40 protein-coding genes and 1 tRNA gene (2 of these 41 only partly in view) are annotated in these 57,671 nt (G+C 44.3%); 18 read left to right on the forward strand and 23 right to left on the reverse strand.

The window, feature by feature from the left end; translation table 11 throughout:
* Both VIC_RS16325 and VIC_RS16330 read right to left on the reverse strand, forming a co-directional pair.
* Window positions 1-1,658, reverse strand: partial view of a type VI secretion system Vgr family protein gene (locus VIC_RS16325; protein ID WP_006961151.1) — the 5' portion only. Its footprint begins 421 nt before the window's first position; only the first 1,658 of its 2,079 coding nucleotides appear in the window; it begins with the start codon at window positions 1,656-1,658; its stop codon lies beyond the left edge, outside the window.
* 71 nt (window positions 1,659-1,729) lie between these two features.
* A complete protein-coding gene (locus tag VIC_RS16330; RefSeq protein ID WP_006961152.1) occupies window positions 1,730-2,248 on the reverse strand; it encodes an Hcp family type VI secretion system effector in 519 nt (172 codons plus the stop codon).
* 462 nt (window positions 2,249-2,710) lie between these two features.
* Here VIC_RS16330 and tssH point away from each other — a divergent pair, with 462 nt between their 5' ends.
* Together tssH and VIC_RS16340 are read left to right on the forward strand one after the other, a co-directional pair.
* Window positions 2,711-5,383, forward strand: coding sequence for a type VI secretion system ATPase TssH (gene tssH / locus VIC_RS16335; RefSeq protein WP_039952115.1), 2,673 nt, complete (start codon window positions 2,711-2,713; stop codon window positions 5,381-5,383).
* Window positions 5,370-7,007, forward strand: coding sequence for a sigma-54-dependent Fis family transcriptional regulator (locus VIC_RS16340; RefSeq protein ID WP_006961154.1), 1,638 nt, complete (start codon window positions 5,370-5,372; stop codon window positions 7,005-7,007). Before tssH ends, VIC_RS16340 begins: the two co-directional genes overlap by 14 nt.
* 152 nt (window positions 7,008-7,159) lie before the next feature.
* Here VIC_RS16340 and VIC_RS16345 read toward each other — a convergent pair whose 3' ends face one another.
* The 4 genes from VIC_RS16345 to VIC_RS16360 form a co-directional block, all read right to left on the reverse strand.
* Complete coding sequence (locus tag VIC_RS16345; protein WP_006961155.1) at window positions 7,160-8,305, reverse strand: lipoprotein; 1,146 nt, start codon at window positions 8,303-8,305, stop codon at window positions 7,160-7,162.
* A gap of 131 nt (window positions 8,306-8,436) precedes the next feature.
* On the reverse strand, window positions 8,437-13,182 hold the full coding sequence (locus tag VIC_RS16350) for an OmpA family protein (RefSeq protein WP_006961156.1): 4,746 nt from the start codon (window positions 13,180-13,182) through the stop codon (window positions 8,437-8,439).
* Window positions 13,179-14,318 (reverse strand): beta-propeller domain-containing protein, encoded by a 1,140-nt coding sequence (locus VIC_RS16355; protein WP_006961157.1) that lies wholly within the window; start codon window positions 14,316-14,318, stop codon window positions 13,179-13,181. Before VIC_RS16355 ends, VIC_RS16350 begins: the two co-directional genes overlap by 4 nt.
* A 71-nt stretch (window positions 14,319-14,389) precedes the next feature.
* On the reverse strand, window positions 14,390-16,135 hold the full coding sequence (locus VIC_RS16360) for a hypothetical protein (RefSeq protein WP_006961158.1): 1,746 nt from the start codon (window positions 16,133-16,135) through the stop codon (window positions 14,390-14,392).
* Between the two features lie 905 nt (window positions 16,136-17,040).
* Between VIC_RS16360 and VIC_RS16365 the strand changes: the two genes are divergently transcribed.
* Window positions 17,041-17,961, forward strand: coding sequence for a peptidoglycan DD-metalloendopeptidase family protein (locus tag VIC_RS16365; protein ID WP_039952230.1), 921 nt, complete (start codon window positions 17,041-17,043; stop codon window positions 17,959-17,961).
* A 109-nt stretch (window positions 17,962-18,070) separates the two neighbouring features.
* Here VIC_RS16365 and VIC_RS16370 read toward each other — a convergent pair.
* The 4 genes from VIC_RS16370 to VIC_RS16385 form a co-directional block, all read right to left on the reverse strand.
* A tRNA-Gly gene (locus VIC_RS16370) sits at window positions 18,071-18,145 on the reverse strand.
* Window positions 18,146-18,239: 94 nt separating this feature from the next.
* Window positions 18,240-19,601: a transporter substrate-binding domain-containing diguanylate cyclase gene (locus VIC_RS16375; protein ID WP_080555940.1), complete on the reverse strand. Its 1,362-nt coding sequence runs from the start codon at window positions 19,599-19,601 to the stop codon at window positions 18,240-18,242.
* 211 nt (window positions 19,602-19,812) lie between these two features.
* The gene (locus tag VIC_RS16380; RefSeq protein ID WP_006961161.1) at window positions 19,813-21,813 is read right to left on the reverse strand and encodes a HAMP domain-containing methyl-accepting chemotaxis protein; all 2,001 of its coding nucleotides are present in this window, start codon (window positions 21,811-21,813) and stop codon (window positions 19,813-19,815) included.
* 152 nt (window positions 21,814-21,965) lie between these two features.
* Window positions 21,966-22,505, reverse strand: a complete 540-nt coding sequence (locus VIC_RS16385; RefSeq protein WP_006961162.1) for a DUF3332 domain-containing protein — start codon at window positions 22,503-22,505, stop codon at window positions 21,966-21,968.
* Window positions 22,506-22,927: 422 nt separating this feature from the next.
* Here VIC_RS16385 and VIC_RS16390 point away from each other — a divergent pair, with 422 nt between their 5' ends.
* The 6 genes from VIC_RS16390 to VIC_RS16415 all read left to right on the forward strand — a co-directional run bounded on the left by VIC_RS16390 (window position 22,928) and on the right by VIC_RS16415 (window position 31,020).
* A complete protein-coding gene (locus VIC_RS16390) occupies window positions 22,928-24,160 on the forward strand; it encodes an L-lactate MFS transporter (protein WP_006961163.1) in 1,233 nt (410 codons plus the stop codon).
* A 63-nt stretch (window positions 24,161-24,223) separates the two neighbouring features.
* A complete protein-coding gene (locus VIC_RS16395) occupies window positions 24,224-25,837 on the forward strand; it encodes a VRR-NUC domain-containing protein (protein ID WP_039952117.1) in 1,614 nt (537 codons plus the stop codon).
* A 112-nt stretch (window positions 25,838-25,949) separates the two neighbouring features.
* Window positions 25,950-26,702, forward strand: a complete 753-nt coding sequence (locus tag VIC_RS16400) for a response regulator transcription factor (RefSeq protein ID WP_006961165.1) — start codon at window positions 25,950-25,952, stop codon at window positions 26,700-26,702.
* Complete coding sequence (locus VIC_RS16405) at window positions 26,699-28,033, forward strand: sensor histidine kinase (RefSeq protein ID WP_006961166.1); 1,335 nt, start codon at window positions 26,699-26,701, stop codon at window positions 28,031-28,033. The genes VIC_RS16400 and VIC_RS16405 overlap by 4 nt, the downstream gene beginning before the upstream one ends.
* Window positions 28,034-28,190: 157 nt before the next feature.
* On the forward strand, window positions 28,191-30,107 hold the full coding sequence (locus VIC_RS16410; protein WP_006961167.1) for a TonB-dependent receptor domain-containing protein: 1,917 nt from the start codon (window positions 28,191-28,193) through the stop codon (window positions 30,105-30,107).
* Between the two features lie 13 nt (window positions 30,108-30,120).
* The gene (locus tag VIC_RS16415) at window positions 30,121-31,020 is read left to right on the forward strand and encodes a siderophore ABC transporter substrate-binding protein (RefSeq protein ID WP_006961168.1); all 900 of its coding nucleotides are present in this window, start codon (window positions 30,121-30,123) and stop codon (window positions 31,018-31,020) included.
* Between the two features lie 58 nt (window positions 31,021-31,078).
* On the opposite strand, the gene amt is transcribed toward VIC_RS16415, so the two are convergent.
* Entirely contained in the window at window positions 31,079-32,986 is a 1,908-nt protein-coding gene (amt, locus tag VIC_RS16420) for an ammonium transporter (RefSeq protein WP_006961169.1), read from the reverse strand.
* Window positions 32,987-33,147: 161 nt separating this feature from the next.
* Between amt and VIC_RS16425 the strand changes: the two genes are divergently transcribed.
* The 3 genes from VIC_RS16425 to VIC_RS16435 all read left to right on the forward strand — a co-directional run bounded on the left by VIC_RS16425 (window position 33,148) and on the right by VIC_RS16435 (window position 37,641).
* The gene (locus VIC_RS16425; protein WP_006961170.1) at window positions 33,148-35,505 is read left to right on the forward strand and encodes a fatty acid cis/trans isomerase; all 2,358 of its coding nucleotides are present in this window, start codon (window positions 33,148-33,150) and stop codon (window positions 35,503-35,505) included.
* A 39-nt stretch (window positions 35,506-35,544) separates the two neighbouring features.
* A complete protein-coding gene (locus VIC_RS16430; protein WP_006961171.1) occupies window positions 35,545-35,733 on the forward strand; it encodes a hypothetical protein in 189 nt (62 codons plus the stop codon).
* A 159-nt stretch (window positions 35,734-35,892) separates the two neighbouring features.
* Complete coding sequence (locus tag VIC_RS16435; RefSeq protein ID WP_006961172.1) at window positions 35,893-37,641, forward strand: formate--tetrahydrofolate ligase; 1,749 nt, start codon at window positions 35,893-35,895, stop codon at window positions 37,639-37,641.
* 52 nt (window positions 37,642-37,693) lie between these two features.
* On the opposite strand, the gene vctC is transcribed toward VIC_RS16435, so the two are convergent.
* The 5 genes from vctC to VIC_RS16460 form a co-directional block, all read right to left on the reverse strand.
* Window positions 37,694-38,449, reverse strand: a complete 756-nt coding sequence (gene vctC, locus VIC_RS16440) for an iron chelate ABC transporter ATP-binding protein VctC (RefSeq protein WP_006961173.1) — start codon at window positions 38,447-38,449, stop codon at window positions 37,694-37,696.
* 7 nt (window positions 38,450-38,456) lie between these two features.
* Complete coding sequence (gene vctG / locus VIC_RS16445; RefSeq protein WP_039952118.1) at window positions 38,457-39,407, reverse strand: iron chelate uptake ABC transporter permease subunit VctG; 951 nt, start codon at window positions 39,405-39,407, stop codon at window positions 38,457-38,459.
* A complete protein-coding gene (gene vctD / locus VIC_RS16450) occupies window positions 39,397-40,335 on the reverse strand; it encodes an iron chelate uptake ABC transporter permease subunit VctD (RefSeq protein ID WP_006961175.1) in 939 nt (312 codons plus the stop codon). Before vctD ends, vctG begins: the two co-directional genes overlap by 11 nt.
* 70 nt (window positions 40,336-40,405) lie before the next feature.
* Complete coding sequence (locus VIC_RS16455) at window positions 40,406-41,317, reverse strand: siderophore ABC transporter substrate-binding protein (RefSeq protein ID WP_006961176.1); 912 nt, start codon at window positions 41,315-41,317, stop codon at window positions 40,406-40,408.
* Window positions 41,318-41,487: 170 nt separating this feature from the next.
* The gene (locus VIC_RS16460) at window positions 41,488-41,904 is read right to left on the reverse strand and encodes an RNA-binding S4 domain-containing protein (protein WP_039952234.1); all 417 of its coding nucleotides are present in this window, start codon (window positions 41,902-41,904) and stop codon (window positions 41,488-41,490) included.
* 78 nt (window positions 41,905-41,982) lie between these two features.
* Between VIC_RS16460 and VIC_RS16465 the strand changes: the two genes are divergently transcribed.
* Together VIC_RS16465 and VIC_RS16470 are read left to right on the forward strand one after the other, a co-directional pair.
* Window positions 41,983-42,804, forward strand: a complete 822-nt coding sequence (locus VIC_RS16465) for a substrate-binding periplasmic protein (RefSeq protein ID WP_006961178.1) — start codon at window positions 41,983-41,985, stop codon at window positions 42,802-42,804.
* A 147-nt stretch (window positions 42,805-42,951) separates the two neighbouring features.
* Complete coding sequence (locus tag VIC_RS16470; RefSeq protein ID WP_039952120.1) at window positions 42,952-43,566, forward strand: response regulator transcription factor; 615 nt, start codon at window positions 42,952-42,954, stop codon at window positions 43,564-43,566.
* Here VIC_RS16470 and VIC_RS27070 read toward each other — a convergent pair.
* The 3 genes from VIC_RS27070 to VIC_RS16480 are packed head-to-tail and all read right to left on the reverse strand — an operon-like array spanning window position 43,544 to window position 46,087.
* A complete protein-coding gene (locus VIC_RS27070) occupies window positions 43,544-44,095 on the reverse strand; it encodes a LysR substrate-binding domain-containing protein (RefSeq protein ID WP_330217470.1) in 552 nt (183 codons plus the stop codon). The genes VIC_RS16470 and VIC_RS27070 overlap by 23 nt on opposite strands.
* A gap of 3 nt (window positions 44,096-44,098) precedes the next feature.
* Window positions 44,099-44,434, reverse strand: a complete 336-nt coding sequence (locus VIC_RS27075; RefSeq protein ID WP_006961181.1) for a helix-turn-helix domain-containing protein — start codon at window positions 44,432-44,434, stop codon at window positions 44,099-44,101.
* A gap of 9 nt (window positions 44,435-44,443) precedes the next feature.
* Window positions 44,444-46,087 (reverse strand): response regulator, encoded by a 1,644-nt coding sequence (locus VIC_RS16480; protein ID WP_006961182.1) that lies wholly within the window; start codon window positions 46,085-46,087, stop codon window positions 44,444-44,446.
* Between the two features lie 501 nt (window positions 46,088-46,588).
* Between VIC_RS16480 and VIC_RS16485 the strand changes: the two genes are divergently transcribed.
* The 3 genes from VIC_RS16485 (at window position 46,589) to VIC_RS16495 (ending at window position 51,356) form a co-directional block, all read left to right on the forward strand.
* A complete protein-coding gene (locus VIC_RS16485; RefSeq protein WP_006961183.1) occupies window positions 46,589-48,364 on the forward strand; it encodes an EAL domain-containing protein in 1,776 nt (591 codons plus the stop codon).
* 118 nt (window positions 48,365-48,482) lie between these two features.
* Window positions 48,483-49,799 (forward strand): GGDEF domain-containing protein, encoded by a 1,317-nt coding sequence (locus VIC_RS16490; RefSeq protein WP_039952122.1) that lies wholly within the window; start codon window positions 48,483-48,485, stop codon window positions 49,797-49,799.
* Between the two features lie 264 nt (window positions 49,800-50,063).
* Window positions 50,064-51,356 (forward strand): insulinase family protein, encoded by a 1,293-nt coding sequence (locus VIC_RS16495; RefSeq protein WP_006961186.1) that lies wholly within the window; start codon window positions 50,064-50,066, stop codon window positions 51,354-51,356.
* 42 nt (window positions 51,357-51,398) lie between these two features.
* On the opposite strand, the gene VIC_RS16500 is transcribed toward VIC_RS16495, so the two are convergent.
* The 4 genes from VIC_RS16500 to VIC_RS16515 are packed head-to-tail and all read right to left on the reverse strand — an operon-like array spanning window position 51,399 to window position 56,939.
* On the reverse strand, window positions 51,399-52,991 hold the full coding sequence (locus VIC_RS16500) for an ABC transporter ATP-binding protein (protein WP_006961187.1): 1,593 nt from the start codon (window positions 52,989-52,991) through the stop codon (window positions 51,399-51,401).
* Window positions 52,992-52,993: 2 nt separating this feature from the next.
* A complete protein-coding gene (locus tag VIC_RS16505) occupies window positions 52,994-54,031 on the reverse strand; it encodes an ABC transporter permease (RefSeq protein WP_039952125.1) in 1,038 nt (345 codons plus the stop codon).
* Window positions 54,031-55,119: a microcin C ABC transporter permease YejB gene (locus tag VIC_RS16510; RefSeq protein WP_006961189.1), complete on the reverse strand. Its 1,089-nt coding sequence runs from the start codon at window positions 55,117-55,119 to the stop codon at window positions 54,031-54,033. Before VIC_RS16510 ends, VIC_RS16505 begins: the two co-directional genes overlap by 1 nt.
* Window positions 55,120-55,130: 11 nt before the next feature.
* Window positions 55,131-56,939 carry an extracellular solute-binding protein gene (locus tag VIC_RS16515; RefSeq protein WP_413788335.1) on the reverse strand — a complete coding sequence of 603 codons (1,809 nt, stop codon included), beginning with the start codon at window positions 56,937-56,939 and terminating at the stop codon, window positions 55,131-55,133.
* A 140-nt stretch (window positions 56,940-57,079) separates the two neighbouring features.
* On the opposite strand from VIC_RS16515, the gene VIC_RS16520 reads away from it, so the two are divergent.
* A protein-coding gene (locus tag VIC_RS16520; protein ID WP_006961191.1) for a GGDEF domain-containing protein crosses the window boundary here: on the forward strand, window positions 57,080-57,671 show its 5' portion. The gene runs 443 nt beyond the window's last position; only the first 592 of its 1,035 coding nucleotides appear in the window; it begins with the start codon at window positions 57,080-57,082; its stop codon lies beyond the right edge, outside the window.

Consider the following 57,671-nt stretch of genomic DNA (forward strand, 5'->3'; position numbering starts at 1 on the left):
GTGCTGTTCACCTGAGTCGTTTTATGGCCGTCGATGGTTTCTTTGTGATCACCGTGAACTTCGTTTGTCTGATGGCGCCCTACTTTCAGAAACTCATCCTGGCCGATATCGCGGTAACGGTTATTAAGCACCTTCGTCGACATATCTTTTTGAGCATGGAAGTAGATTTCTTCCTGATTTGCTTCGTCTTCGAAGCTCATCTCGTTGTAACCCGTACCCTTATGGGTCTGAGTTCGGAATGTCGTACGCGTTTTATTCTCAGGCAATGAGTAAGGAGGGTAATGTAGACCGTTGTATACCGCGCCTGTTACTAGTGGACGATCTGGGTCTCCCTCAAGGAAGGTAACCACAACTTCGTGCCCAATACGCGGCAGATAAACGGCACCCCAAGTTGGGGCTGCCATTGATTGGCTGACACGAATCCAGCAGCTAGCATGCTCATCATTGTTACCGTATCTGTCCCAATGAAATTGAACCTTGATTCGGCCAAGTTTATCCGTGTAGATTTCTTCGCCCGCAGGGCCAACAACAACCGCGGTCTGAGGACCATCAACCATAGGTGCTGGCAGTTTAGGTGCTTTGAAAATCACATCACGTGGGATACAGATAAACTGGTTCTGATAAGTAGTTGGCAAGCCGCTGTTTTCATCCTCATGTACCTGAGGGTCATGACCACTATGAATAACTGACAACATAGTGTAATCACGGTTAATCGCGCTACGTGGGTGCTCACCAATATTAAAGCTGTAACCCGGCACCATTCTCATGATGTTAGACGCCGCTTCAATCTGCTGATTTTCTACCTGATGATCAGCAATCCACTCTGACGCACGGACTTGTCCCATTGCAGGGTCAACATAACGACCAGGGTAGTCAAACTGCTTAAGATCTTGATCTAAAGGACCATCACTAGACATTTCCTGAGGGATCTTAGGTTGTTCATAGTTGTAGTCGGTATATGTTGTACTACCGGTTCTAACTCGGTTGATCGCTGCAAGGTCAAAGATATGTTCACGGTCAGCCACGCCGCCGTCATCCGAGTGATACACCACTGGACCTATGTAGGATGCGTTCAGCGGTGTACTTAACAGCTCTGGAATCGCGTCATTGCTATCAACAATGACCATTGTGTGGTTGCCTTCTGTATGCTCGAAGTAGTACCACATACCATGCTCAGCAAGCATACGTTGAACAAAGTTACTGTCGCTTTCACGGTACTGAAGCACATATTCCTTAGGAGGATAAACACCAGAAAGGTCAAGACGGTAATCGGTGACAGAGGCATCGTCTAGCACCTGAGAAATGATGTCTGGTGCAGCTAAATTCTGGAAAATTCGGCAATCTTGGCGTTGGGTCATAAACCACATCTGTGGAACAAGGATAATCTGGTAGCGCGAGAATCTGCGGCCAGAGCCAAGGAATCGTACCTCATTTACTACGCCGTGGAACAAACGAGCAGAACCAACACCCTGACCAAACAATGTCAGTAATGCTGGTTTGCGAATAAGTTCGTCGAACGTAATATCAGCATCAAGTGAAAGTAATGAGAGGCTGACTTGAAATGGTTTCGACAGTTCTTCAGTCACTTGAAAACTTTCAACACGAAATTCATGGCCACTACCCTGAACTTCAAATTTAAATTCTACGTCAATCGTCATACCTTTTACCTGATACAAATAATAAGATCAGGGCCAACATAGGTTGGCCCTTAGCGTTCGGTAAGAAAATCTTACGCTTCGCGTGGAGCACGCCAGTCGTCGTTACCGCCTTTACCCATTACTTCGTGAGTAACTTCGATTGCACGGTAAGTGAAGCTCAATACTTCTTCAGTTACACGGTCAGAAGTAGCAGCATCTTGACAGTGAGCCATACGAGTTTGCATATCAACTAGAAGAGCATCAATTAGTTTGATTGTGTAGTAGTGCTCTTGCTTACCTTGTACTGAAGTACGGTAGAACTTGATGTTACACTCAGGTAGTTTTTCACCAGAAACTAGTGCGTTGAATAGAAGTGGTGAACAGCAGTCTTGTGCCTTAGTTACGATTACAGGCTTGTGAACACGTTGACCTGTTGGCTGACCACTTTGTGGATCACGTGGAATAGTTAGTACGTGATCAAGTTCTTGAACTAGAAACTCATCAACGTGTGCTTCTTGCCATGAGTTACCAACTGAATCAGCTGAGTAAGCATCTTTTGTGATATCGCCTTGAGTTTCGCCCGTGATAGACATATACGCAGGAGTTGGCATCTTATATTCCTTCTAAAAAATTTCTATTTATTTAAATTCACCAAATCGCTTATTACCGCGACCCGATTAGCTTAATACAAACACCGTGCCAACTTTTAAATCATTATTTTTCAACAACTTATGATTTTAATGTTGTAATTAGCGCAATTTATCAATTCAATAAATTGTAAAATTAAACAAGTTATTGTCGATCGAAAACAATTAATTGTTACTTATAAATCTTGATAAAACAACGGATGACAAAAGACTGAAAAAAGCGTTATTAACGGGCATTTAAGACATAATAACTAAAACAATAATCATACTGACCGCCACATATAAACAATAGGGTTTTAATCTATTCAATATCGGATAACAAACAACCATAAAAAGCCTGTCAAAATAGCTAGGCAAAAAAAATGACTTTTATTATTTAGTATAATTCGAGCCAATTTTAAACAAACCATAAGCTCGATAAAGACAATGATAAATATTAATCTATCTTCATTAATTCAACGTCTGCACCCTATCGCAAAAGTCGCGCTAGAAGACGCCGCAGCTTTGGCTGTATCAGAAAAGGCCAACGAAGTTCAAATTGAACACTTCCTTTTAAGTCTACTAGAAAGACCAAACAGCGATTTTGATGTTCTACTTGCACACTTTGACTGTTCGGAAAACATTTTACGCCAATCGATTCGCTCTACTTTAGATACAAGCCCAACAGGTAACGGTGGCAAACCTGTATTTTCTGCTTTATTGATCGAATGGTTACAAGAAAGCTGGCTAGTATCTTCACTAGACTTATCTCAAACACAGATCCGTTCAGGCGCGCTGCTACTTACTTTAGTGAGTAACCCTCTACGCTATGGTCAGCACGGATACGCCGCGATTCTTGAAAGCGTCAATCCAGACAGCCTAAAACGCAATTTTGGTGAACTTACCAGCCAATCTCTTGAAGCGCAGGTTGCGACTTCTGAAAAGACACAAGCACGTGAAGACGGTTCTGCGCTGAGTAAATTCACAACAGACTTTACTGGCAAAGCACGTAAAGGTGAGATCGATCCTGTATTCTGTCGTGATCAGGAAATCCGTCAAATCGTCGATATCCTTGCTCGTCGTCGTAAAAACAACCCTATCGCAGTCGGCGAACCAGGTGTTGGTAAAACTGCTGTCGTTGAAGGACTAGCACTTAAAATCGTCCAAGGTGAAGTGCCTGATAATCTGAAGGGTGTTGAACTTTATGGCTTAGATATGGGCCTACTTCAGGCTGGTGCGAGCGTAAAAGGCGAATTCGAGAAGCGTTTGAATGCCGTTCTAGACGAAGTGAAAAATTCGCCAACACCAATCATTCTATTCATTGATGAAGCACATACGCTTGTCGGTGGTGGTAACCAAGCAGGCGGCAGTGACGCAGCAAACCTACTAAAACCAGCTCTCGCCCGCGGTGAAGTAAAAACAATCGCAGCGACAACTTGGTCTGAATATAAGAAATACTTCGAGAAAGATCCTGCCTTAGCTCGACGCTTCCAACTGGTTAAACTGGATGAGCCATCACCTGAGCAAGCAGCTCTGATTATTCGTGGCCTACGCCCTGCTTATGAAAAATCTCATAACGTTTACGTTCGTGATGATGCCATCACTGCCGCAGCCGCACTTTCTGCTCGTTACATTTCAGGTCGCCAACTACCGGACAAAGCCATCGATGTTCTGGATACAGCTTGTGCCCGCGTAAACATCAGCCTAAATGCGGTACCAGCTTCAGTTGAAACATTGCAGCAAGAGCTTGCAGCTCAAACTCGCGAACTTGAAGCCCTTGAGCGTGACCAGCTTCAGCAAACTGGCGACAAGCACAGCCTAGCGTCTATCCCAGATCTAAAAGTAGCGATGGAGAAAACACAAGCTGAGCTAGAAGTCCAACAAGCACAATGGAAAAACGAGAAAGAGCAAATCGAAGAGATGATCGCGTTGCGTACTCGCCTTCATGAGCTAGTTTCTGGGGAAGAGATTGAAGTTGCAGAAACTGAGGAAGAAGGCGAAGAAGCGAAAACCTCACCTTATGCAGAAATGGACGAAGAATCGGTACGCATCGCCATTGCAGCTTGTCAGGAACAACTTGATGCCATTCGCGGCAGCAATCCACTTGTACATTTCGAAGTTGGCCCAGATGAAGTAAGTCATGTAATTTCTGACTGGACTGGCATCCCAATGGGTAAAATGCTTCAAGACGAAGCAGAAACAACTCTAAAGCTAAAAGACAGCTTAACCAGCAACATCAAAGGCCAAGAGTATGCGATCGATGCTCTGGCAGAAGGCATTCAAACAGCGAAAGCTGGTCTAGGCAACCCTGACGCTCCAACTGGTGTGTTCTTGCTTGTCGGCCCAAGTGGTGTCGGTAAAACAGAAACGGCACGCGCTATTGCAGATCAGCTGTTCGGCGGTGAGCGCTTTATGACCACCATCAACATGTCTGAATTCCAAGAGAAACACACAGTGTCACGTCTGATTGGTTCTCCTCCGGGCTATGTAGGTTACGGCGAAGGCGGCATGCTGACTGAAGCAGTACGTCAACGTCCATACTCTGTTGTTCTTTTGGATGAAGTTGAAAAAGCAGATCCAGAAGTACTTAACCTTTTCTATCAAGTATTTGATAAAGGCACACTCAACGACGGTGAAGGCCGTTCTATCGACTTCAAGAACACCTTAATCATCATGACAAGTAACCTTGCGACTCATGAGATTGAGTCACTGGTACAGCAGTCGAAAGACATCAATGCTGGCGTGATTGCAGAAGCTATTCGTCCGACGCTGAACCAACACTTCAAACCAGCACTACTCGCTCGTATGTCTGTGTTGCCGTTTGTTCCTCTGTCTGACGAAGCAATGACAGACATCATCCACCACAAATTGGGTAAAGTGTCTGAGCGTCTTCAAAGCCATCACAAACTGTCGTTGAACTACGACGATACCTTAGTCGAATTCGTACTTGGCAACTGTCGCTTAGCGGAAACAGGGGCACGTAACATCGATGCGGTAATCAACCGTCAGTTACTCCCTCAGCTATCGACACAACTGTTAGTGCACGACAAGGATGAGTCGCACAGTCAGATCACTGTATCTGTCGATGAGCAAGGAACGCTATCTTATGCGTTCAGCTAATCAGAACGATCTGAGTAACGCGCTTTTAGCGATCAGCCAGTCTCTGGCTGATCGTACTCAGCTTGCGCAAACTTTGGACGCGGTGCTCACAGCAGCGCGTCAGATGACGTTTTCCAAACATGGCATCATCTACGTTCTCGATCAAACTGGTCAGGCATTGATTCCAAGCATTGTTCACCATAATGAGCAGGCTCTCACCTCTCATCCATGGCAACCTCTATCGTTTGAACAAACCAGCCAAACAGATCCATTCAACTACGCAATACAGAATGGCGAGGTTGTCTTGATTAACGAGCTGTATCAGTACAACGGTTACGATTGTGAAGCTGTCTATGAGACAGAGCTAGCGCTTGGCATTAAAAGCGCCAACCTGCTCGCTTGGCCACTCGTTGACGACAGCGGTAAGACTATTGGTCTATTAGCTCTATTCGACTTGAGCGTAATTGATAATGAGTCGGCTCTAACAGCGTTTTGCAATATGGCAGCAAACAGTATTCGACAAGCAGTCTGGCTTGAAGAATACGGCCATATGATTAAAAGCTTGAGCGCCGATAACGCAGCTCTAGTACGCGAAAACCAACATCTCAAACAACGCAAACAAAGCCACTACAAAGGCCCGATTGCGGAAAGTGAACAGATGCTCGAAGTGCTACGTCGTTTAGAGAAGGTACTGACACTTCCAGTAGACGTTCTACTACGAGGTGAAACAGGCGCAGGTAAAGAGGTTATCGCGAAGTATATTCACGAAAACTCGAACCGCGCGGATCAGCCGTTAATCGTCCAGAACTGTGCTGCCATACCGGAACAGCTACTTGAATCTGAGCTGTTTGGTCATAAAAAAGGATCATTTACCGGTGCAGACAAAGACAAAATAGGTTTGTTTGAAGCGGCTCATGGTGGAACCTTATTCCTCGATGAGATTGGCGACATGCCATTGTTGCTTCAAGCTAAGCTATTACGTGTTTTGCAAGAGCGTAAAGTGCGTCCGGTGGGTGCCAGCAAGGAAGTCGAAGTGGATGTTCGCGTTGTTGCCGCTACGCATTGTCATTTGATGGATAAAATCAAGAATGGTGAATTCCGTGCGGACTTGTTCTATCGTCTGAATGTATTCCCGATAACGCTCCCTCCGTTACGCGAGCGCGAAGCTGACATTTTGCCACTAGCCGAACACTTCGTGAAGCAAAGCGCATCTAACTTGGGCCTTTCACAGGCTCCTGGGTTTAGTGCAAACGTGCAAAAGCAGCTTCAGGAGTACTCATACCCTGGTAACGTTCGTGAGCTAAAAAACATCGTCGAGCGAGCCCTGTTGCTTTCTGACTTCGAAACCATAAGCCAGATAGAGTTTGGAGAAGCGGCAGCACTTGCTGAAGCTCATCAGACGACACCTGCTATGGTTGAGGTGATGCAACAGCCTGTCGTTGAGAGTGTGCAGCAAGATGCAGCGGAACAAGCAGACTATTCTAGAGGCCTTAAAGAAGCCGTAGGAGAGTATGAGAAGACCGTCATCCTTGATTGCCTGAATGCATCAAACTGGCAAATAAAACGCGCTGCAGAGCAGCTCTCACTGCCCGTCAGCACGTTGAGCCACAAGATGAAGAAGTACGATATTTCCGCAGCGGGTTAACGAACAGCTTTTAGTCTTTAAGCCATAAAAAAACCGCCATTTCTGGCGGTTTTTTGTTTTGCTAAATCTGTATTACCTTAGGGGAAAGTAAGGTCGGCACCGAATAAATCATATTCGACAAGTAACGAAAGCTTAGGTTACGGAAGATTGACTCATAACTTATCTCCTTTAACAAAATCTCCATCGTTTGCAAAAGCATTATAAAGCGATGAATCAGTCGCACTTTGACCAGTACCACCGGTTTGCTTCCAAGTTAAATAACTTTCAATATGATTTTGGTCATTGAGTTTATAAAGTAGAACCTGTGCGCCACCACTGCTACGAGCATACTTGGCATCTTTGCCCAATACATCAAGTCCATCGAACTCACCAGGTTGATACCCCACCACTTTCTCCGATATAAACGTTTTATTTTCCACATCAATTAAATAACGATACTTTCGACTTTCCCCCCACACGTAGCGACCTGCAGGACTTATACTTCTCTTACGAAATTCGTAGTCTTGAAGATTTTCTTTATCTGGTTCAATTCCAACCCCAAATAGAAATTTATCTTTGGTTTCATCATACACGGCCACACCAAACTCATTGGCAACTACACGTTTACCGTTATAAATCGTTGAGTACTCATTAAATTCAGTTTCGACTTCCTTCTTTTCACCGCTCGCTAAGGTATATTTCCAATCTTTAAATTGATCCACATAGTAGAGATAGCTACTATCTTCGGCCCATAAAAACTCCGGATAACCTCTTGAGCGGCCAAGCTCAATGTACTCTCCAGTTTTAAGGTCTTTAATTACCTTAAACATGCCTTCTTCGGCCGAATAGGCTAGTGCTAAATAACGGTTATTAGGCGACATACGCATCAGTCGAACCTTGCCATTAAACTCATCGGCCACCAAACGAAGATCGGTACCATCAGTTTTGACACTCCAGACTTTATCGCGCTGATCGTAATGATCTTTCGAAACATTTCGACCATTGTCCCAGCGAAATACTACACGAGGTAAATCGTATGACTCCGTATTGCTTAGATCTTCTCGAGGCCATTCTTTCGCTTTATAGATTGCGTAACTTGGTTTGCCAGTCTCTTTGTCATAAGTCACATAGTTGTGCTCTGTGATATAAACGCGACCATCTTCCCATTGCTGGGCATTTTTTGCCGCAATCTTCTCTTCGACCGTAAGCGTTTTTTGTTCTTTAACTACGCTGGCCTGCTCGCTTGGTTCAGTGTCCTGGCCATTGCAACCTGTCAGCAAAGCCAACGCCAGCAAAGTTAATATTGAATACTTTTTCATCGTTTTCTCTTTATTTCCGCTGCAGATTAAGTTTAAAGTCAGCTCAAGTTTTGCAAGTACACCAAAATAAAAAGCCATTTCATTACTGAAATGGCTTTTTGATAGTGGCTAAATCTCCAGCGCACTCTAGGTTAGTTTGAGTTATCTAAAGACTTTTCTAGTGGTTTTGGCGCTAGTACCACTGTCGGTTGTTTCTCAATCCAATCCTTGAGCCATTTCTTCCGCTGAGCTTCATCGTATTTCTTCCATGTTTCTGCGGCCGATTTATCTAAGTCATCAGAAGACAACTCTTTCGTCACCAGCCATGGCATGTTTTCAAAATAATTTCCAGCCAAAGCAGTGTCATCGCGCAAAGAAGGGATAGAAACCACCAAATCTCGGTTTTTATCGTAATCTTCGCCCCCAACTAAGCCGACCTGTTTAAGGTGAGCCACCGATAGCTCTAGGTTGTATTTACCGCCAATGACTTTGCCAAAGGGTCTTAAACCCTTTAGGTTAACCCCTGTTGGAGAGACATATCCAAGCTCAAAACGCATGCAATACACAGCATAGTCCTTACCACGAGAAAGATCGTTATCTGACTCTAGCTTAGTAATAGCTTGGTCTAAAAATCCTTGCATGGTGTTCATATCACTTAATGTATCCACTTTTGCAGAAGCTTTAAATGACCACTTACCCGAAGAGTGTTCAAACCCTCCAACATGGTGCATCTTGGTAAAATAGATTGGACCTTTTACTTTCTTACCATCATTACCATCTAGATCTAACTGCATACACATATTGACCGATTGCCAATCCATTTTGATGCTGTCATATACGTCTTTTTCGTGCTTTTCTCCCAAAAGCAGCATGTATATAGCGGCTGGGTCTTCTTTACCCCGATTACCCCAACTAAATCCATCGCGGTGAATATTGTCGGCTGAATCGTACCACTTTCGCTCATTGAAAAAGTTCAATCCAGAGGCTTGTGTTTCTATAGCAACAACCTGCTGTTTAATTCCGTGAAGCACAGGGATAGTATTCTTACCTCCCTCCTCGCTTCTCAATGTAAAACTTTCAACCAACAAATCTCTCTCGCGCAGTTGGAGATCTTTCTCACCAACACTGGTTTGCAGCAAGACATATTTGCTCTTATTTAGCGCACCAACCTGAATTTCGTTTTCTTCATTTATCGCTTTGCCTTCCTCAAATGCAAGAGGAAGATAAAACGCACTTTTGCCATCTTTCTGTCTTATTGCCAGAGAGTAACGCATATTTTTAAAGCCGCCGGCCTCAACATAGCGAGTAAAGGAATCGGTTTCACCATAGTTATAACTGGCTTTATATGTGCGAGCCTCTGCTGATGCTGCCATACCAATTAGCGCATCGGTTAACAACAATCTTGCTTTTGATGTCATGGGTTTTAGCCCGTCGATCATCACGTCACCAAACCGATAGGAGGGAATGTGTTCTATTGCAATAAGCTCTCCGTCTTCATCCAGTCCTTGGCTAGCGTAATAGGCTTTTATCTCACGATTTTGCTCAAATTCACTGGCCTTCATCGGCAACATCCAATCGCTAAACGCAGGGCCTTGAATATTATAGCCGTCAACCCTGTCGCAACCTATAGTCACGATACATGGCGAATTATACTGTTGTTTCAGTACTACCTGCACTTTGACTTTATCGTATGGTCCAACATACTCATTATCCTCTTGCTTAATCCAATCTTGGTAAGCTACCCACGAAGGCTTATCTTCTGGCGCTTTTCTCGCCGATTGAATCAATATTCGGCAGTAACCGATAGCCTCTTGCTTGAGCTCGTACACCTGCGGGTTAAATGACTTAGCAAAGTTGTCAAACATTGACTCTTCGGGATGATCGTAGAGGACAGTTTGAACAGGAAACACTCGGTTGAATGCACCAGACGCTTTTGGAGTACTGTGTAAGGGCATGTAACTGTATGGATAAAAACCCTCTACTGAATGGCTTCGCCTCGGTAGTGGCATGTACCTGCTCCCTTCGGGCATCTTCTTGACCAGTTCGTCGTAGTACTGAACGTCACAACTGTTTTTCCAGTTGGCGGCAAGCGTTGTTCCTTTAATGGTTTTAACAGACCAATTGTCGCTGAGTATATATTGCTCGATGTATTGCTTAACTTTGTATCGTTCAACCAAGTTTTTAAAACTGACGTCGGAACGGTGCTTAGCTTGCACGCCCAAATCCGCAAGTAGTAATATCAAGCCGTTCATTGCTAGTGCCCTGAGCTGGTAGCGTTTCAACAACTCTTTCTGTGCCTTTTCACTGTCTAGATAAGCAACCAACTCTTTATAACTGTGGCATGTGAACTCTAACTCTATGTTGGTATTTCTCAGCTCAGCCAACAATTCCATATGAATCTTAGACAGACGCTCTAACTCTCGCACCACATCGTGCTTTTTGTTGAGATCAGTTAAAAACGAGTCTAAGAAGGCATTGTCTATCAACTTAACGGCTGACGTCAGCGCATTGCCAGCTTCCTTAGCAAACAAGATACCTCGCGCAACGGGAGCGACGACTGGGATATAAGAGGCGACATCCACTATGCCTTCAAAAATGGCCATGCGTAGCTCGACTTCGGCTTTGTCTTCTTTCGTCATGGCCGTTTCTAGCGCTAACCGAGAGCGTTCCATTGCTTGTGAGCCATAACGGCTAGGGTGAAATAACACATCCAACGATGACATGTAAATTCGAATCTCTACCCGACGGTTTTGGCGAAGATTAGGGTTATTGCGGTCAATGCTCTCGCCTTTTTTCGGTATATAGAGTGGCTTACTCTCACCAAATACAGCCACAGAGATCCTGTCTTTAAACACATCCGAGCTCTCAATCAGTAGCTGCTTAGCATAATTAGCACGGTCCGCAGAAACCTTCATATTCGCTTCTTCGGTATCAACCTGACAGGCGTGGCCTTCAATCTCGACCCTCAAGTTAGATTCACTTTCAAGCACCTCAGCCAAAGCGCTTGCTAGCTGACTAAACAACGGAGCGTTCCGTTCAAGCTCACTTTTGCGAGAATTGAAATTAAACTCAATTTTAATTCCTGCGCCGCGGCTATTATTGACCATAGTAGCTGTGATCTCATCACTCGCTGCTCTGGCTTTTTCGAGTACTTGCTCAATCTTCTCTTGCTGATTTTCTCGGCTGGTATTCCAGACAGGAATTTTATCTAGATAGTCATAAGCGACTTCGCCTATGCCTTGCTTGGCGCTTTTGGCCTTCTTCGCCATCTCAAGAACAGCTTTACCCTTGGTGTATAAGTCAATGCCGCTGTTTATGGTACTAAGCGCATTAATGCCTAACGTTGCTCCACCGCTAAACCAGGCCTGAACCACCCGACCAGCGACCACTTGTTGGTTACCAAGCCTAGATTCCATCACAGATGATACAGCCGTTGCCAATGCGGTTTGACGATCAAATACCTTGTCTTTAAACAGCGCTTTCCAACCGAGGTTTGCTAAGGCGGGATCATGCAAATTACGCAAGTTGTCAAGGGTCTCTTTGGTACTGTATACACCGTAATAGAGCTCCCCTGCGGCCTTCATCGCATCAGGCATATCCGATTTAACCGCATCCCAATACAATTTGGAGACATTATTAAATACCGCCTGTCTTCCGTCCGAGTTTAGGGTTTCTTGTAAACTGCCACTCATTAGCCCCGCGCCAAGTTGAGCAGACGCATCACGGATGTTTTTCAATAGTACTAAACTTCTCGCCGCTGGGGTATTGGCCGACTTTCCTTGCGGGTTACCTGTGAGGTAGTGTTTCATATGGGTAAAGTACTGTGGGTACTGATACATCAGCGACTCTTCGAGTGAAATCATATCACCGCTGACGATGGCAAACTGGCCCAATGGCGTTTGTGGTGAAAAGGTGATTTTTTCACGCAGTTCGTAAGTGTAAATGGTATCGGCACCATCTTCATAACTTTCAACATTTGCTTGTTGAATAAAATCCGGTACTTCGGCTTTCATACTGCTAGGGATAAACTCTACGCGAATACTGTATAAGCCTTGTTCAAACTTAGCCGGATCAAGATGAAATAATGCGCACGGGTATTGCTTAGCATCTTCTTGGTCTATATTTTTTGGTAGAGCGGCTTGCACGCTATCGCCGATTTTTACGTACTCTCCTACTTGTGTGCCTTCCTTCTCTATAATCTGGAACTTATATAAGCTAACCGTTGCATCCTCATACTCTTTGTCTGAGAAAACTACAGCGCAACTGGCCACCACAGGCAAGACAAAGCCTTTAATCGGCTGTTCGGCATCACTGATCTTTTGATACCAGTCATTATAGGTTTGCTGATCCGGCGTTAGCTGGCCGCTAGCGTCAGCTTTATAAGGAGGCGCAAGCTGAGCTGGGCTAATTTCAGTCAGGGTCAGTTTGGCCTCGCTATTATTCAGCTTCTGGCCCAACTGAGTAATTTTCTCGCTGATCTCTTTTGCGCTTAAATCAGCCAGTGAGGCAATCAGTGGCAACGGAGGAAAACGAAAGGTGTGTTCGCGTTTTTCGCTGTTGGCAATATCTGAGCCAAGGATATGAACTGGTGATTCAGGTTTTAGTGCCTCAAATACACCGCTATCATCTGGCTCACCGCTACCTAGCATGCTGAGCTTAAAATCATGGCGAGTCGCCCAAAGTTGGGGATTAGCGCTATCGGTAATATTGATCATTGGCACCCGAGCTAAAGGGCGGACATTAGTAATATCTTGGTTATCGATTAAGCTCGTTTGCGCGTGCCAGTTTGGAAAAGCCTTTTCATTGGTTTTACTATCTACTTCCGCTGTAAAGTACACGCCAAATAAATAATACTCAGCTTCTAATGGAATAACATTAGTTGAGGTAGATTGACTCATAATGTCTCCCCTTTAACAAAGTTACCATTATTAGCAAACGCATTGTAAAGCGATGAGCCCGTTGCACTATGCCCTGTACCTATTTGCTTCCATTTCTGGTAGGTAATTAGCTCCTTATCTTGAGATAACTTACTCATCAGCGCCCTAGCAGCACCTTCGCGAATGTAGTTCGCCTCTTTACCCAGAATCTCAAAATAGCGTAGCTTGCCCATTTCTCGCGGGATAATTTCTTCTGATTGAAAAGTTTTATTTTCCACATCAATTAAATAGCGCTGTTTACGGGTTTCAGCCCATACATATCGACCTTTAGGGCTAATACTTCGCTTACGAAACTCATAGTCTTCAAGATTATCTTTATCAGGATCAACCCCAACCCCAAATAGAAACTTATCTTTGGCTTCATCATACACGGCCACACCAAACTCATTGGCTACCACACGCTTGCCATTATAAATTGTTGAATATTCATTAAACTTAGTATCAACTTGCTGCTTTTCACCCCTACTTAAGGTGTATTTCCAGTCTTTAAATTTATCCACATAATAGAGGTAGCTGCTGTCTTCTGCCCATAAAAACTCGGGGTAGCCGCGCGAGCGGCCAAGCTCAACATACTCACCGGTTTTAAGATCCTTAATCACCTTAAACATGCCTTCTTCAGCGGAATAGGCCAAGGCTAAATAACGGTTATTGGGCGACATACGCATCAAGCGAACCTTACCGTTAAATTCATCGGCCACCAAGCGAAGGTCGGTGCCATCGGTTTTAATGCTCCACACTTTATCGCGTTGCTCATACAAATCATCAGAAGAGTAATTACCATTGTTCCAGCGAAATACCACGCGCGGTAAATCGTAAGACGCCTTGTTATTGAGATCTTCTCGCGGCCATTCTTTGGCTTTAAACACAAAGTAGCGCGGTTTACCGGTTTCTTTATCGTAAGTCACATAATTATGCTCTGTGATATATACTCGGCCATCTTCCCATTGCTGGGCATTTTTTGCCGCAACCTTCTCTTCGACAGTAAGCGGCTTTTGCTCTTTGACCACTTTGGCCTGCTCGCTAGGCTCTGTGTCTTGACCATTGCACCCTGCCAGCAAAGCCAAGGCAAGCAAGGTTAAGATTGAATGCTTTTTCATAGTCTTCTCTTTTTATTCTTAACGCGCGCAGCTTGCTGCCCACATATTATTTATCGACAAGTCAGCGCTTATTAGGGTTTATAGGCTAACAAGTCACTCAATTTTTTATCGCTAAAAATAACGGTTTGATTGTCACGTTGATGACGGCTGTGGCCTAGATAACCTCTTACCAAGTCAACATTTTTTACCTCAGCAGACCAACCTGAAAACTTAATATGTCGAATACCTTTCTCATTAGGCATACAATCTCTTAAGTAAGTGCGCTGACTCCAGTCACCTTTCGTATCTCGTAGCTCAAAATAATCGTCAGACTCATCAACCATGGGGTCGCTCGGATAGGCAAAGATTAACGGACTCAGTGGTCCATTTATGTAAACACCCGCAATTGTTTTCTCCAACTGACTGGCAATCACGGTATATTGGCTAACCTGCTCTGGAGAAACTTTTGGTATCGCTAAGGCCCTTGTAACGCCCTCTCCTGTTTTAAAGCTTTGAGCACTGCTGTAGTACTCCATATCAGTTAGCTCAGTCGCTTGACTTGGGTCAGACTCAAATGCCGTAAGTTGCTCCGGGCTTAGTTGATCCTCACTATAATAGAGCGAGACACTTTGTTGCTCACCAAGTATTTTGTATGGTATCCAGATATGCGGCAAAGCCCGACCACTTGCCTCTCGGTGAGTCTGGCTAGCACCTTTGAATGGACTAAGCATGGTTTCAACTTTCACTACAACATGAGGGTCATAATCAGTCATCACAACTTCAACTTCCTCTTCAGTTAAGTTAAAAACGCGCACTTCTCCGACATCATTGAGTATCCCTTCAGATACTACTTCTCCATTTTGGCGTATTTGAAATGGCTCGTAGGAAAATGGACTGCCCCTCTCCGGGTCAGTAATACGAATATCAGCGTGTCGTTTAGGTTTCGCGCTCTCTGGTTGTGCATTACGGTAATAGTCAATATTGATGTCTGAAAAGTATCCTTTCTCATCAATGGCCAACTCGCGCCATACCTTATCTTTCCAAAGTACGTAAATGTAACCTGACATATGACGAGCAGCAGACTTTTCGGACTTTTCTCCAGTTAGGAAGTAAAGTGGAACCACAGGCACCAACACATTATCCCACTCGTCCATTTCATCACTGGAATCAACTGGCTCAACATTTTCTGCCAGTAGAAGTTTGAGAGGCGTTGCAGAACCACTTAGGGGAATAGCTAGGTATAGGTTTCTTGGCTCTTCTTCTAGGCTTTTAAATACTGAAACGCTGCGGTGATTTTTGCTGGAGTCTTTGCGTGGTTTAGCGATTTTTTCTTTTTGAGTGCCGGTCTCCGACAACATGAGGTAGGCAGCGTTGTTCGGCCACTGGCCCGCAAACTCGACCACAATTTTTTTATCCGGAGAAGGTTCTACGGGAGTGAAACTAAGGTTGCGTGCCAAAGGTACATCGTCAGTGACTGTATCGTAGTTCGCTTTGACGACTTTTTTGGGTTGCTCGGAGGCAAACTCATCGACGCGCATTTTTAACGCAGGGTAAGCCTGAAGCTGTGCATCTGAAAGCGGGGTTCGACGTGCAAAAGAGGATAACGCGACCCACTCTACACGAACAAGGCGCTGTTTGATGTTAGATAGTAGGCTGTGGATGTCTTTTTTAGCCGACTGGGGGATAGTATCAGACAAAGGCTTTGGTAGCTGTCTGAGCACATCCTGAAGATTGCGCGTACGCGAGAGCTGCCCGATGCATTCATCTGGCGACAGTATGTAGTCTAACACGTCCCTAGAAACTGCGTTTCCTGGAACAAATTTGCAAACTAATTGCATTTTAGTTCTCCACAACCATTGATGTCCTTTGATTGCGGTAACAAGCAAACCCCTAAGGGTTTATATAACGATTTGGCGAAAGGCCATTCTACGTATAAATCTAATAATTGCAACCCATACAAAAGACACATTATTTACATAAAGCTCAATTAAATTTTCACTACATCTGTTTTTTAAATAAAAAAAAGACGCGATTAATAATCACGTCATTGTATCAAACAATAATTTAAGATACGAAACAGATAGTATGTACCACCTGTGCAGGATAGCACCCTCTGGGTGCAGCGCTACTATACAAAGTCTTTGAGACAATGCAACGTGGCAATATTCAGGTCATATATTTCAATTTAACAGCAATAATCGATTTCGATGATAGTTAAATAAAACGACAAATGAAAAAAAAGAACGTTTCAATATTCATTCTGCTCATTTCTACATCATATTTAATTTAAATTACTTTCTTTTTTTTACGAAAACTTCAAAAACCTTCCCATTTTAGACGTTATAGCAACCCAAATTATCCTTTCTAATCAAAAAAACAACTAGATAGAAAGCAACAACCGCGACTGGCCAACAAAGCGAGACTGGGACAAGGCCTGACTACTCACATATCCAATACTGACGTCTCATTTTCTACAAAATGCATTTAACCTTTAACTTAAATTAAGCGACAGATAGAAAGGCAATACAGTCAAAAAAACTACCGCATCTTTCTTAATTACCTTCTGTTACTTAAATAATCATTGGAATAGGTAATCGAGTCCTGTTATTTTTTATTGTAAATACTATTTATCGAAAAAATTTATCTAGATTTTGTCTGGTAAAACTCTATCATTGAACCAAAATCTCAAATAACTATTAAAATGCATTCAACGTCTATTCCCCAAAAAAGTTATCGAGACTATTTGTCTTTTTGGTATCTAGCCCTTATTCCATTGAGCTTGTGCGCACTAGTCGAAATATCACCCTTAAACGACACATCTACTAGATATTCAAACGAAACAAACATCAACAAAGTTAATAACACCGAAAACAAAAGAGAAATTGCGCCAAAAACACCAATAACAAAAGACAAATTTATTAGCAGCGACGTTGGGTATTCATTTTATGGTACGGCGCTGAGTTTAGGCATTGCCCCAGATACGATTCAAGACCTTGCGTCCCTTTCGGCGGGTAAATTTGATTTCATCAACTCAGTATCTGGTTCAGGACAATTTGCATTCAAACTCAACGAGAAAGATCAGCTCGTTGCTTTCTTGTATCACGATAAGTTACACACGTATTATGTCTATAGTACAAAGGCGGGTACATTATTCAGTACTGATGGAGAGCGTTTTTACAAAGATAAGCTGCTCCTTTCTCCTGTATCGCGTCGCTTCAGAATCAGCTCGCAGTTTAGTCACTCTCGACTACACCCTGTGACTCGTACGATGGCCCCTCATCTTGGAACGGATTACGCCGTGCCAGTTGGTACGCCTGTTGTTAGTATTTCATCCGGTGAAGTCATCGCCTCTCGATACCACCCGATAGCTGGAAACTACCTTGTTATTCAACACCCAGGTGGATTGAAGACACGCTATCTTCACCTTTCTAAGCGCTATGTGAGAAAAGGAGATATTGTCTTACAAGGCGAAACAGTCGGTACAAGTGGCAATACAGGACGAACAACAGGGCCACACCTTCATTTTGAACTGTGGAAAAACGGTCGGCCAATTGATTTTGAGAAGAAGCGCGCATTTGCCGAAAAAGTAGCGGTTCAGCTCGTGTCATCTCAATCTCAGGAAGCTCAAAAAGCTTACTTACAGCTAAGTCAGCAGATAAACTAACGACATCTCGGTTAACGTGCGTAAGAAAAATTACGTGCGTTAGCTTCTAAGATAGCTAATTAGCAATATTTGCTGCTGAAAGTTTAAGGGGAGTTTTTATATGAAGAGTTGGAGCGTGCAGCGGGAATCGAACCCGCATCATCAGCTTGGAAGGCTGAGGTAATAGCCATTATACGATGCACGCATCATCGTGAAGACCCATTCAATATGCCACATCAGCCTGAAAAGAAAAGTCTTTTTTTAGTTTTCAGGTTTAAGTGCTGACTTTATGTTCAAACTTATTCATAGTTGACGGCTTTTTGTTCGCTAAGTTCTTCTAGTATGATTTGTTGAATGACCGCCCTATCTTTTCCGAGTGATTTTGCTTGATACATTAAGTGGTCAGCATCCGACAACGTAATGTTGAATGACGTTAATGGGTAATAAGCGCAGCCTAAGCTGACCGAGATCGCCTTATCTTCAATGACAACGCTCCTCACTGAGTGACAAACTTTATGCGCTATTGTTGTCACCTGGCCTAACGAATGCCCACTGACAACAAGCGCAAACTCTTCACCGCCGATACGGCCAAACAAATGATCTTTCTTAATCACAGTTCTTACCGCATCCGCTACCTGACGAATCACTGTATCTCCAACTTCATGACCAAAGTTGTCGTTAATCACCTTGAAGTCGTCTATATCAAAAATCATAACGGCAATCGATTCTGGCACTACAAGCCTTTGCTGGAACTCTTCAACAAAATGGCGACGATTGCTTAGCTCTGTTAAAGGATCGGTCTCAGAGAGGACTCTCAGTTCCTGATTCGCTTTCGCCAGCTCCCGAGTTTTCGCGTTAACAGAAAAGCGCAGGATAAAGATGTAAGCAACGCCAGCCAGCAAAATCATCAGTATGGCCAACGGCAATAGGTAGTCTGGGTAGACAGTATTGATATACATCCAACGACCGAGAATTCTTTGTTTATCTTCATTGCTGATCAGTTTAAGGCCATGAGACAAGTGATTTTGAAGCGCAAGGTTGCCTTCAGAGACCGCAGGCCGCAAGTTTCCTGAGTAGAGGTGTCTTATCCCGATAAACTTATTCAATCCCTTAGTGGTATGAAGGTAGAAGTTTGCAACTTGCAAGTCAGCTACAAATGCGTCGATTTCGCCCGCAAAAGCTGCGTCGATCATACGTTCATTATTACGAAAAGAAATGATATTGAGATTAGGAAAATGGAGACGAGTAAATTCTTCTTCGTAGGCACCTTTCACTACACCAACGAGATGATCATGCTCCCCGCGTAGAAATAGACTCACATCAGAGCCCATCAACCGGCTGCTGATATAGAGTTGCGTATCAATGGACATAATAGGCGCATTGTAGTCTAAGAAGGACTCACGCGTTTCGGACCAAAGCAAGCCTGAGTGCACGTCAGCCCTTCCTGAACGAACAGCCTCTAAAGAGTCGTTCCAATCTAGCAATAAGAATTCAATGTTCTGGTTATTTTTGAGGCCGTATTCATTCCAATAATCCACCAGAATACCCGCAGGTTCTCCCTCTTCGTTGATATAAGAGAAAGGTTTCCATGCCTTAGAGTTAGTGACAATCAGGGTCTGTTTATTGGAAGCACTGGCAAAACTCGTCAAGAAGAGCAACATACACATTGTTGCAAATACACGTAACACAACTAACCTCAAAGAATAAAACGAGCTCAAACAACGGAGGTTGCTTGAGCTCAATTGCTATACACTTTATTGCATTGAGATTATGTATAGAATACCTGTCTCACATCTGCTTATTTTATAAATTTATATTTGAAGCAGATCTCATATATTTATCTTTCTATCATTAAATCGATGTTATACATGCTTATTCTGTTCGGAAATGCCTCATCTCTTCGTTCAACTCTTCAACCTGATGGCGCACCTGCTCAGAGATCTGTGATGACGAACTGGAGATATCAGCAACCTCCTCTACTCGGCTAGTGACATCAGACATTAAACTGTGTATTTCCTGAGTTGCCAGAGATTGGCTCTCTGCAGAGTGAAGTAGATCTTTCATTTGAGAATCTAGGCTCTCGATTTGATCTGTTGTGGCGCTTAGTGTTCCGTGCGCCTGCTTGGTATGCGCAGCTCCTTCTTCTGCTAACACTTTACTCTTGTCGATTTCAGATACCACAGCTGCCGTCGAAGATTGTATCGCATTCACAATGTTGTTGATCTCGGTAGTGGACTCAGTAGTCCTTGTCGCAAGCAGGCGCACTTCATCAGCCACCACAGCAAAGCCTCGACCATATTCGCCTGCCCTCGCCGCTTCAATCGCTGCATTAAGTGCAAGCAAGTTAGTTTGCTCAGCTAGACCTTCGATCACTTCCGTAACACGGCCTATCGCTTCACTCTCTTTACTCAGCTCAGTAACCTGCTGGCTCGCACTTTCAATCGTGTTGTGTAGAGAGGTCACGGTCTGCATGTTCTGCTCAAGAGCTTGAGAACCGATTTCGATTTGGCTCTTTGATTCAGCAAGATTGCTAGCAGACAGCTTGGCTTGGTTGGCGGTTTCATCGGCAGACAAGCTAACCTCAGAAAGCTGCTGACCGACAAGCGTCATCGTCGACATTTGACTATCGACTTTATTCGATGTGTTGTTATTTGCATCGAGAAGTGACGTCATACTGTCCCCAACAGTACGTGCTTTCGAACTAACGCCACGCACAATATCTAACAGCGCGACATTCATCTTGTTGATTGAGTTGGTCAGGCTGGCTAGCTCGTCGCTACCTTCTACGCTGAGTGCTGGTTGAGACACATCGCCTGCGGCAATCAATTGGGCACGTTTTGACACCACTTTTATGCGTCGGCCAATGTTCCTACCCATATAAGTTGAGATGGTTAACGACGCTAATAGGAAAATAATTGAGGAGACAACAAGCAAAGACACGACACTGCTTAGCGAGCTAAAGATTCCCTGGCCACTGATGTCAGCTTGCTGCTGTTGCTTACGAATCAGGTTTTCTAAGCTTGTATTGAGAGTATCGACGGCAGGTACCAGCTCCTTAGCCATTTTCTCATTTACCAGATTCCAGCTACTCGCCGTTCTTAGCGCAACGACCTGATCGGCAAGTGGAAAATAAAGCTGCTGCATTTCTTTAAACAGATCCCATAAGCCTTGATCGCTATCGCTCATCAGGCTGACTTTGGAATCGATCTCAGCAACGTACTTACCGTGGGATTTCAGAAAGTCCTGATACTTACTGAGGTGCTCCTCTTTACCATATAGAAGAAAGTCACGCATTGAAGAGAGTGCATTAGCAAGAGATGTGTAACTGTCTGCATATAGACGGAATAAGCGCTTTCTCTCGCCCCCCTCTTTATTACCCGCTTCGTCATTGATGAGGCCTTGGAGCTGATCCAATGCCACCTCTGCAATTGGGGCGGCTTCATTGATAAATAAGGAGTGGGCCGGAAGGTTCTCATCTGAATGACTGGTTTCAGAGATCTCGTTAACCAACCCTTTGACGGATTCCCATTGGCCTAAGACTTGTTGGTAAGCCGATTCATCCAATAGGCTTTCTAACTTGGGTAACGCTTCATCGGTCGAAGTGATAACGCTATTAAGCTGCTCCAACTGCGCGGCACCAACAGCTTCATCACCACCTAAAAGCATATAAGCTCTGAGGGTAGAAACGGTCGCCTGAAGCGACTGTTGTAATGAACGGCCCGTATCTACAGTTGGCAGATCGGACTCTAATAGAGATTTTGTATGCTCTTCTACAGTATTGACACTGCGGAATATAAATAGAGCGGCAACGATAAAAAGTACTGCAAGCGACAGAAAACTCAGCTGTAACTTCCCTGATATCGTGAGTTTCATCCTAATAACTCCTGTTTAAATAACCTCCTAACTATAGCGTTTTGCTTATTATTGTTAAATATAAGTTAACTATTTTTATAAACTTTTGATTGATAGCTCAGTTAATCAGCCCCCGATAACTCAGGGGCAACGCTTACTTCTGCTAAGCTGTTTTAGATATTTGCAGACGCAATGTAATCCGTCAGCTCTTGATTCGATACCGTGGTGATGTATTGGTCATCCAAGTAGAAAGCCATATCATTTTGCTCTTTCTTACCACTTAAAACCTGTTTAGTGCCATCAAGATAGGTTATTTCCATTTGTAGCGTCGTTTCGTCAAGCTGTTCCATAGTTGCACTTTCAATCTCGGTGTTGTTGCTCAATGGTACATCTTTTAGAGAGCTGTCTAGCTTGTCGTTGACCTTGATGTAGTTCTTTGTTGGCGTATCAACAACAGCTGGAGACTTACCTGTAATTGGGTTTGTCCCCGTCCAAAACTCAACTGCATTGAAGATAAACAAGTCCGCAATACCAGCAATACCGTAGACAGGAGACAGTAAGACAAACATACCTTCGCGGGCATAACGGTTATCGACTGTCTCTAGGTTGAACTTCGTCACCATTCCTGTAGTCGCCATCTGCCCCATACAACCAGTTAAAGAGGTCAGGCCAAGGCCAGCAATTATTGCCAGTTTTAATGTATTTTTTCTCATTTTTTCCACCACTCAAATTAAGACGACGCGCATGCTACTCCCGCTATATACCCTTGCCTAGAGTCAAAATTTTGAATTGACGAAATACTGACTAAGTCATTTTTTAAGCAAAGCCTAATAATGCATTAAATTGAGCAGAATCCTCGGTTTACGGCATCAGTATTTTCCGGCTTTGCAGCGTGTCAATATCAGACTTTGCTTATTTTCTTAAACCCCAAAACAAGACACATAAAAACAACAATAAAAACATCAAATTAACAAACACAATTAATTTTAAAATACCCCTAAAAAGAGATTCCAATCACATATAGATTGGTTATAATTCGCGCCCATTACGTTTTGTGTTGATAAACGCAAACTTAATTTGAAGAAATAGACTGTTAACCAGACCTCTTTTATCAGAGGTGAACTTGAGAAGAAAAATGAGCAAGATTGATAAAGCTACACGTATCCTGCTGGCGGGATTCTGTATCAACCTTTGTCTTGGCATCCTGTATGCTTGGAGCGTGTTTAACAAAGCACTTGTGACTGAATCTGGCTGGAGTGCAGCAGAAGCTTCTTCACCATACGCAATAGCAACAATCACCTTCTCTGTTTGTCTTCTTGTTGCTGGTATCCTTCAGGATCGTATGGGCCCACGTAAAATTCTGATTCTGGGCACAATGCTGACTGGCTTAGGTATGATTGCCTCAGGTTTCGCAACCACTCCACTAATGCTGAACATTACATTTGGTGTGATTACAGGTGCCGGCATCGGTTTTGGATATGCTTGTCTTTCTCCTTCTGCAATGAAGTGGTTCCATTCTTCCAAGAAAGGCATGGTCAACGGTCTTATTGCAGCTGGTTTTGGTCTAGCCGCTATTTACCTTGCACCAGTGACTTCCGCTCTAATTGACAGCATGGGTATTCAAACCAGCTTTATGGTTCTTGGTGCTGGCGTATTGGCCATTGCCGTGCCTCTTGCAGCAACTATTAACAACCCACCAGCGGGTTACACTCCTGCTGAACCAGCAGTAAAAGCAGGTCAAGCACCGAAAGCCGCTAAGAAAACAGAAGATCTGACGTGGAAATCAATGCTTAAAACACCTCAGTTCTATTCACTATGGATCATGTACGCCTTTGCAGCGTCGGTTGGTCTTATGATCATTGGTAACATCACTACCATTGCTAGCGTTCAGGCTAATCTACCTAATGCGGTTTACCTAGCGTCTATCCTAGCGATATTCAACTCTGGTGGTCGTGTGGCTGCAGGCATGCTAGCTGATAAGATTGGCGGCGTACGTACACTGCTATTAGCCTTTGTCCTTCAAGGCATCAACATGGTTCTGTTCGCTACGTTTAAAACCGAATTTACACTGATAATCGGTACGGCTATCGCAGCTATCGGTTACGGTACTTTGCTTGCTGTATTCCCGACTCTAACCGCAGAGTTCTACGGCTTGAAGAACTACGGCACTAACTATGGCGTTCTCTATACGTCATGGGGTATTGGTGGCGCAATTGGTGCTGCAGTTGTTGGATTCTCAATGACAAACGGTGAAGGCTACAGTCTCGCTTACACTATTTCAGCCGTAATGATGGCGGTGTGTATCGTTCTTGCCTTCATTACCAAACCAATTAGCGAAGCAAAAGTGGCTCAGCTTAAAAACGCTTAACGCTTTGAAAACCTCTTCGAAAGGCTTAACCTTGTGGTTAGGCCTTTTTTGTATCTATTAACCATGTCTGAACCTGTCGTCTTACCCTCAGATTACTACCTGAGCAACTTCTTGAAACTGACACGTCATGCTCAAGAAATGTATCCAGATCTGTTGTCTGAATTGGAGCACAAGTGGCTGCAACATTTCTCTCAGTTATCTACTCCGGCAAAGTGCTTGTTAGTGAGATTGCTTTCTCGCAAAGGGGAATGGTTTCGAAGCGATAAGCTGAACTATGAAGAGATCCCTGAAAAAGATGTCGCATTAGATGAGCTCAATGCGCTGAGCTTCATCTCGCTCAACCCTGAAATCTCCAACCCAGATTTAGCCGCCAAGCTTCTGACAAAACCGGAAATGGTTAACCTCTTTAGAGTAACCAACAAACAGGCGAAAAAGGACACAATTGTAAGTCAGCTAGAAGAGAGCCCATTCTCACAATACGGCACTTTGCCCTTCACCATCGTTAAGCTTGAATCACCGCAAGTGTTAGATGTTCTACTCGCGCTCTTCTTTGCTAATACTCATCAGGATTTAAGCCAGTTTGTATTAGACGATCTTGGCTTGCATCAATTTGAGAACTATCAACTCAGCGAACAATGCCGTTTCTTTTCTTCACGTGATGAGCTAGATCAACTGCTTTCATTATCGTTATTGCAGCAAAGTTATCATGACGCTGATCGAAAATGCGTAAATACAATACTCCTCCACCTTGAGCAACTTACCCATCCTATTGACCACAACTACATAGAGCGTAAACGCCAACACCTGATCAATGACATGGCGCGTGACTTAGAAAGATTGCAAGAGTTCGAACTCTCGACTTTCTGGTTCGAAAAAACAGTATTACCACCTTCACGAGAACGCCGAGCTCGCATGTATGACAAACAAAGCGATATAAATGCCATGAGTGACATTGTCACTTCAATATTAAGTTCCCCATATGATACGTCAGAACAAGAAGTGGGTGTGAAATTGCAACAACGCTTGGAGCGTCTCAAAGGTATAAAACTCCCGAGAGTAAAAAAAACTAATATAGAGGAACACCACCTTGCACTTGATTTGTCACAGCAACGCGTCGAGTTGGTGGTCAAAGATTATTTTGAGCAACAAGGTTATGACGTCTATTACTCAGAAAATATTCTGTTAAATGGATTGTTTGGCTTAGCATTTTGGGAAGTCATTTTCAGCCCTGTAGAAGGCGCTTTTATCAACCGATATCAATATCGCCCTTTGGATCTCTATCATCACGACTTTGCTTCCAAACGTCAGTCAATGATAGATGATGTTTTCACTCGACTAGAAGAAGACGGTAGCCAGCATCTGAAGCAAATTTATCTGGAAAAAGTAGGGCTCAGTAATCCATTTGTTGTCTGGAATGCTTTCACTCCAGAACTGTTAGACCGTGCGCTACACAGCATCTCCCCCGAGTTACTGTGCCAGCTGTTTAAGGTCATGCTACAAGAGCTCAAATTATTCCGAAGTGGTATGCCTGATCTGATTCTCTTTAAAGACGACCGTTTCGAATGGGTTGAAGTTAAAGGCCCCGGAGATCGTTTGCAGGATAACCAGTGGCGCTGGTTCCATGAGTTCATCAAACTGAAAGTGCCGTTTTCGGTTTGCTATGTAGCCAACTCATAACTAAATACGATTGATAATGCCCAAACCAATAAGCTCACCCATTTATTGGCATTGAAAGTTCAACCTCTTTTATTGATAATAACAATTATTATCAATAAAAGAGGTGTGTTCCATGTTTGAAGGTGGAGGAAGATTATCATTTAACGATCATAAATCTTATGGCCAAATACTGTCAGGCAATGAGCCATCAATACTATTGGTTGAAGACGATAGACATCTGAATCAGCAACTCACCTCTCTTCTTCAAGACAGTCGATACCAGGTTACCAATCTGGATTGTGGTGCCGAAGCATTGAATTGCCTAAAGCAATCCAACTTTGACCTAATCATTCTTGACATTAACCTGCCAGAGGTCGACGGCTTTGGTTTGTTGAACTTTATCCGCTTTCATTCAAATACACCGGTCATCATGCTGACCGCATACGGCGCAGAAGAACACCGCATACGTGGGCTGCGTTATGGCGCGGATGACTACATCAGCAAACCATGTAACTTTACTGAGGTGAGTTTACGGATCGAAGCGATTTTGCGCCGAACTGGTCACAATCAAGCATCGAGCTCTAACCGTTATCAAGAATATAAAGAACTCAAGCTTGATAAGAACGAACTGACTGTAACCGTCAACGAGTCCGCTCCCATCACCCTCACACCAATTCAGTTTAAATTGCTCTGGACACTTGTAGCCAACCACGGCGCAGTACAAAGCAAACCGTTTTTGTACCAGGTTGTACTAGAACGCGACTTTAGCTCATACGACAGAAGCTTAGACATGCATTTAAGTCGAGTGAGAAAAAGCTTAGTCGCTTTGGGTATGAGCTCAGAACGAATTCAGACCGTTCACGGCAAAGGTTATTTATTACGATGAAAAAGTTACTTTTCTGGCGACTGTTTGTCGTACTCTCATTGGGAGGAGTGATCTTTTTCTCCCTACTCCATAGCGTCGCTCTACTCTCCAATGAAAAGATGAGTTACATCGATAAAAACCATCAGCAAGAAATTCTCGCTTGGGGTGAGCACGTTCAGTCGCAGCTCGGGCAAGGGAAATATGATGAAATGAATCAGTGGGTAAATCAGCTAGCGTTGCGAGAGGAAACGTGGGCAACGGTGGTACGTTCCAATGTCTCCGTTGTCAGCGGTAACCCTCTCAATAAGCGATTTTGGGATGGTTATGGCATAGGTAGAAACGTCGAGTGGAAGATTCACCTTTATTTTCCTGAGAACCCGATAATGGAAGTCGCTCTTACTCCTTCTGATTATCACTTCTTGGTTAAATTGCCTGCTCGTATGCGCCCCGGAACCTACATGTCGCACGCATTCTGGACTTTCCGAGTCGTCATTCCGTTCTTAGCTCTATTGGCGCTAACTATCTACCTTTATCGCTACGTCATGACACCATTACAGCACTTTCACCGTACAGCCAAAGAATTTAGCCAAGGTAACTATAGCGCTCGAGTCTCACATCACATGACACTGGGTAATGACGAGTTAAGCCAGATTGCTCGAACGTTTGACATGATGGCCGAGCGCACAGCTAGTGTGATTAACCATAATCGCAATCTGATAGCAGATATGTCTCATGAAATTCGAACACCGCTCGCTAGAGTTGAAATGGCGACGGATTGCGTCGAAAAGCAGATAGATACTGAAGAAATGGTCAGTCGAATTAGATCTGAAGTTCAGGCTATCCGGGTTATGGCAGAAGATACGCTGACACTCGCGTGGCTAGAGAACGAACGACCAGACTTAAGAGACGAAGCCTTTGATCTGACTGAGCTGGTGGAAGCCATCGTTGAAGATGCGCAATTTGAGTATCCCGATCGTCAGATTGCCATAGATCTCCCTTCGCAGCTTCCGCTCTCCCACTCTAATCAAAGGGCCCTATCTCAAGCAATAGAGAACATCGTCCGAAACGGGCTGAGATATACGCCGCAGGGAGAAACCCTCACCATTAAAGCTTCATTTGATGAAGACAATGTCACGCTGACCATATCCGATGCTGGTCCGGGTATAGACGCTTCTTTAACTAAACGTATATTCCAGCCCTTCTTTAAAGCTGATAACCAGGTTGGTTCACGTAAAGGTTTTGGCGTTGGCCTTGCGTTGGCCAAAAGACACATACAAGCCGTAAACGGTTCAATAAGTGCAAAAAATCGCAGAGAAAGAGGGCTTGATATGGTAATCAACCTACCTACTTAAATATCTCATACAGGAGGCGACGTGCATTCCGTTGCCTTTTGTTTTCTCTAGATATCACCTCAAGATGTAACAGTTGTAAAAGTCATTTACTCACCCTATACGAGACGACAAAATCCACTCGATAATAATTCTCATTAACAGTGGAGGTTACGGTCAAATGCATACCGTATTCAAGTTAAGCCCAATTGCCCTCGCCCTTGCTTCAGGGTTGGTTTTCGCTAATCAAGAAACCGCAGAAATCGTTGAAGTCATTGGTAACCCACTTCAAGGGATTGATACCATCATCACCGCTGAAGACTTATCCAAACAGCAGGCTCAAGATCTCAATGATGTATTTCGTAAAGATGCGGAAGTCTCCGTTGGCGGCTCGGCAGGCATCACTCAAAAGATCTATGTCCGTGGATTAGAAGATACTATGATGAACATTTCTATCGACGGAGCTGAGCAGTCAGGCAACCTTTTCCACCATCAAGGCAGACTTTCAGTTGAACCGGAGCTTCTTAAGCAAGTTGATGTTTCAGCGGGTGCGGGTCGAGCCACTAACGGTCCGGGCGCTTTAGGCGGTGCGATCCAGTTTAAAACCAAAGATGCGCATGACCTTTTGCAACATGAAGACCAGTTTGGTGCGCAGGTGAAAGCGGGTTACTACACCAACAACGACGGCTACAAGGTTTCAACCAGCTTGTATGGTGAAGTCACCGAGCGGCTAGGGTTGCTGGCTTCATTTGGCTACGTTGAAGGAGACAACATTGAAGATGGTCGCGGTACCGAGCAAGAGTACACAGCAATCGAACAGCAAGTTGCGCTTCTTAAACTTTCAGGCCAACTTAACGAGCAGCACTATCTGTCTCTGAGCTACGACTATCGTAACGATGATGATACTCGACTGAATCGACCTCACTTTCAACCAAGTGTAAAGAATGTTCCACTGGAGCAGGAAGCGGATCGCCATACCTTTACGGCCAATCACAATTTCCGATACAGCGACCTGCTCAACTTAGATACCACCCTTTACAGCACTGCTAATCGTATTGCTCAGAAAGATCACCCGCAATGGAACACCAGCGATGGTACTATCAACACCATAGGCGGGAAAGTGTTCAACACTGCTCGCCTAGCTCAGCATACTCTGATTACGGGTGCAGATTACAAACGGGACAAATCTGAGTTCGAAACTAACTATTCAGGCCAGCAAAACCACGAAGAGAAAGGCACAGTATACGGGCTATTCGTGCAGGATGACTGGAACATTAATGATGCGATTTTACTTTCTGCTGGTGCCCGTTACGACTGGTATGAACTAACCGACAATATTAATCAGGAATTCGACTCCAGCGGCTTCAGCCCCAACATTTCCTTAACTTACCAATTGCTTGATGGTCTTGAACTGTTTGCGGGCTATGCTGAAGCGTTTCGCGGCCAGCAGATCAAAGAACTGTTTGTCATCGACTATCGCAACAATGCCGCGGATCGTGCTCCAGAACGTGCAAAAAACAAGGAAATCGGTGCCAGCTATCGCAAAAACAATCTCATTGCGGGCTTCACCTTCTTCGATAGCAAAATCGAAGATGTTGTTACAACCAGCAATAACGTCTACACCAATGTCGGAGAGCTAACGACAACAGGTTTTAGCGCCTACGTTGGCTATACATTGGAGCAAGTATCAGCCCGATTGAGCTACAACCAGTCTAATCCTGAGCTTAATGGCGTACCACTCAGTGATGGTGACTCTACACTAGGAACGTCAATTGGCGACACTTGGGTCTTAGATGTTAACTATGCAGCCAATGACGAGCTTGAGTTTGGCTGGAATGCGCGCTTTGTGGAACGTTTGACGGACGTAGCGGATTCAAGCGCATACCCAGAAAAGCCGGGGTATGGTGTCCATGATGTCTATGCTCAATGGTTGCCACTAGCTGAGCAAGACCTGACGCTCACGCTTTCTGTGAAAAACGTGTTCGATAAATACTATTTTGACCATGGTTCATACATGGCTTACATCGGCAGTAGCGTCGCTCAAGGCTACGCTAGCGCGGGTCGCGATATTCGAATGAACGTTAGCTACGCATTTTAACTAAGGAAAGACAATGCTGATTAAATCATGGGTTGCGCTCTGCCTTATGTTAGCAGCGAGCTTGGTTCATGCCAGGATGATAACAGTGACGCATCCGCTGGGTGAGACCACGCTAGAATCCAAACCTGCGCGAGTTATTGTTCTTGGGATGGATACGCTAGACGTACTCGACAATTTAGGCATTGAGCCCGTGGCCGTCGTAAAATCACCGATGCCACACTATCTGAGCAAATATCAGGATGATAGCTATGTTTCGGCAGGTTCACTCTTCGAGCCTGATTTTGAAACGATATTTGCTCTCAAACCTGACTTAATCATAGCCAGTAATCGCAGCTCTGAGTCCTATCCTGAACTGAGCAAAATTGCCCCTACTATCGTTTTTATGGCAGATGCCCGACGTTATTGGCAAACCACTCAGGCGGCTTGGAGAATGATGGGGAAAGTTTTTGAACGTGAGGAGGACATTGAACGCAAGATCAATCAGGCTCAGGCACGAATCGATCAGATAAGGCAACAGACGAAAATCACTAAGCCAAAAGCCCTAGTGGTGATGACAAACGGCGGCAAGCTCACGACGTTTGGACAAGATTCTCGCTACGGAGCCATATTTACTCTGTTCGGCTTCGAACCTGCTGATTCAAATAATGCGAATAAGGTTCATGGCGACCTAATCAGTTATGAGTATATTGCCCAGTCAGACCCTGAGCACTTGCTGATACTGGACAGAGACCAAGCCATCGGAAGGGATTCTGGTGAAGCGTTTAAGAAACTCGATAATCCTTTAATGTCGCAAACTCAGGCGGCGAAAAACAACCGGATTCATTTTTTGAACCCTCATGCTTGGTATATTTCTGCCAGTGGCATTCAAGCAACTCAAATGATGATTGATGATATGAGTCAAGCGGTTAAGTAGCTTTGCTTCTTTCATTAGAAATGATAAGAGGTGCAGTAATGCGCCTCTTCTTTGCCCCTTACCAGTCTGAATGATCAGAAAAGAACACCACTTGATTCCTACCCAGCTCTTTGGCTTTGAACAATGCCGCATCTGCTTCATCAAACAACACCGTATGTGGCAAGTTTATTCGCATATCCCACACAGCTCCTCCAATGCTAACCGTGACAAAATCACATTCCGAATGAACATGGGGGATCTCAAGCATCTCGACTTCTTTTCGTAATAACTCCGCGATTCGTCTAGCGTCATGCAGATTAGTATCGCGTAATATAAACGCAAACTCCTCTCCACCTATTCTTGCCAATATATCGTGCTGGCGCCGCGTCACACTGCTCAGTGCCTGACACACATTTTGCAGGCAATAATCACCCAGTTGATGACCATAGTGGTCATTGTATTGCTTGAAGTAATCGAGATCCAAAATAAGCAAAGCAAAGTCTTTATTCTCTTCATGACTTTTCTTGACTGTATTCTCTATCGCCTGTTCATACACCCTGCGGTTAGGAACTCCTGTAAGAGGATCCAAGCTCGCCATCTTCAATAATTCCCTTTCCTTTTCCCTAAAATGACGATTAGTGCTGTCCAGCAGATAATTGTATGTCATTGAAAGATTGGAATAATCAGAACCGTGATCAACCTTTAGATGGGATTCCATATCATGCGCTTTGACTATCCGGTCGAACTGGTCCATCAAGTCAACTAACTCATCTTTCATACCATGTTCGCCGAAATTAAGGCCGATGGTCTCCGTTTGTGCTGAAACTCTTAGCGGATGGAAATGATTAACAATCTTCAACAAAGGGTATCCGAGGCCAACGACCCAAGCTGCGGTTGCAACAACTCCACTCATTTGAATATAGAGTTGCTCTAGACGACTACCAGAAGCCAAAAAATCCGTTGGGGCTAACAAAGCAACAGCCAATGTTCCCCATATTCCCCCGCCAAGATGAACTGGAACCGCAGATACGACATCATCAAGCTTTGATTTTTCTAGCACCGACACCAAAACTACGCTGATACAACCACTAGTGGCACCAATAATCACAGCGCCACTTAAATCGACGACGTTAGCACTGGCTGAAATAGCCACCAGACCAGCAAGTAATCCATTCAGAAGGTAGCGGATCCCACGCATAGAGTGGATGTTCCACGACAACATTAATGCACTAAAGCCGCCAGCACAGGCCGACATGGCAGTATTAGAAAAGATTTTCGCCAAGTCGGCAGTAGGATCAATAATGCTACCGCCATTGAAGCCAAACCATCCAATGAACAACAGAAACGTCCCTAGCGCCGAAAGCGGTAAGTTTTGGCTGTACATTTCTCGCGTTTTTCCATCATCCGAAAATCTGCCTAGCCGCGGTCCAACAATCATAATGGCAATCAAGGCAACCCAGCCACCAACGGAATGCACGACCGTTGCCCCAGCGAAATCTATGAAACCCATCTTGGCTAGCCAGCCTGTATCACCAACGGACAAATGTGTTCCGTTCCATACCCAGTGGCCAATGATCGGAAAAAGCAGTGTTGCGGTAATAAATGAGCAGATTAGATAGCCTGAGAAGCGCATACGTTCTGCAACTGCGCCTGACATTATTGTTGCGGCGGTTCCGCAAAACATCATCTGAAAAAGAAAGAAAGCTAACACTATAGGCGGATGCTGGTGGCCAATAGCAAACAGGTCTAAGCCAATTAACCCTTTCCAACTGTCACCATACATAAACGCAAAGCCGATCAACCAAAAGCAGACACCACTAACACAAAAATCAGCCACGTTTTTGAGCGCGACATTAATATTATTCTTATTCCTGACCAACCCACTTTCAAAACAAGTAAAGCCCGGCTGCATCAGCAGAACTAGCGCAGTACAGAGTAAAATCCACGTAATAGCGATGGTGTCGTTATCCGTAACTATAATATCCAAAGTCGCCACTTTTTATGCAATCGGTTTATCTGGAGCATAGTTAAGTAGCCGTGTTTTCTCCACTTTTCATCAATTTCTCATATTTTGAATAGTGTTTTATTTGCCAATTCATTATCCTTCTGCTGCAATTATCAAACCTCGGCAATACAGTTATTATCCAAATGAATTTACGTACCTTTTTCACTCTATTTTTGGTCACAACCTTTGCTGGCTGTGCAACCTTTGCTGGCCTTAATTATGACCAGCTATTTGGTGAAGCTCAGGTAAGAGACAGGCAGGTATCTCTCACCACAGAGCACAGCGACTTCTTTCTTAGCGAAGTAAAACCCATTATTGATAATCGCTGCGTCGTCTGCCATGCCTGCTACGACGCCCCTTGCCAATTGAAAATGTCTTCCGTTGCTGGGATTGACCGAGGAGCGAGTAAGGAACTGGTTTACCAAGGCACACGCTTAACCGCAGCTACCCCTAGCCGATTATTTGAAGATGCTCAGACCACGGAACAATGGCGCTCAATGGGCTTTCATCCGGTGCTGAATGAGCGTGACCAAACGCGCACAGCGAACATCGAAGCTGGCCTTGTCGCAAAAATGTTGATCCAAAAAAAGGCACACCCTTTACCGAATCAGACTCAACTTGAGGGGTTCGATTTCTCTATTGATCGCTCGCAGGTGTGTCCAACCATTGAAGAATACGACAGCTACGCCCAAGATTACCCCACTTGGGGCATGCCTTATGGAATGCCAAATCTCTCATCTAACGAATATTCGACTCTAATGAGTTGGCTACAGAACGGCGCCATAATGAATGCGCCGATCCCACTAACACTTGAACAACAAGCGCTGGTAGAGGAATACGAGCAGTTTCTCAATAACGGCTCTCGCAAAGCGCAGCTCACCGCTCGCTACATCTACGAGCACTTATTCTTGTCGCACCTGTATTTCTCGGAGCTAAACGAAACCACGCCACGATTTTTCACCTTAGTTCGTTCTGAAACACCACCGGGTCAACCCGTTAAACGCATTGCGACTCGCAGGCCCTACGATGACCCAAACGTAGACCGTGTTTATTATCGCTTTGTTCCTGAGCAAGCAACTATCGTGGACAAAACCCACATGCCGTTCGCTCTGAACTCGCAGCGTATAAACAACTGGAAAGCGTGGTTCATCGACACCACTTATGACGTCGCCCAGTTACCAGGATACGAGCCTGAAGTCGCCGCCAATCCAATGACGGCGTTCATTGAGTTACCAGTCAAATCTCGCTTCAACTTCATGTTGGACAACGCACAAAACACCATCAACGCCTTTATCAAAGGCCCTGTATGCCGTGGGCAGTTAGCGTTAAATGTTATCAATGATCGCTTTTGGGTTTTCTTTCTCGACCCCGATAAATCGGACATACCAGAAGTTAACGAGTTTTATCACTCACAAGCTGACAACTTAAAACTCCCAGGCGAGTTGGAGAGCAACACCTTACCTGTCGCAAACTGGGTATCTTACTCCCGCCAGCAAGCACGATACCTGACAGCAAAGTCCGATTTCATCAACAGCTGGTTCAAAGATGGAAAGCATTTAACTACGGATGTCATCTGGACGGGCAATGGCACCAATTCAAATGCAGCTTTGACCGTATTTCGCCATTTTGACAGCGCTTCTGTTGTCCAAGGTTTAGTAGGTAAACCACCGAAGACTGCTTGGGTTCTCGATTATGCTCTGATTGAACGAATCCACTACTTACTCGTCGCTGGGTTTGATGTCTACGGAAACTTTGGCCACCAACTGATGACTAGAATGTTTATGGACTTTTTGAGACTCGAAGGTGAGAGTAATTTTGTCGCACTTCTTCCAAGAGATATTCGACATGTTGAACAATCCAGTTGGTACCAAAATCAAAGTACACAGCTGAGTGATTTCTTACAGCGCAACGTTAAGCCGTTCGATCAACCGACTCAGGTACCCTATCAGACCGATAACCCCAAGCAAGAGCTGTATGACATCTTGAAAACCCAACTTAGCCCCGTTCTGAACAACCGTTACGCGATAGAACAGACCGGGTTTAGCACCTCCAACGAGGCTCGCTTGAGAACATTGGACGACATTAAAGGAAAAGGGCTTTTATTCATCCCTCAGATAGTCATGCTATTGATAGAGTCCGAGTCAGGCCAAGAGCAGCTGTTCACCCTACTGCACAACAATGCCCACACGAATATATCAAGCCTGTTCGATGAAGAAGGAAATCGCGACTACGAAAACGACGATTTAACGTTAGTTAGAGGGGTGATCGGAAGTTACCCAGCAACGTATCTGTCATTACATGAAAATGAGATTTCTCAACTCATCGACATGCTAAAAAATATCCGTTCAGAAGAGGATTACGTTAAGTTATTGGATCGATTCGCAATCCGCAGAAGCTCAGATAGATTCTGGCCTTTCAGTGACAAAGTACACGCTTGGTACAAGGAAAATCAGCCTGTCGAATTCGGTCTGCTTGACTATAATCGTTTTGAGAATAGGTAGAACTGTTCAACCGAGCGTTTATTAACGCGGGAGGTGGGCATGAGTATTAGAGATAGTATTCGCGCTATCGAGCAACAAATCTACGTTGCTTGCTCAGAGGGTGATTACGACACTGTCCAAATGCTTGAGCATCAGCTCGAAAGCCTGCGCGGTAAGACCGAGCACCCTTTCGATGATGATCCCTATGCACCAGAGGGCAAAATAATCCCCGAAGACGATTGGTATTAACGATGAACGCCCCGCTTTGCGGGGCTTTCTTTTGCGTTCCAACCACAGTAACGCGTATAATCCTTTCCACTCTTTAGCAGCCAACACCTATTGTTTGCATGCACTTCTAGCGCCTAAAGGCGTTTACCTCTCTTCAAACTCTTATCAATGGAGGGTTTTATGCTGTCGGACATTGAAATCTGCCGTTCTCAAACTTTGCACCCTATTGACCGTATCGCCGAAAACGCGGGGTTACTCCCAACGGAATACCAGAGTCAGGGAAAACACAAAGCCAAAGTATCCCTTAATGCATTAAATAGGCTCGGAAACAATAACACCGGAAAACTGGTCCTCGTTACCGCAATCACTCCAACGCCTCTGGGTGAAGGCAAAACCGTGACAACAATTGGATTGGCGCAAGGCTTAGCCAAAATCAATCAATCGGTTATGGCCTGTATTCGTCAACCTTCCATGGGGCCCGTTTTCGGTGTTAAAGGCGGAGCTGCTGGAGGTGGGTATTCTCAAGTTGCGCCAATGGAAGAACTCAATTTGCATCTGACTGGTGATATTCACGCCGTGACCGCAGCACATAACCTTGCTGCTGCCGCTATCGACGCGAGAATCTATCACGAGCAGCGAAACGGCTACCAAGACTTTGAACAACGTTCCGATTTAAAAGCGCTACGCATCGACCCAGAACGCGTAGTCTGGAAACGTGTGATGGACCACAATGATCGTGCCCTGCGTATGGTCGCCATCGGACGAAATGAAGACGGGAAACAGATCAACGGTATTGAGCGAGAAGATGGCTTTGATATTTCCGCGGCGTCTGAGCTTATGGCAGTGCTGGCCTTATCAAGTGATTTAAAAGATTTGCGTCAACGGATTGGACGCATTGTGCTGGCTTACAATATTGAAGGCCAACCTGTCACAACAGAAGACCTCGAAGTCGCCGGGGCCATGGCCGTGAGCATGAAAGATGCTATTGAGCCAACATTGATGCAAACACTTGAGGGTGTTCCTACTCTTGTTCACGCTGGGCCTTTTGCAAACATTGCACACGGAAACTCTTCCATCATTGCCGATAACATCGCAACTAAACTGTGTGACTACACGGTGACAGAAGGTGGGTTCGGTTCAGATATGGGGTTTGAAAAAGCCTGTAATATTAAAGCGCAAGTGTCAGGCAAAGCGCCTGACTGCGCAGTAGTTGTGGCAACCTTACGTGGTTTAAAAGCCAACTCGGGGCTTTACAACTTTAAACCGGGTCAAGCTCTGCCTGAATCATTGTTTAAGCAAGATGATTCCGCCCTAGCTGCTGGGTTCGAAAACCTTAGATGGCACATTAACAATGTGAATAAATACGGTATCCCTGCTGTGGTTGCCATCAACCGATTCCCACAAGATAGTGAACAAGAGCTCCAGCAACTGGCTGAGATGATCCGAAATCTACCCAACAACGTTGAAGTTGCCATCAGCGAAGGTTTCGCACAAGGTGGTGAAGGTGCCGTTGAACTCGCACAAAAAGTAGTCAAGCAATGTCAGCAAGGTTCTCGGTTTAGTCCTCTCTATCGCTTTGAACAGACAATAGAAGAGAAGATGATGGCAGTAGCTGAATCGGGTTATGGTGCAGCGAGTATCACTTTGAGTGAGAAAGCTAAGCAGCAGTTAGCAGAATTCAAACAGCAGGGTTTCGACCATCTTGCCGTCTGTCTGGCAAAAACGCCTCTTTCAATCTCCACAGACAGTTCTGTCAAAGGTGCGCCTACGCATTTTGATGTTCCTGTCCGAGAACTGAAGCTTTGTGCTGGGGCAGGGTTCATCTACGCCCTTTGCGGCAATGTCATGACAATGCCTGGCTTGCCAGAAAAGCCAGCGTTTATGAACCTCGATTTGGATGATAATGGAAACATCATTGGTCTGAGTTAACACAATTCATTGCGCGCTATCGCCTAGTTTACATGCGATAGCGCCAAATCACTTAATAATATGTACACATCCGCTTGCCATTCACTTCAATAATGTTGAATGGCGTTTCGTAAATACTCTCTAGTATGTCTGATTGAATCACTTCACTCACTGGACCCTGAGCGACTACCCTACCTTTTTTGAGCGCAATAATTCGGTCTGAATAACAGGCCGCAAAGTTGATATCGTGAATTACCACGACCACGGCTTTATTCATTTCATGCGCCAACCGACCCACGTTACGCATAATTTGCAATGAATGTTTGATATCCAGATTATTCAAAGGCTCGTCTAAGAACACGTAATCCGTATCTTGCGCCATCACCATTGCAATGAATGCCAGCTGGCGTTGACCTCCACTCAACTCGTCGAGGTACTTGTTCTGGATATCGGATAAATCCAGATAGGATATGGACTTATCGATTACTTGCTGGTCTTCATCGGTCAATTTGCCTTGTGAGTATGGAAAACGCCCAAAAGACACCATTTCCCTTACCGTAAAACGCATAGTGATGTTGTTCGCTTGGCGAAGCACTGCCAATCTCTTTGCCAACTCTTTTGTGTCCCATTCAGACAAAGAGCGGCAATCAATGAACACTTGCCCGCCGTCTTTATCAATCAATCGGCTAGCCATGGATAGCAAAGTACTCTTACCTGCGCCGTTGGGGCCAATGATAGAGGTTACTTTGCCCTTTTCGAATTCCGCACTCGCGTCATCAACCACTTTGGATTGACCAAACAACTTGGTTAGATTCTGTAATGTAATCATAAAGCCTCTAGACGACTCGGTTACGCAGTAACATAGTCAAAAAATAAATTCCGCCAACAAAGTTGATGACAACACTTAGCGTGGTAGAAAATCCAAACACCTTTTCTACCAGCCACTGACCACTTAGTAAGGCCGCCACTGAAAGCAGTGATACTCCGACCAGCAATACACGGTGCTGGTAACTCTTAAAAAACTCACGAGTTAAGTTGGTCACCAAAAGCCCGAAAAACATAATTGGCCCAATCAGTGCCGTTGAAATGGCAATAAGAGCCGCTGACAGCACCAACACCCAAAGCGTGACGCGTTTTACGTCAACCCCTAAGCTGGTGGCGTTGTCTTTGTCCAACCAAAACACATCCAGCAAACGATTCAGGCGATACAGCAACGCGCTGATCAATAGCAATAGTGGCGTACATAAGTAAACAAGCTCGACGCTGACATTATTGAAGCTGGCAAACATATTCGCTTGGACAGAAGCAAAATCACTCGGGTCCATCAACATAATGAAAAACGAGGAGATACTGCCAAACAACTGACCAAGTATTACGCCCAGCAGCAATAACACCATCAAGTTTTGTCGCTCGCCTCTGAAGTAAAAGCTGAATAGCAGCAGTGAGAACGCCAGCATAACGACAACAGAGACACTGAAGTTAAAGTAGGCGTTCATCGCGATACTGCTCAACCCGCCAAACATCACAACCACCAGCACTTGAGTAAACATGTACAGAGAATCAAAGCCCATGATACTCGGTGTCAGAATGCGGTTGTGAGTAATGGTCTGAAAAGCCAGTGACGACTGACCTATCGCGATGCCTGCCACGATCATGGCAAGCACTTTGGGAACTCGCCGTGAAAGGAAGTACTGGTAATTATCAGCATTTAAGCCAATGCCAATAAACAGAAAACCAAACAACAACACGATGACGGCCAGTCCAATGATCTTCACCCTATCCTGCATTTTTCTGCCCCTTTAAGATGAAGAAAATAAATACGCTACCACCTAAAATGCTGATAATGGTCGAGATTGGAATCTCGTATGGGAAGATGATCAATCGACTTGCCAAATCACAGCAAAGGACAATCAGGGCACCCAGTATCGCGGTAAGTGGAATATTGCGGCGAAGATTATCTCCATAGAACCAACTGACCAGATTAGGGACAATCAGCCCAAGGAACGGCAACATCCCTACGATCATCACAACGGAAGCAGACATCACAGAGACTAACAGCACACCAATGATCAGCACTTGCTGGTAGTTCAGCCCCAAGTTGACGGCAAAATCCTTACCTAAACCGACAGCGGAAATTCTCGCTGCATACAAGTAACTGAAGATGGCAAAGGGAATGGCGATATAAAGCAGCTCATAATCGCCCTGCAACAAATTCGCAAAATTAGCGACTGTCCAACTAGACAGGTTTTGTAGCGCATCGTACTTATACGCAACAAACGTCGCGAGCGAATCGACAACGTTGCCGAAAATAATCCCAATCAGTGGCACAAATACTGCGTTCTTAAACTGAATACGATTGATGAACTGCACAAACAGCAACGTCCCTAGCATGGACACCGAGAATATAAGCCACAGCTGCTGACCATTACCAAATAATACTAAGCTCAGTACGTAACCGAGCATGGCACACTCAATCGTTCCTGACGTGGAAGGTGAAGCAAATCGATTTTGACTGATCTGCTGCATAATCAAACCAGCGATACTCAGCCCAGCCCCCGCCAGCAGTACCGCCACCAAACGTGGAATTCGACTAGCAAACAGCAAATGCCAACTGGCTGTATCTCCGGCGATCAGAGAAGCAACATTTAGTTTTCCAACGCCTACAAAAATCGACGCTGCACTCAGTACCAACAGAACAAATAACAACTTTTTCAATGTAAAACCCTTACAACGCAAAAAACCTCAAGCCAATTCAGCTTGAGGTTGCGTAATCATGTTCAGACTATCAGTTTAAACTAGACGCCGTCTTCACATCTTCAATCATCTGTTCCGTTGCACGCATCCCTGAAATCGACAGGTACCAAGCATTAATGTCTAGATAAGCCATTTTTTTGTTCTGGTAAGCTTGGGTCGCTTTGACCAGATCATTTTCGAAATCACGTTTTACAGTGCTGCCTTTGCCTTTATTGATCAAGATGTCTTTATCTATCACAAGTAATGCAGATGGGTTTGTTTCACGAATGAATTCATAGGAAACCAAGTCGCCGTGACGGCTTTCTTTGATTCCTTCCACTGACTCCTTAAAACCAAAATCTTTGTAGATAGCGGAGAATCGAGACTGAGCGCCGAACGTGGTAATGTTTCCGCCCGCACTCATCACAGTCAGTGCATCCAGTTCGTTTTGCTGATTCGATTCCTGAATCGCTTTAAACTCACTGTCTAGTTGTTCAATCTTACTCTCTACGAAATCTTGTTTTTCAAATACTTGAGCGAGATTGCGCCATTGCTCCTTGGTGCTTTCCCAATAGCCTTTATTCGCGTCTGAAGCATAGACAATGGTCGGCGCAATTTCGGACAGCTCTTTGTATTTCGCCGCTGCACGGGTGCCAATGATGATCAGATCTGGCTTTTGCATGTAGATGGTTTCAAAGTCAGGTTCGTGAAGGCTTCCAGCGGAGACAAAATCGTAGCTACGGTATTCCGATAAGTAGTCCGGGAACATACTGACTGTAGAAACGGCGACAGGTTTGACATCAAAAGCTTTAACAGTATCTAACGCGCCCAAGCCAATAACGACAACTCGTTCTGGGTTTGTTTCTAACTTGGTCACACCTTGCGCGTGCTCAATCTCTACCATCTCAGCATTGACGTTAAATGCCAATAAACCTGCGGTTAACGCGGCTGCAGACAATCTCATTATTCGGACTCCATATTTACAAATGAAATCCATTATCATTTACATGTATAGAGATGTCATCAATGCTTTACGTTTTTTACATTTGTTATAGAAAGGAAAAAGTAATTGATTTCTGATACTTAAAATAATGAAGCGCACCCTAGATGCAGGTGCGCGGTGAGGTTTTACTGTTATAGAAAGTCTATGTTAGAGCGGCCAATCTCGTTTTTCTTGCTTTCCTTTTTCTTCTGCCCAGCGTCTTTCTTTGCCTTGTTTTGTTTCTTTGGTTTGTTTTTCTTTTCTGGCTTTGATTCAGGCTTCATGACTGAGGGTTCTTCAGGCTCAGTGACTGGCGCATCGCAAATCACGACGTAATATTCCTGATTGAATTCAAAAAAATCGCCATCGTACATCTTACGACGCTTACGCGTCTCCAGCTCACCATTAACAGCAACGTAGCCTTCCGCAATTAGGTGTTTCGCTTCGCCACCACCACCGACTAGGTTGGCAATTTTGAATACCTTGTAAAGCTCAATTGGTTGTGTTGAAACTTCTATTCCGATTGCTTCAATTTCAATCTCTTGCTCGTTTTCGTAGTCGTCTGTCATGTTTTGCTTCAATTGCATGTGTAAAAAAACTGAGTCTAATCCCTATCCTTTAATAAATAAACTAAAGTTAATCATAGAATGGGCACTTTAAAGGTACTGATTTTGCTCAAATGGACACTAATCCTGCTTCTTATCTCGTCGCAGGCAATGGCATACCATCCTCCAGTCAAAGTACTGGTATATGGTGACGACTCTTACCCTCCCTACAGTTATGGTGAAGAAGGTGTTGCAAAAGGAATCTACAGCGACATTCTTCGTCGAGTTTTTGAAGAAATGCCTGGCTATGAAGTTAAACTTGTCCCTATCCCATGGAAGCGTGGTTTAAAAATGCTCAAAGTCGGTCAGGGACTAGCTTTATATCCACCGTATTATTATCCAGATAAGCGCCTGTATATTTCCCCTTATTCAAAACCTATATTAGATGAAGAGGTTGTTGTCTTCTGCCACCCTGATAGCGTCAAAAATCGCTCACTGCAACGATGGCCAGAGGACTACCTAGGCTTAACCGTTGGTGTCAATGAGGCCTTTGCTCTTGGAGGCACTCAGTTCTGGGATGCCGTAAAAGTCGGCAAAATCACGTTATTGGAGGCCAAAGGCAACCGTCCTAATCTAATTAACCTTCATGACAAGAAAATAGATTGTTACATGAACGACCGGTTATCTATTCTTTGGGAAATGAAAAGAATGGCCAAAGAAGGGCTGTTGCCTGAAGATTGGAAGCTAACCCTTGGTGCGGTAGTAAGCGCCGAAAAAGGCTACTTAGGATTCACCAACCGTGAGCCAGATAAATATCCCTTCAAAGAGGATTTCGTTAAGAACTTTAATGATACGCTGATGAAACTTCAGCAACGAGGCGAAATCGACAACATAATCAAAGCTTACTTCGATAACGGTATGTAACCCGCCAACGTACTCAACATGTGACTTTCCATTTTGGAAAGTCCGGTTTTCCACTCTTTTCTTCAATTTTGACTTACATTGTTCCTATTCGAAACAGTGATAAGTGCATCCCAATAATGATGCGACGTTACCAAGAAGTTTATCATCATGCCATCCTATAAAATTCTCGTTCTCGACAACCAACCTTTAATGCGAGATTCCATTGAACGTCTCGTCGTCAACGTCATCAGTAACGCTCAAGTCTTTCAGTCGGACTCCACAACTTCCGCTCTGACAATACTTCGCGATAACGAGATTAATTTGATCATCCTAGAAATAAACTTGGAGGTTTCAGACGGATTCGAGTTTATCAGACGCGTGAAAGCTCATGGCTATAGCGGCAAGGTTTTATTTTTCTCTGGAAGTAAACACACTATGTTTTCGCAAGCCGCTTTTAAATTAGGAGCAGATGGGTATTTGTCCAAACTAGAGTCATCAAAGATCATCAAAGAAGCCATACTGGCGATAATCCAAGACGGCTCGGCGTTCAGATACAATGCTCAGAGTAAACCAATAGTCTGCCTTTCAAGCCGTGAAACAACTGTGCTCAACTATTTACTTCAAGGCTATAGCAACAAGAGAATTTCAGAATTACTGTCTCTTAGCGCAAAAACGATCAGTACGTACAAATCACGCATATTGAGCAAATATGAAGTTGATACCATGTTTGATCTAATACAGATGAAAGAGCATCAACTTCTCAGTCAAAAAGGTAGTATTTGAGCTTTCTGATGAGTAGCTCGTGAAGCGGGTTACCTTGGTTAGAAAGTTTATGGTAGGCGACTATGGCAGGTGGCTGAGTCATTTGAAGCTCATCAGGTAATACACACATCGTATAGCCTGGGCGATTGAGGTGCTTAATTGCAGGCAATAAGGTCGCGCAATTGAGCTCTTTCATGAGTTCGAATAAGCATAGGACGTTGTCTACTGTGGCGATCTTGTTGACATAAACTCCACTCTCTTCGAGCGCCATTTTGATCACCGTCTTCTTCTCCTGCCACCCTTTCATCTGCATAAACACGAAAGGTAGAGCTAATTTGTCTTCTAACGAAAGAGAAGCATGCTTTTCGGTTGTGACAATCCCTCCCCTGTATCGGCCTAATTGATGTTGATATATCGCCTTGCTCATCTCCGGATTGAAATACTGAACACCAATATCTAACTGATTATCCATAATTTGTTCAACGGACGTATCAGACCAGCTGGTCAGCGTGATTTTAGCGTTAGGAAAGGTTTTAATCAGATCGACCAGAAGTTATTTGCCAACCAGATATTGCGCCAAATTTGGGATAGCCACGGAGATTTCTTTATCGTAGGTTAGCGGGTCAAATGTGTCACCGACAATGGCATCTTCAATAACTCTTAGCCCAGCTGTCACTTTTGGAAGCAAAGCAACCGTGTACTCTGTTGGTTCAAATTCATGAACACCACGCACAAACAATGGGTCATCTAACTGTTCTCGCAGCTTAGCTAGATGCTTGCTGACTGCGCTCTCCGTTTTGCCCAATTCTTTGGCAACTGGTTTAAGGTGGCGGTGCTTATGGATCAGTACAAGAACTTTCAATAAGTTAAGATCAAGTGGAGGTCTCATTCATCCACCCTATACCGCTGCTAATGCACGATTGAAGTTGAGTTTGACCAAGTTTAGTTTTTTCTGCGCTTCTATTCGTTCGGTTTTTCTGAGACTGGATGTACAAGTAATCGCCGCCTCACAATCGAATATAACCTTTCTAATTTCAGCTGGATTGATGGCGCGGGGAATTTCACGATTCAGAAGCGATAGCATTTTATTCGCCACCAACACGCACTGCTTACGGGATTTGAATATTTCCAAGCCAAGCGCGACAGCTTTTTCCACCGATTGAAGCGAGTACTCATCCACTTGCGCTAGCAATCTGACTAACGCAGATTTTCGTCTCATTCCATGCTCTATCTGATGTTCTAATTGCATCTGCATAGAACACGCCGACAATGATACTTTGCTGTAGTCAGTATGGGAGCGAGCAAAACCAGCGACTTGATCGAACCAGTGATAGTTGTCCGTTACAAAAAGAAGGTACAAAAGGTAGTGCAATTGGGGCAATTGCAACTGCTGATAGTTTTTCAGCAAATTGGCCAATTTGATACGCGCAACTTTATAATTTTCGTCGTGCAGTTCGATATGAACATCCACAAGCGTCAGTGCCAATATTTCACTTTCTGCTAAATCGGATTTCATCAGATTGTGTAGCTCTTTATGCGCTACCATGGAAATCGACTTGCCTTGAGCAGACGCCGCAACTAGTTTTAGTCGCATCAAGTGAATAGCGTTCGCGACGGTATTGCGGTGAGTATTGGCAATTTGATGGCGATAAATAGCCAACCCACTTAAAGCGCCATCATAATTCTCTTCTATCTCACAGAGTCGAATATAGGCAAGTAAACGAGGTGCACTACCTTTCGAAAATTTAATAGCGTCAGTCAATGCGTTCTTAGCGCTCGTGCTATTCCTTTGCACTAGGCTGGTTAATGCTAACATGTCAGAGACACTTGACGGGACTCTACCCGACTCCTCAATCCAGTGCTCTAACAATGAATGAGCTTGCTTCACCTCACCCATTTCGAGTAAAGCCGATGCCTTACCCACAATAGCCCAATGGCTTTTACGCAGAGTCGTACATGAATCGTAATGCTCAATCGCTTGAGTATGAAATTGCCGTTCTAAATACGTGACTCCCTGAAGACGCTGTATATGAGCGGTATATTCCGGGTATGCCTTTAGTGCCGCTTTAAATGATTCCGCGATATCTTGATAGCTTGCACTCTTTGGTTGTTTTAGCAGCGCGGACAGAGTTTGCTTGCGTCTGTACACGCGTAAAACCCGCTTTTTGAACTCATACAACGAATACGGCTTAAGAACGTACTCATCTGGTTCTGCTTCCAATATTGAACGTACAACTTCACCAGTCGTTTCACTGGTTAACATAATAACAGCGCATTGTGGGCGAATAAGGCCGTAATGACGGCACTCTTCTAAGATCTGCTTTCCATTCAGTTCCTTACCAAACCTATAATCACAAATGAACAGATCAATCGAAATTTCTCGCAGATTTTTGTATACCGAACGAATATCTTTGGCCGTAAATATTAGACGATCACTGAAGCCAGACTCTCTTAGTAAAATTTTTAGGTTAGCAACCACCAAAGGAGAATCGTCTGCGATCAGCACACCCGCCTGACTGACATTTTGAATTTGGCCGAGCATTATTCCAACTGCGCTATTTTGGATAAATTGGTCGCTAGAGTATAGAAAGAGAAAGCGGATGAAAACGCCTGATATATCAGAGTTTTGTCAAAATTAACCGCTATTAAAACATTGATAAATATATAAGAAAGTGACATTTAACACTCAAATAGGTTGTGCGGTACTCTGCACAAGGAATATGCCACCTATTGAGCATAATTAAGACGAGCTACCAGCCCCCTAAACAATTCAAAAATTAAATAACTCAGTGGATTTTTATTCACTTCATTAAAGAGGAAGATCTCATTTCTCTCATCTAGTGAGAGTAAAAAGGATATTTCAGTTCAAAATATGAACACACGTCAATAAAAGCTCACATTTACTGTCTCATACTTGGCTCACTGCTGGAGCTTAATAAATATTTCATGTTACAAATATAGGTTACACGGAAGATATTTATAAATTCAAAAAATAAAGCTCATGGAAGGCTTACCGCGTGTTGGATTAGGTACGTCGAATCAAATGTCACAGATAATCAAGAATATACCGCCGCAATCGAACGCTTCGTCGGTCTCGAAATGTCGCTATGCAGGTGAAGAATCACAGGGAAATAGCTCCATCGCACTAAGTGGCGCGGAGCTAGATGAGCTTATGGATAACCATTTTAAGCACATGTTTGATGTGTTTAACGATGGTATTTTCTATATGACAGACGATGATCGCATCTTCTTTTATAACCCTACGTTTTACGAGAACTACGATATTGCCTCTGGCCAATGTCATTTGGATGCATGGCTATCTTTGGTCCACCCTCTGGATAAAGCGATGCTCAAAGGTGAAGTAGATGCACACATTCAGAAAGACGAACAAAAGATCTCTACTCAGTACCGAGTAAGAAACAAGACCGGCCAATATGTCTGGATTGAAGGGACTGCAGTGACGAAAACTATCAATGGTACCCGCTTTATGATTGGGTGCCATCGCGATATATCCGATCGCAAGTTGATGGAAACCTATGTCCAGCAAGCCGCATTTAGAGATAACGCTTCTGGCTTATCGAATGGCCAGAAACTGATTATCGATATCGATGCTTTAGTCGACCAACTCCCCGGCCAGCATTCTCTGATCTACATTCAGATTGGCGATATTCGCTCCTACCTAAGCGCATACGGACCCCATATCTTACGTGACGTGATGTCACACCTTATCACAGCGTTAAACTCCTTTACCGATGACTTTATTGATATATACCGTGTGCGCTCTGATGACTTTGCTATTCTCGTCAGAGGCCATTATACAGCCGAAGAGTTAATGACGCTTGGCGAGCGTATATCTCAAACTTATCAAGAATCGGTTCAGGCAAATGGCTACATGTATGGAACAGATATCAGTATTGGTATATTCCCTAGTTTCGATATTGGTCTTGCCGCTGAAGAAGTAATTAAAGTCGCAGCACGCACCTGTCAGTTCGCTGGTGAAAAACGGCACAATAGAGTCGGCGTTTACAGCAAAGAAACCAAAAGCAAAGTTGATCGGCATTTTTACATCGAACGCGAATTAGCTAACGCGATCCACAACGAGACCTTGACCGTTAAGTTTCAGCCAATCATCTGTGCCAAGAAAAATCGAGTCGCTAGTTTCGAAGCTCTGGTACGCTGGCGCAGTGAAGAAATCGGCGAGATCTATCCTGACGAATTCATTGAGGTGGCCGAGAAAAAGGGATTGATCGTTGAACTCGGCTATTTAGTGTTCTCAAAGGCTTGTCAGTTCATAAAACGATACCTAGAGACTCATGGCACGAATATCAGGGTAAACGTTAATGTTTCCGTACTTCAGTTGTTAAACCACCAGTTTCCAGACCGACTAAAACGGTTAGCTGACCATCTGGGCATTGATACTAAAAACATTGTATTGGAATTAACCGAAACCATTATTCTCGATGGTAACAAAAGTGCCATTTCCCAGTTAAGTCGACTAAGCGACTACGGTTTTCTACTTTCATTGGATGATTTTGGTTCTGGTTATAGTTCATTAAACAGCTTTTTTGATTTGCCTCTTAACCAAATTAAGGTGGACAAATCGATGGCGTGGCGATGTTTGGACAACCCTGCAACCTTGGAATACCTTTCTTTCATCACTCGCCTTTGCCAAGCTCACAATGTGGATGTTGTTGTAGAAGGTATTGAAAGTGCTGAAATGCAAAAGCGTTTCACAGACATGGGGGCCTCCTTCCTTCAAGGCTACTGGTTCTCTAAACCGCTCTCTATAGCCAGCGCCAGCCAGTACACTCTCGTTTGATTCAGCTCGCTTAGTGGTGTGTTGTCACAAAAGTTTCATCCGTCTTAATAGACTTTTGTGACAATGCTCCATAACATTTGAGTCCTTGATGAATATATAAACAAGATAAACATAGGAAATGTTTTTACATTACAGCAGGCCTCTCAGCTCGTCTGCCAACATAGAACTGCGTTGTCTGGCACTCATGCTTTTCGCTGTTTTCATTGTAAACACGCCTCTAAGCTTCATCAAAGACGCTAAGAAGAAAGACATTTCGTTCCAGCTAAAAGCGATTGACGAAACCCTGAATTTGCGTAAACAGCAAATCAGCAGCTATGCCGCTCTCAGCAAAACCCAGATTGCCCATCAGTACTTCACACACCCCGATTTGTTTTATGATCTCACTCAGCATTTACTGGAGAATCAGAACTTAATTACCAGTATTGAGATAGTCAGCAGAACCCCTTCTCGTCACTATCGATACAAGCATCTGATTGATTCTTATAACTCTTTTTACGCTAGTAGCCTTAACCAAGAAGCGCACCAAATACTCTATCAACCTGACTTAGGTTTATTTACTGAGATTGCACCTGTGTATCAAGGGCTCCAACATCTTGGTTACCTTGTTCTAGATGTTGATATGAGCGAATTTAATAACACGAGCCGTGATAACATTCTACTACTGGATGACGATGGCTTTATTTACTCAAGCTCACACCCAGCAATCAACAGTTATCAGTATTTACCCGATGCTTACTCAAAAGTCTGGAATGATTTAAATCGCAGTCAGCGCTCGGAAGGTATACTCGAACAAGGCGAAAATTATTTTGTTTATAGAGATATTGGCTTTTTTAGTGGTAAACCTTATTTCCTTCTAAAAGTGGTTCCTAAAGACGAGTTTATTCCAAAATATCTGTATCTTATCTTGGCACTTTTGTGCATCAGTGTTGGAGCGTCCTACTATCTTTATAAACTCAGGCAAGAGCGCCGTGAGTTAAATAAGATCACCTACACAGACCAACTTTCTGGTTTACATAACCGCCATTATTTGCAGAAAGTAGAGCAACAGAGCTTAGCCAGTAAAGGCTACTTTATCGGAATATTCGACATTGACCATTTCAAAGCTGTGAATGACAAATACGGTCACGATGTCGGCGACCAAGTCATCAAACGTGTTGCAGCTATCATTAAATCTCGCATTCGCGTTGCTGATTACGCGTTTCGTATAGGTGGAGAGGAATTTGTCGTCCTAATCAATACAACTTCAGTTCAAGATGCCAAGCAGGTGATGAATAGAATTCGTATCGATGTATCACAATTCACTCAGGCTCCGAACGTAACAATATCGGGCGGTATACATCCGGTCGTCGGTACTATACCTCAATCCTTAAAGAAGGCTGATGCTCTTCTGTACAAAGCCAAAGAGAGCGGACGCAACGTTATCTATTGCCAGTAGTCCGACTGCTGGGCTGTTTCAATAACGAGACAAAAACTACTCAAAATCCAATACAGTTTGACTAATAGCGTGAATTTGTACAAAATCCCGCCACATTTTATAAATGAATATGTTCTACTCTGGTTGTAACAAACCAGCAATGCGAAGAAAGGCCATCCTTTCTCAATCACGGATACGATTTTCGCTCAATACCGCCTCTAAATAGCTATATGCAGGTCGATTGATGAACAGGGAAACACTTAAGGTCTTCTTCAGGAGTTTGCTGTGTCTATCTATAACCGCGCTTTAACAATAACGTTGACAGCTCTTTTTACTGCTATCGCTGCGTTACCTGTAACCGCAAAACCAACCTCTCCTCTTTGGTTCGAACATACCGATATTACGATGCCTCGTAATATTCAGACATCGGTTCTTGAAAATGGTATCCGCTTGGTTTTAGTTGCTACGCCTAACAAACAACAAGCATTAGAGTTACGCCTTCGAGTTGGAGCAGGTGTTGCTCAGGAGCCTTCGTACCTTCCAGTCTCTCGTGTTCTCGCGAATCAAATAATTGGTGATTCAAAGTGGTCAGCAACGACGGATTACCAGCAAACTGTCTACAGCCTGAGCACAATAAACGACAGCCAACACTCATTAGAAGGTGCTTTGGACTTCATCGAGACAAGCTTCTCACAGCAGAGTTTTGTGCAAAAAGCTTGGAAACAGTCAGCAAATTTGACCGATTACCCAACTGTCGTCAGTCAGAACCAACTTGACTCTCTTGAGCTTGGGAAAAGTACTTCACCAGTAACCGAAACATCAGCCAGTCGAGTGCAGTTGGAAGATCTAGAACACTACTTTTCTCAGTACTATGTACCAACAAACATGACTTTGGTTATCGCAGGGGATTTCAAAGCTCGTACGCTGCAAAACAAGGTGCAAAAGGCATTCTCTCAATGGCATAACCCAACACCTCTGACAAAAACTCAGCAGCCTGCTCTAAGAATGGGTAACAACGGAATTTCAGGTACTCAAGGAAAGCATAGTGTTTCACTCAGTGCACTAGCTCATGTGTCGGACGACGTCGATAGCAAACTGATGCGAAAAGACCTATTGCTCGCCACTATTGCCAATCAGATCCTAGAGCACCGAATTGAATCTGCGCTGGCTGATGTCCATTCTTCGGCGACCGTTTCCGTTAAGAATGAAATCTTGTTTAACCAGAAACTGTTATCTCAAGTACTGGTTTCAAAGATTCCTGATGGTGAGCAGCAAGCCACAAAACAGATCGTTGAGCAAGAAATCAAAACAGCATTAGCGGTAGGCTTTACACATTCTGAATATGAGGCGGCAGTCAGTGAGATTCGCTTGAATAAACAAGCAGAATTAGTTGCATTTAGACAAGCTGGACCAGCCGCTATGGCGGATCGCATGGTCGACGCGATTGATAATGGTTCGGTCTACACCACACCATCCTTTGAGCTAGAACTTATCGACTTTCACGTGGCACATTTAAGTGAAATCGACATTAGCAAAGAGTTTGAAAAGATCTGGGCTCACAAACTAAAAAGCATATAAAAATCAAAGGCTGCTGTTTGCAGCCTTTGTCTTTGTCAGCGTCTAAAAACTCGAAAGCTCAACCAACTCTTTGGTATACGACTGTTCTGGTTGCTCAAATAACAACGCTGTCTCGCCCTGCTCAACAATCTCGCCTTGCTTCATGACAATAGTGTAGTGACATAACGACTTAACGACATTCAAGTCATGGCTGATAAACAGATATGTAAGCTGATACTTTTCTTGTAGCGATTTCAGCAAGTCCAAGACCTGAGCCTGAACCGTTCTATCTAATGACGATGTTGGCTCATCAAGTAGAATAAACTCAGGCTTAAGGATTAACGCTCTAGCTATCGCAATACGTTGACGCTGCCCACCGGAGAATTCATTTGGATAACGATGACGAGTTTCAGGGTCGAGGTCCACTTCCTTCATAACCTCACAGATCATCTTATCTACAGTTGAATCGTCATATTCATGATGAACACGCAGCCCCTCCCCAATCACCTGTGCGACAGACATCCTCGGGTTAAGTGCAGAAAATGGGTCTTGAAACACCACCTGCATCTTACTTCGATACGGCAGCATGCGTTTTCGATCCAAACCTTGCAGTTCCTGCTGTTGGTAAAAGATTGAACCCTCGGAATGCACAAGACGTAATATGGCCATCCCCGTCGTTGATTTACCCGAACCGCTTTCGCCGACCAGCCCTATCGAATGCCCTCGCTTTAGGTCAAATTTCATATCCGTAACGGCTTTAATATGAGAAACGACACGCTTAAACAGCCCCCCAGTAATCGGGAACCAGATTCTAAGGTTATCGACCGACAAGAGGTTACTAGAATCAACCGGAGTTTCGACAGGCAAGCCTCTAGGATCAGAGTTAATGAGTTTCTGCGTGTATGGGTGCTTAGGCTCCGAGAAAAGAGATCGACAATCCGCTTCTTCGACTAACTCTCCATTCTGCATCACTGCGACTCGGTCAGCGATACGGCGTACAATACTAAGGTCATGGGTAATAAACAGCATTGCCATACCCAATTCTTGTTGAAGGTCCTTCAAGAGATCCAAAATTTGCGCCTGTACAGACACATCCAATGCTGTTGTTGGCTCATCAGCAATCAGAAGCTCAGGCTCATTAATCAAAGCCATGGCTATCATCACTCGCTGCCTTTCACCGCCCGACAACTCATGAGGGTACGAATTAATCTTCACATCCGGGTTACGGATCCCAACTTTACCTAGCCATTCAATCGCTAGGGTCTCCGCTTTTTTCTGTCGCACACCACGATGAATGGACAGCGTTTCAACCAACTGCTTTCCAACTTTGTGCAAAGGGTTAAGAGAAACCATCGGCTCTTGAAAGATCATTCCGATCCGGCCACCGCGAATACCCCGTAGTTGCCTCTCCGAGCAGCTCAGCATGTCGATGCCATCAAAATTGATGCTACCCTCCAAATAATGGGACGAGCCCTTAGGAAGCAACTTCAACACGGAATTAGCGGTGACAGACTTGCCCGAGCCGCTTTCTCCAACCAGTGCAAGCGTTTCGCCTTTGTTGATAGACAGCGAAACTTGATGAGTCACTTGTTCGACATCTTTTCCGCGGCCAAACCCTACTGATAAACCGTCAATTGTTAATACTGGTTTGGTCATAATTATCTCCCCTGATGGTGAGGGTCAAAGGCGTCACGAACGGCTTCGCCAACAAACACGAGCAGAGTCAACATTACAGACAATACAAAGAAGGCAGAAAAACCTAGCCATGGTGCTTGTAAATTAGCTTTCCCCTGGGCCAATAATTCACCTAATGAAGGCGAACCAGCCGGTAAACCAAAGCCCAGAAAATCAAGAGAAGTCAATGTGGTTACGGAGCCAGAAAGAATGAAAGGCATCATAGTTAAAGAGGCGACCATCGCATTTGGTAGCATGTGGCGTCTCATAATACGGCTATCATTTACGCCCATTGCCTGCGCTGCTCTAACATAATCGAAGTTGCGGCAACGCAGAAACTCTGCCCTGACCACCCCAACTAAGCTCATCCAGCTAAACAAAACCATAATACCGAGTAGCCACCAGAAATTGGGTTCGACGAAACTGGACAGAATAATCAACAAGAAAAGCGTCGGCATTCCTGACCAGACTTCGATAAAGCGCTGGCCTAACAAATCAAGCCAGCCACCGTAGTAGCCTTGTGAAGCCCCAACAATCACTCCAATCACGCTGGAAATAATTGTCAGTACAAAACCAAACAGAACAGAGATCCTGAAACCATAGATGATTCGTGCCAGCACATCCCGTCCTTTGTCATCGGTACCAAGTAGGTTAACGTTGTCGGGCGCAGAGGGCACCGAACCAGAGATGTTGTAATTGATCGTGTCGTAGCTAAAACGAATCAGAGGCCAGATGATGTATCCTTTCTCTTCAATCAGCTCAATGACATACGGATCGGTGTAATCCGCTTCGGTCTCAAATTCCCCACCAAACTCAGTTTCCGCATATTGAGTCGTGATCGGGTAATACCACGCACCTTCGTACTCCACTAGCAATGGCTTATCGTTGGCTATCAGTTCTGCAAACAAGCTAAACACGAACAGCGTCATGAAAATCCACAGTGACCAGTAGCCACGTTTGTTTGCTCGAAACCTAAGCCAGCGCGCTTCATTTAACGGATTACGTCTTCTTTTCGTCAGCATTAACGCGCCTCAAAATCAATTCTTGGGTCAACCCAGGTGTATGTTAAATCAGAAATTATGCTCAGAATTAGGCCAAGCAAGGTCATAATGTAAAGGGAACTAAATACGACTGGATAGTCTCGCTGTATGGTTGACTCAAACCCGAGTAAGCCAATCCCTTCGAGTGAGAACATTACTTCAATCAGCATGGAGCCGGTGAAAAAGATGCTGATGAACGCCGCAGGGAAACCAGCAATGATGATCAACATCGCATTGCGAAACACGTGTTTGTAAAGAATACTTCTTTCATCCAGACCTTTCGCTCGTGCCGTTACAACGTATTGTTTATTGATCTCATCGAGAAAAGAGTTCTTCGTCAGCATACTCAGTGTTGCAAACCCACCAATCACCATTGCCAGTATCGGTAATGTCAGATGCCAGAAATAATCGATGATTTGCTCATACCAAACGAGCTGCTCAAAGTTGCTGGATACCAGCCCCCGAAGCGGAAACCAACTAAAGTAATTGCCACTCGCAAATAAGATAATCAAGATGATGGCGAACAGGAAACCGGGGATCGCATACCCAACAATCACTACAGCGCTTGACCAAACATCAAATCGGGAGCCATGGTGGATAGCCTTCATGATGCCCAAAGGAATGGAAATCAAGTAAATGATCAGCGTGCTCCACAAACCCAATGAAATAGAGACAGGTAAGCGCTCGATAATCAAATCAATCACATTACCGCCTTTGAACAGGCTCTCACCAAAGTTGAATGTGGCGTAGTTTTTGAGCATCTCGAAGTAACGCACATGCAGAGGCTTATCAAAACCTAACTGCTTTTTAATCTCTTCAACTACTTCCGGGTCTAGACCCCGTGAACCTTTATAGCCAGTCGAGTTAGCATCACTTCCTACATCGAGGTCAACTTCACTGCCGCCCCCAGCAAAACGTTCCATAATGCCAGAACTATGCCCTTCTAGCTGCGCAATAGCCTGCTCAACCGGCCCTCCCGGTGCTATCTGAATAATGAAGAAGTTGATGGTGATGATCGCCCACAGCGTGGGGATCACCAAGAGTAAGCGACGAAATATATAGGCTGCCATCTATCCCTCTGTTAACGTCGTTTTTCAGGTAATTTGGCGGCTTTATCCTTTGATATCCACCAAGTATCAATACCTAAGTCATATCTAGGCATTTTTTCCGGACGCTCAAATTTGTCCCACATCGCCACACGATATTCGCTCACGTGCCATTGTGGAATGATGTAAAAGTTCCACTGCAACACGCGGTCGAGAGCACGTCCTAAAGAAAGTAATGCATCTGGGTCTTGCTGTTTCTTGGAGATTTCCATCGTCAGGCTATCAACGACTGGATCAATAACACCCGCCGTGTTGTAGGTCGAGTCAATGTAGTTGGAGTTCCAGACAATCATTAAGTTCGGGCTTGGATATGGGTTCGCAGAGTAGGCGGAAGAGACCATGTCAAAGTCGCGATCACGAAGTCGCTTAATGTACTGTGTGGTATCAACTGAGCGGATCTTCATATCGATGCCCATACGCTTCATATTTTTCTGTACTGGAATCGCTATACGCTCCGCAGTCGGGCTATAGATCAATAGCTCAAAGCTAAACGGTTCACCTGTTTTGGTATTGGTTAGTACTTTGTTTTTCAGCTCCCAACCTGCTTCTTTTAGCAGCTTAAACGCTGTACGCATCTGGGCACGAATACGCCCCGAACCATCGGTAACCGGAGGCTGAAACTCTTCTGTAAACACACGAGGTGGAATCTCGTCTTTAAACGGCTCTAAAACCTTCAACTCCTGAGCGCTCGGTACGCCCTTCGCTTCATAGTCGGTATTCTGGAAGTAACTACGTGTTCGAGTGTACTGACCGTAGAACATATTCTTGTTCATCCACTCAAAGTCCATCGCATAGGTCAACGCCTCACGAACTCTGGCATCTTTAAATACATCACTTTGCGTATTGAATACAAAAGCTTGTGTGTTTTCTGGTTTTTGATGAGGGATTTCCTGTTTGGTGATGTAACCTTTATCAAAGTTCACACCCGTGTACGAATTTGCCCAGAACTTCGCCGAGGTTTCCAAACGAAAATCAAATTCACCTGCTTTGAAAGCTTCCAACATTACAGTGTCATCCCGATAGTAGTCGTATTGCACTTCCTTGAAATTATTACGACCGACGTTTACCGGCAGATCTTTCGCCCAGTAGTCGTCTACTAGCGAATAAGTGACACTCTGGCCAGATTTATAATCGGCAATTTTGTACGCTGAGCTGCCAATAGGAGGAGTTGAAAGAGGCTCTGAAAATTTCTTGTCTTTCCAAAAATGTTCCGGCAACACTCGGGTAGATTGAGCAAAGCTGAACATCTTTTCACGATTAGGCGTTGCCATTTCAATACGGACCGTCAGATCGTCCTTGGCCGTTACCGACTTAATGTCTTTATAGTAAACGCGATACTGCGGTACACCTTCAGTCATGAATTTATCGAACGTGAAAGCCACGTCGTGCGCAGTAATTGGCTCTCCATCGTGAAAACGTGCCTTAGGATTGATGTCCATTTCAAGCCAGGTGTAGTCATCCGAATATCTCACTCTCTCTGCGATCAGAGGGTAATAGGCATCGATTTCATCACTAGGGGAAAACATGAGCGTGTCATACAACTCCCCTGTTGCGGCAGCGGCGACACCTCTGGAGGCAAATCGGTTAAAGTTATCGTACGTCCCGACTCGGCCATAAGTAATTTTGCCAAATTTGGGGGCGTCAGGGTTTACGTAATCAAAGTGAGTAAAGTTGTTTGGGTATTTAGCCTCACCAAAACCGACTAAACTGGTCGTTTCGATAACTTTGGCGTAACCGATCGAGCTAATGCTCGCGATCATGGCACCTAATAGAACGTTGCGCATTTTGGTCATTCCCTGTGTCCTCAGCTGAATTCGCTATTCTTTTATTACTATACTATTAATTAACATTAATAATTCAAATACTTGAATAAGTATAGGTGTTCGCTAAAAACCTATCGAAGAGTTCACGTCAAGGATGCGCTATGCCACAGATTAGTGACCTGTTTAAGTTTGGACCGTTTGAACTACACCAGCGCTTGGACGCGCTTTCCTTGTCATATGGCGATAGTCAGGCATGGCAAAGTTCACTCACCACAGAAAGCCGAGAAGAGATTAAAACGGCGGTCTACACTCAGCTCCTTCAGCATTTTGAACACTCTGACGTGGTTAGCCAAATACTTGGCCACTTCCATATTCACCAGTCCTTAGATGCTTATCTCGATACGCTGCTGACTCAAGAATTAGAAGAGGGGTATATTGAAGAGCTCGCTCAACACATTCTTGGCATTGCCAAATATGAAGAGGTGCATGAGTACTACTCCATTGTGAGCCACGTATTACATCGATGTATCATCGATAATCTGGCTAGCCGCTGCCGTTCCTTAGAGAACTTTCGTTCACTTGAACTTCGCTTGCAGTTGGATTTATCTATCTTACTCCAATTTTTGCACACCAAATCGATGGAAGACTCTCGTCGCTACGCCGCATTAATGGAAGTAAAAGATCCGCTAACCGATCTGTACAATCACAACACCTTTCCTAATGAACTGGAAAAAATGCTGGCTCGTTGTAAGC

The sequence above is a fragment of the Vibrio coralliilyticus ATCC BAA-450 genome, from assembly GCF_000176135.1.
Taxonomy (GTDB): domain Bacteria; phylum Pseudomonadota; class Gammaproteobacteria; order Enterobacterales; family Vibrionaceae; genus Vibrio; species Vibrio coralliilyticus.

What these genes read in the sequence shown, in the direction of transcription:
- VIC_RS16330 (WP_006961152.1), bottom strand. Translation starts at nt 2,248, where the DNA reads ATGCCAACTCCTGCGTATATGTCTATCACGGGCGAAACTCAAGGCGAT.
- tssH (WP_039952115.1), top strand. Translation starts at nt 2,711, where the DNA reads ATGATAAATATTAATCTATCTTCATTAATTCAACGTCTGCACCCTATC.
- VIC_RS16340 (WP_006961154.1), top strand. Translation starts at nt 5,370, where the DNA reads ATGCGTTCAGCTAATCAGAACGATCTGAGTAACGCGCTTTTAGCGATC.
- VIC_RS16345 (WP_006961155.1), bottom strand. Translation starts at nt 8,305, where the DNA reads ATGAAAAAGTATTCAATATTAACTTTGCTGGCGTTGGCTTTGCTGACA.
- VIC_RS16350 (WP_006961156.1), bottom strand. Translation starts at nt 13,182, where the DNA reads ATGAGTCAATCTACCTCAACTAATGTTATTCCATTAGAAGCTGAGTAT.
- VIC_RS16355 (WP_006961157.1), bottom strand. Translation starts at nt 14,318, where the DNA reads ATGAAAAAGCATTCAATCTTAACCTTGCTTGCCTTGGCTTTGCTGGCA.
- VIC_RS16360 (WP_006961158.1), bottom strand. Translation starts at nt 16,135, where the DNA reads ATGCAATTAGTTTGCAAATTTGTTCCAGGAAACGCAGTTTCTAGGGAC.
- VIC_RS16375 (WP_080555940.1), bottom strand. Translation starts at nt 19,601, where the DNA reads ATGTTGCTCTTCTTGACGAGTTTTGCCAGTGCTTCCAATAAACAGACC.
- VIC_RS16380 (WP_006961161.1), bottom strand. Translation starts at nt 21,813, where the DNA reads ATGAAACTCACGATATCAGGGAAGTTACAGCTGAGTTTTCTGTCGCTT.
- VIC_RS16385 (WP_006961162.1), bottom strand. Translation starts at nt 22,505, where the DNA reads ATGAGAAAAAATACATTAAAACTGGCAATAATTGCTGGCCTTGGCCTG.
- VIC_RS16390 (WP_006961163.1), top strand. Translation starts at nt 22,928, where the DNA reads ATGAGCAAGATTGATAAAGCTACACGTATCCTGCTGGCGGGATTCTGT.
- VIC_RS16395 (WP_039952117.1), top strand. Translation starts at nt 24,224, where the DNA reads ATGTCTGAACCTGTCGTCTTACCCTCAGATTACTACCTGAGCAACTTC.
- VIC_RS16400 (WP_006961165.1), top strand. Translation starts at nt 25,950, where the DNA reads ATGTTTGAAGGTGGAGGAAGATTATCATTTAACGATCATAAATCTTAT.
- VIC_RS16405 (WP_006961166.1), top strand. Translation starts at nt 26,699, where the DNA reads ATGAAAAAGTTACTTTTCTGGCGACTGTTTGTCGTACTCTCATTGGGA.
- VIC_RS16410 (WP_006961167.1), top strand. Translation starts at nt 28,191, where the DNA reads ATGCATACCGTATTCAAGTTAAGCCCAATTGCCCTCGCCCTTGCTTCA.
- VIC_RS16415 (WP_006961168.1), top strand. Translation starts at nt 30,121, where the DNA reads ATGCTGATTAAATCATGGGTTGCGCTCTGCCTTATGTTAGCAGCGAGC.
- VIC_RS16425 (WP_006961170.1), top strand. Translation starts at nt 33,148, where the DNA reads ATGAATTTACGTACCTTTTTCACTCTATTTTTGGTCACAACCTTTGCT.
- VIC_RS16430 (WP_006961171.1), top strand. Translation starts at nt 35,545, where the DNA reads ATGAGTATTAGAGATAGTATTCGCGCTATCGAGCAACAAATCTACGTT.
- VIC_RS16435 (WP_006961172.1), top strand. Translation starts at nt 35,893, where the DNA reads ATGCTGTCGGACATTGAAATCTGCCGTTCTCAAACTTTGCACCCTATT.
- vctC (WP_006961173.1), bottom strand. Translation starts at nt 38,449, where the DNA reads ATGATTACATTACAGAATCTAACCAAGTTGTTTGGTCAATCCAAAGTG.
- vctG (WP_039952118.1), bottom strand. Translation starts at nt 39,407, where the DNA reads ATGCAGGATAGGGTGAAGATCATTGGACTGGCCGTCATCGTGTTGTTG.
- VIC_RS16455 (WP_006961176.1), bottom strand. Translation starts at nt 41,317, where the DNA reads ATGAGATTGTCTGCAGCCGCGTTAACCGCAGGTTTATTGGCATTTAAC.
- VIC_RS16460 (WP_039952234.1), bottom strand. Translation starts at nt 41,904, where the DNA reads ATGACAGACGACTACGAAAACGAGCAAGAGATTGAAATTGAAGCAATC.
- VIC_RS16465 (WP_006961178.1), top strand. Translation starts at nt 41,983, where the DNA reads ATGGGCACTTTAAAGGTACTGATTTTGCTCAAATGGACACTAATCCTG.
- VIC_RS16470 (WP_039952120.1), top strand. Translation starts at nt 42,952, where the DNA reads ATGCCATCCTATAAAATTCTCGTTCTCGACAACCAACCTTTAATGCGA.
- VIC_RS27075 (WP_006961181.1), bottom strand. Translation starts at nt 44,434, where the DNA reads ATGAGACCTCCACTTGATCTTAACTTATTGAAAGTTCTTGTACTGATC.
- VIC_RS16480 (WP_006961182.1), bottom strand. Translation starts at nt 46,087, where the DNA reads ATGCTCGGCCAAATTCAAAATGTCAGTCAGGCGGGTGTGCTGATCGCA.
- VIC_RS16485 (WP_006961183.1), top strand. Translation starts at nt 46,589, where the DNA reads ATGTCACAGATAATCAAGAATATACCGCCGCAATCGAACGCTTCGTCG.
- VIC_RS16490 (WP_039952122.1), top strand. Translation starts at nt 48,483, where the DNA reads ATGTTTTTACATTACAGCAGGCCTCTCAGCTCGTCTGCCAACATAGAA.
- VIC_RS16500 (WP_006961187.1), bottom strand. Translation starts at nt 52,991, where the DNA reads ATGACCAAACCAGTATTAACAATTGACGGTTTATCAGTAGGGTTTGGC.
- VIC_RS16505 (WP_039952125.1), bottom strand. Translation starts at nt 54,031, where the DNA reads ATGCTGACGAAAAGAAGACGTAATCCGTTAAATGAAGCGCGCTGGCTT.
- VIC_RS16510 (WP_006961189.1), bottom strand. Translation starts at nt 55,119, where the DNA reads ATGGCAGCCTATATATTTCGTCGCTTACTCTTGGTGATCCCCACGCTG.
- VIC_RS16515 (WP_413788335.1), bottom strand. Translation starts at nt 56,939, where the DNA reads ATGCGCAACGTTCTATTAGGTGCCATGATCGCGAGCATTAGCTCGATC.